General features: G+C 52.3%; 52 protein-coding genes (1 of these 52 running past the window's edge). 38 read left to right on the forward strand and 14 right to left on the reverse strand.

The window, feature by feature from the left end; all coding sequences use genetic code 11:
* A partial coding sequence (locus tag AK95_RS33320) for an IS3 family transposase (protein ID WP_162487510.1) occupies positions 1-91 on the forward strand: 91 nt, incomplete at its 5' end.
* A gap of 112 nt (positions 92-203) precedes the next feature.
* On the opposite strand, the gene AK95_RS04080 is transcribed toward AK95_RS33320, so the two are convergent.
* The 3 genes from AK95_RS04080 to AK95_RS04090 all read right to left on the reverse strand — a co-directional run bounded on the left by AK95_RS04080 (position 204) and on the right by AK95_RS04090 (position 2,734).
* On the reverse strand, positions 204-1,007 hold the full coding sequence (locus AK95_RS04080; RefSeq protein WP_071218694.1) for an alkaline phosphatase family protein: 804 nt from the start codon (positions 1,005-1,007) through the stop codon (positions 204-206).
* 102 nt (positions 1,008-1,109) lie between these two features.
* Entirely contained in the window at positions 1,110-1,961 is an 852-nt protein-coding gene (locus tag AK95_RS04085) for a DMT family transporter (protein ID WP_071218695.1), read from the reverse strand.
* The gene (locus tag AK95_RS04090; protein WP_071218696.1) at positions 1,961-2,734 is read right to left on the reverse strand and encodes a DeoR/GlpR family DNA-binding transcription regulator; all 774 of its coding nucleotides are present in this window, start codon (positions 2,732-2,734) and stop codon (positions 1,961-1,963) included. Before AK95_RS04090 ends, AK95_RS04085 begins: the two co-directional genes overlap by 1 nt.
* 191 nt (positions 2,735-2,925) lie before the next feature.
* Between AK95_RS04090 and AK95_RS04095 the strand changes: the two genes are divergently transcribed.
* The gene (locus AK95_RS04095; protein ID WP_071218880.1) at positions 2,926-3,885 is read left to right on the forward strand and encodes a metallophosphoesterase family protein; all 960 of its coding nucleotides are present in this window, start codon (positions 2,926-2,928) and stop codon (positions 3,883-3,885) included.
* 92 nt (positions 3,886-3,977) lie between these two features.
* Here the strand turns inward: AK95_RS04095 and AK95_RS04100 are convergent, their stop codons facing one another.
* Positions 3,978-4,574 carry a TetR/AcrR family transcriptional regulator gene (locus tag AK95_RS04100; protein WP_071218697.1) on the reverse strand — a complete coding sequence of 199 codons (597 nt, stop codon included), beginning with the start codon at positions 4,572-4,574 and terminating at the stop codon, positions 3,978-3,980.
* Between the two features lie 57 nt (positions 4,575-4,631).
* A complete protein-coding gene (locus AK95_RS04105) occupies positions 4,632-6,113 on the reverse strand; it encodes an FAD-dependent oxidoreductase (protein WP_071218698.1) in 1,482 nt (493 codons plus the stop codon).
* A gap of 307 nt (positions 6,114-6,420) precedes the next feature.
* Here AK95_RS04105 and rlmN point away from each other — a divergent pair, with 307 nt between their 5' ends.
* The 6 genes from rlmN to AK95_RS04135 all read left to right on the forward strand — a co-directional run bounded on the left by rlmN (position 6,421) and on the right by AK95_RS04135 (position 12,018).
* On the forward strand, positions 6,421-7,482 hold the full coding sequence (rlmN, locus tag AK95_RS04110; RefSeq protein ID WP_071218699.1) for a dual-specificity RNA methyltransferase RlmN: 1,062 nt from the start codon (positions 6,421-6,423) through the stop codon (positions 7,480-7,482).
* A 145-nt stretch (positions 7,483-7,627) separates the two neighbouring features.
* Positions 7,628-8,098 (forward strand): DUF3052 domain-containing protein, encoded by a 471-nt coding sequence (locus tag AK95_RS04115; RefSeq protein WP_071218700.1) that lies wholly within the window; start codon positions 7,628-7,630, stop codon positions 8,096-8,098.
* 54 nt (positions 8,099-8,152) lie between these two features.
* The gene (locus AK95_RS04120) at positions 8,153-8,443 is read left to right on the forward strand and encodes a DUF6509 family protein (RefSeq protein WP_071218701.1); all 291 of its coding nucleotides are present in this window, start codon (positions 8,153-8,155) and stop codon (positions 8,441-8,443) included.
* Positions 8,444-8,951: 508 nt separating this feature from the next.
* A complete protein-coding gene (gene mphI / locus AK95_RS04125; RefSeq protein WP_071218702.1) occupies positions 8,952-9,878 on the forward strand; it encodes a macrolide 2'-phosphotransferase MphI in 927 nt (308 codons plus the stop codon).
* 324 nt (positions 9,879-10,202) lie between these two features.
* Positions 10,203-10,739: a GNAT family N-acetyltransferase gene (locus AK95_RS04130; protein ID WP_071218703.1), complete on the forward strand. Its 537-nt coding sequence runs from the start codon at positions 10,203-10,205 to the stop codon at positions 10,737-10,739.
* Between the two features lie 460 nt (positions 10,740-11,199).
* Positions 11,200-12,018: a GNAT family N-acetyltransferase gene (locus AK95_RS04135; protein ID WP_071218704.1), complete on the forward strand. Its 819-nt coding sequence runs from the start codon at positions 11,200-11,202 to the stop codon at positions 12,016-12,018.
* A 69-nt stretch (positions 12,019-12,087) separates the two neighbouring features.
* On the opposite strand, the gene AK95_RS04140 is transcribed toward AK95_RS04135, so the two are convergent.
* Positions 12,088-12,978 (reverse strand): LysR family transcriptional regulator, encoded by an 891-nt coding sequence (locus AK95_RS04140; RefSeq protein ID WP_071218705.1) that lies wholly within the window; start codon positions 12,976-12,978, stop codon positions 12,088-12,090.
* 122 nt (positions 12,979-13,100) lie between these two features.
* Here AK95_RS04140 and AK95_RS04145 point away from each other — a divergent pair, with 122 nt between their 5' ends.
* The 6 genes from AK95_RS04145 (at position 13,101) to AK95_RS04170 (ending at position 20,185) form a co-directional block, all read left to right on the forward strand.
* Entirely contained in the window at positions 13,101-14,177 is a 1,077-nt protein-coding gene (locus tag AK95_RS04145; RefSeq protein WP_071218706.1) for a branched-chain amino acid aminotransferase, read from the forward strand.
* Between the two features lie 245 nt (positions 14,178-14,422).
* Entirely contained in the window at positions 14,423-15,319 is an 897-nt protein-coding gene (locus AK95_RS04150; protein ID WP_083397520.1) for an AraC family transcriptional regulator, read from the forward strand.
* A 109-nt stretch (positions 15,320-15,428) separates the two neighbouring features.
* On the forward strand, positions 15,429-16,412 hold the full coding sequence (locus AK95_RS04155) for an N-acetylglucosamine kinase (protein WP_071218707.1): 984 nt from the start codon (positions 15,429-15,431) through the stop codon (positions 16,410-16,412).
* A gap of 65 nt (positions 16,413-16,477) precedes the next feature.
* Entirely contained in the window at positions 16,478-17,794 is a 1,317-nt protein-coding gene (locus AK95_RS04160) for a 6-phospho-beta-glucosidase (protein WP_071218708.1), read from the forward strand.
* Positions 17,795-18,036: 242 nt separating this feature from the next.
* Positions 18,037-19,335, forward strand: coding sequence for a phytoene desaturase family protein (locus AK95_RS04165; RefSeq protein WP_071218709.1), 1,299 nt, complete (start codon positions 18,037-18,039; stop codon positions 19,333-19,335).
* Positions 19,313-20,185 (forward strand): RNA polymerase sigma-70 factor, encoded by an 873-nt coding sequence (locus AK95_RS04170; protein WP_071218710.1) that lies wholly within the window; start codon positions 19,313-19,315, stop codon positions 20,183-20,185. The genes AK95_RS04165 and AK95_RS04170 overlap by 23 nt, the downstream gene beginning before the upstream one ends.
* A 65-nt stretch (positions 20,186-20,250) precedes the next feature.
* Here AK95_RS04170 and AK95_RS04175 read toward each other — a convergent pair whose 3' ends face one another.
* The 3 genes from AK95_RS04175 to AK95_RS04185 all read right to left on the reverse strand — a co-directional run bounded on the left by AK95_RS04175 (position 20,251) and on the right by AK95_RS04185 (position 23,080).
* On the reverse strand, positions 20,251-21,186 hold the full coding sequence (locus tag AK95_RS04175) for an SDR family oxidoreductase (RefSeq protein WP_071218711.1): 936 nt from the start codon (positions 21,184-21,186) through the stop codon (positions 20,251-20,253).
* Positions 21,183-22,280, reverse strand: a complete 1,098-nt coding sequence (uxuA, locus tag AK95_RS04180; protein ID WP_071218712.1) for a mannonate dehydratase — start codon at positions 22,278-22,280, stop codon at positions 21,183-21,185. Before uxuA ends, AK95_RS04175 begins: the two co-directional genes overlap by 4 nt.
* A 122-nt stretch (positions 22,281-22,402) precedes the next feature.
* A complete protein-coding gene (locus AK95_RS04185) occupies positions 22,403-23,080 on the reverse strand; it encodes a GntR family transcriptional regulator (RefSeq protein WP_071218713.1) in 678 nt (225 codons plus the stop codon).
* 86 nt (positions 23,081-23,166) lie between these two features.
* On the opposite strand from AK95_RS04185, the gene uxaC reads away from it, so the two are divergent.
* From uxaC to AK95_RS04265, 16 genes are all read left to right on the forward strand, one after another.
* Positions 23,167-24,570 carry a glucuronate isomerase gene (uxaC, locus tag AK95_RS04190; protein ID WP_071218714.1) on the forward strand — a complete coding sequence of 468 codons (1,404 nt, stop codon included), beginning with the start codon at positions 23,167-23,169 and terminating at the stop codon, positions 24,568-24,570.
* 111 nt (positions 24,571-24,681) lie between these two features.
* On the forward strand, positions 24,682-26,292 hold the full coding sequence (locus AK95_RS04195; protein ID WP_071218715.1) for a response regulator: 1,611 nt from the start codon (positions 24,682-24,684) through the stop codon (positions 26,290-26,292).
* On the forward strand, positions 26,289-28,031 hold the full coding sequence (locus AK95_RS04200) for a sensor histidine kinase (protein WP_071218716.1): 1,743 nt from the start codon (positions 26,289-26,291) through the stop codon (positions 28,029-28,031). Before AK95_RS04195 ends, AK95_RS04200 begins: the two co-directional genes overlap by 4 nt.
* 233 nt (positions 28,032-28,264) lie before the next feature.
* A complete protein-coding gene (locus tag AK95_RS04205; RefSeq protein WP_071218717.1) occupies positions 28,265-29,950 on the forward strand; it encodes an ABC transporter substrate-binding protein in 1,686 nt (561 codons plus the stop codon).
* A 103-nt stretch (positions 29,951-30,053) separates the two neighbouring features.
* Complete coding sequence (locus AK95_RS04210; protein ID WP_162487525.1) at positions 30,054-31,094, forward strand: ABC transporter permease; 1,041 nt, start codon at positions 30,054-30,056, stop codon at positions 31,092-31,094.
* A gap of 52 nt (positions 31,095-31,146) precedes the next feature.
* The gene (locus AK95_RS04215; RefSeq protein WP_071218718.1) at positions 31,147-32,082 is read left to right on the forward strand and encodes a carbohydrate ABC transporter permease; all 936 of its coding nucleotides are present in this window, start codon (positions 31,147-31,149) and stop codon (positions 32,080-32,082) included.
* A 167-nt stretch (positions 32,083-32,249) separates the two neighbouring features.
* Positions 32,250-33,266, forward strand: coding sequence for an endo-1,4-beta-xylanase (locus tag AK95_RS04220; RefSeq protein ID WP_071218719.1), 1,017 nt, complete (start codon positions 32,250-32,252; stop codon positions 33,264-33,266).
* Positions 33,267-33,462: 196 nt separating this feature from the next.
* Entirely contained in the window at positions 33,463-35,550 is a 2,088-nt protein-coding gene (locus tag AK95_RS04225) for an alpha-glucuronidase family glycosyl hydrolase (protein ID WP_071218720.1), read from the forward strand.
* A 216-nt stretch (positions 35,551-35,766) separates the two neighbouring features.
* On the forward strand, positions 35,767-36,312 hold the full coding sequence (locus tag AK95_RS04230; RefSeq protein ID WP_071218721.1) for a hypothetical protein: 546 nt from the start codon (positions 35,767-35,769) through the stop codon (positions 36,310-36,312).
* 171 nt (positions 36,313-36,483) lie between these two features.
* Positions 36,484-36,807: a metal-sensitive transcriptional regulator gene (locus tag AK95_RS04235; RefSeq protein WP_071218722.1), complete on the forward strand. Its 324-nt coding sequence runs from the start codon at positions 36,484-36,486 to the stop codon at positions 36,805-36,807.
* A gap of 289 nt (positions 36,808-37,096) precedes the next feature.
* The gene (locus tag AK95_RS04240; RefSeq protein ID WP_071218723.1) at positions 37,097-37,297 is read left to right on the forward strand and encodes a cation transporter; all 201 of its coding nucleotides are present in this window, start codon (positions 37,097-37,099) and stop codon (positions 37,295-37,297) included.
* A gap of 35 nt (positions 37,298-37,332) precedes the next feature.
* Positions 37,333-39,762, forward strand: a complete 2,430-nt coding sequence (locus AK95_RS04245; protein WP_071218724.1) for a heavy metal translocating P-type ATPase — start codon at positions 37,333-37,335, stop codon at positions 39,760-39,762.
* An 87-nt stretch (positions 39,763-39,849) separates the two neighbouring features.
* Positions 39,850-40,491 (forward strand): NAD(P)/FAD-dependent oxidoreductase, encoded by a 642-nt coding sequence (locus AK95_RS04250; protein ID WP_071218725.1) that lies wholly within the window; start codon positions 39,850-39,852, stop codon positions 40,489-40,491.
* A 366-nt stretch (positions 40,492-40,857) separates the two neighbouring features.
* Positions 40,858-41,322, forward strand: a complete 465-nt coding sequence (locus AK95_RS04255) for a MarR family winged helix-turn-helix transcriptional regulator (protein ID WP_235612988.1) — start codon at positions 40,858-40,860, stop codon at positions 41,320-41,322.
* Positions 41,323-41,341: 19 nt separating this feature from the next.
* Positions 41,342-42,094 carry an SDR family NAD(P)-dependent oxidoreductase gene (locus AK95_RS04260; protein ID WP_071218727.1) on the forward strand — a complete coding sequence of 251 codons (753 nt, stop codon included), beginning with the start codon at positions 41,342-41,344 and terminating at the stop codon, positions 42,092-42,094.
* 109 nt (positions 42,095-42,203) lie between these two features.
* Positions 42,204-42,962 (forward strand): SDR family NAD(P)-dependent oxidoreductase, encoded by a 759-nt coding sequence (locus tag AK95_RS04265; RefSeq protein WP_071218728.1) that lies wholly within the window; start codon positions 42,204-42,206, stop codon positions 42,960-42,962.
* Between the two features lie 63 nt (positions 42,963-43,025).
* Here the strand turns inward: AK95_RS04265 and AK95_RS04270 are convergent, their stop codons facing one another.
* The 5 genes from AK95_RS04270 to AK95_RS04290 all read right to left on the reverse strand — a co-directional run bounded on the left by AK95_RS04270 (position 43,026) and on the right by AK95_RS04290 (position 48,586).
* The gene (locus tag AK95_RS04270) at positions 43,026-44,063 is read right to left on the reverse strand and encodes an LLM class flavin-dependent oxidoreductase (protein WP_071218729.1); all 1,038 of its coding nucleotides are present in this window, start codon (positions 44,061-44,063) and stop codon (positions 43,026-43,028) included.
* Between the two features lie 754 nt (positions 44,064-44,817).
* Positions 44,818-46,125, reverse strand: a complete 1,308-nt coding sequence (gene serS, locus AK95_RS04275; RefSeq protein WP_071218730.1) for a serine--tRNA ligase — start codon at positions 46,123-46,125, stop codon at positions 44,818-44,820.
* Positions 46,126-46,457: 332 nt separating this feature from the next.
* Positions 46,458-47,228 carry an ABC transporter permease gene (locus tag AK95_RS04280; RefSeq protein ID WP_071218731.1) on the reverse strand — a complete coding sequence of 257 codons (771 nt, stop codon included), beginning with the start codon at positions 47,226-47,228 and terminating at the stop codon, positions 46,458-46,460.
* A 36-nt stretch (positions 47,229-47,264) separates the two neighbouring features.
* On the reverse strand, positions 47,265-47,975 hold the full coding sequence (locus AK95_RS04285) for an ABC transporter ATP-binding protein (RefSeq protein ID WP_071218732.1): 711 nt from the start codon (positions 47,973-47,975) through the stop codon (positions 47,265-47,267).
* 86 nt (positions 47,976-48,061) lie between these two features.
* Positions 48,062-48,586, reverse strand: coding sequence for a PadR family transcriptional regulator (locus AK95_RS04290; protein ID WP_071218733.1), 525 nt, complete (start codon positions 48,584-48,586; stop codon positions 48,062-48,064).
* A gap of 219 nt (positions 48,587-48,805) precedes the next feature.
* Between AK95_RS04290 and AK95_RS04295 the strand changes: the two genes are divergently transcribed.
* The 8 genes from AK95_RS04295 to AK95_RS04330 all read left to right on the forward strand — a co-directional run.
* Positions 48,806-49,789, forward strand: coding sequence for an aldo/keto reductase (locus tag AK95_RS04295; RefSeq protein WP_071218734.1), 984 nt, complete (start codon positions 48,806-48,808; stop codon positions 49,787-49,789).
* A gap of 197 nt (positions 49,790-49,986) precedes the next feature.
* On the forward strand, positions 49,987-50,742 hold the full coding sequence (locus AK95_RS04300; protein WP_071218735.1) for a threonine/serine exporter family protein: 756 nt from the start codon (positions 49,987-49,989) through the stop codon (positions 50,740-50,742).
* 23 nt (positions 50,743-50,765) lie between these two features.
* Complete coding sequence (locus AK95_RS04305; protein WP_071218736.1) at positions 50,766-51,248, forward strand: threonine/serine exporter family protein; 483 nt, start codon at positions 50,766-50,768, stop codon at positions 51,246-51,248.
* Positions 51,249-51,569: 321 nt separating this feature from the next.
* Positions 51,570-53,336, forward strand: coding sequence for a LytS/YhcK type 5TM receptor domain-containing protein (locus tag AK95_RS04310; RefSeq protein WP_071218737.1), 1,767 nt, complete (start codon positions 51,570-51,572; stop codon positions 53,334-53,336).
* Entirely contained in the window at positions 53,323-54,120 is a 798-nt protein-coding gene (locus AK95_RS04315; RefSeq protein WP_083397522.1) for a LytR/AlgR family response regulator transcription factor, read from the forward strand. The genes AK95_RS04310 and AK95_RS04315 overlap by 14 nt, the downstream gene beginning before the upstream one ends.
* A gap of 186 nt (positions 54,121-54,306) precedes the next feature.
* Positions 54,307-54,606 carry a DUF485 domain-containing protein gene (locus tag AK95_RS04320; protein ID WP_071218738.1) on the forward strand — a complete coding sequence of 100 codons (300 nt, stop codon included), beginning with the start codon at positions 54,307-54,309 and terminating at the stop codon, positions 54,604-54,606.
* A 6-nt stretch (positions 54,607-54,612) separates the two neighbouring features.
* Positions 54,613-56,124, forward strand: coding sequence for a solute symporter family protein (locus tag AK95_RS04325; protein ID WP_071218739.1), 1,512 nt, complete (start codon positions 54,613-54,615; stop codon positions 56,122-56,124).
* Positions 56,125-56,258: 134 nt separating this feature from the next.
* On the forward strand, positions 56,259-57,671 hold the 5' portion of the coding sequence (locus tag AK95_RS04330) for a solute symporter family protein (RefSeq protein WP_071218740.1). 126 nt of this gene lie beyond the right edge of the window; only the first 1,413 of its 1,539 coding nucleotides appear in the window; it begins with the start codon at positions 56,259-56,261; its stop codon lies beyond the right edge, outside the window.

Consider the following 57,671-nt stretch of genomic DNA (forward strand, 5'->3'; position numbering starts at 1 on the left):
ATATATTGAATACTACAATACCAAACGGTTAAAGGCAAAATTAAAAATGAGTCCGGTACAGTACCGAACTCATTTTGAGAAAGCTGCCTAATGAAATAACCGTGTCTAACTTTTGGGGGTCACTTCAGTAATCGCCGGCTTTTTATATATGGATAAATGATCATTAATTAGGACGGGCTTCCGCCATAATACGAATTTCTGGATTAGAATATTCCTTCAGGCACCTTGCCTTCCCAGCAATCCGGTGTGTGCAGCCCCAGCACATGACCGATGACGGCGGCCGTGTCCATGATGCTGATCGGAGCGTCGAGAAGGCCGGGTTTTACGCCCGGACCCGTAATCCCCCAAGTGATGGTCATATCCATCGGGTGGTCACTGCCATGGTCATTAGGATGAGCGCCTCCGCCGCCATGGTCCGTAACCGTGATGATCCAAGTGTCTTCCAGCAGCTGCTGATCATCCAGTGCCTTGATTATCATGCCTACGTACTTATCCGTAACGGCAATCTGTAACAGCTGCTTATCGGTACCGAATCCGTACTTGTGGCCCGCGCCGTCGGGGTGATCCAACTGAATGAACATCAGTTTGAAATCGGGCTGCTCATGAATATAATCGACGATGGCTTCCGTCAGCTCGGGGTCCGGTTTGGATTCCATATGAACATTAATGGTATTCTCAATGATTCCTGTGTTGATCGGTTCCCAGCAGCTGAACGCGGACAGAGGAGCATCCGGCCATTGCTGGCGGGCCAGCTTGAATAGTGATGCATAGGGAAAGCTCTCCGGAATTTGCCCGTGGATCGCCCGGTCATTATCAAGACCGTGTTGGTCCGGGCTTACGCCATATAACAACGAGCCCCAACATTCAGCACTGATGCTGGGAAATACGGTCTGCGCATCGTACGAGTAGGCTCCTGCTTGCAGCAGGGCGTGAAGATGCGGTGCATCCGCTTCTTGAACGAACCTGCCTGCCCCATCAATTCCAAGAATAATGACACGTTTAGCCATCGATAGATCCTCCTCGGTAAGAACAATTTGAACTTTAAGCATAGAAGCTGAATAAGACATTATGCAAAATGTGTACAGGATTGCTTGCAGCAATGGCGGTTGCTACCCCCATGAGGCAATGGTGATGATACCCAGCGTGATGAGTACGGACGTAATGATTCGCCGCCAGCCTTGCTGCTCACGCAGAACGATGATGCCGAGCAGAGTGCCGAATACCGTGCTGATTTCACGGACCGGTGCGATGTGCGCAAGCGGCGTAAGCCGCATGGCGAACAGGAATAACAAGTAAGAACCCGGTGCCAGGATCGAGCCCAGCAGAATTGTGCGCCAGTTCAACGACCATTCCTGTTTCAGCCCTCTGGACATTATCACGGGAACGATGAGAGCGACGAAATAACTGATATTGGATAACTGGATTAGCGCGATCGGGGAGACCCCCGCATCCAGAACCGCCTTATCGGTCAGGGTATAACCGGAAATGCAGAGCCCGACCAGGCAAGCATAGATTAAGGCCTTGGGGTTCAGGCTGGAAGGACCTCTGAATCTTAAACCTGACAAAGCAAACAACGAAAAGATAATGATGCTTAGGCCCATATAACCCGCCGCACTTAGATGCTCATGGAACAACACGAGGCTGCACAGCGAAGTCAGCATGGCCCCAAGCCCTCGCATAAACGGGTATACCTGGGACATATCGCCATGGGTATAGGCTTTGGAGAGCAGCGTAATATAGAAGCCCTGAATGGTCATGGACAGAAGCATAAGTCCGTAAATGTGCGGTTCCAGCTTCAGCCCTGACATCTCCATGAGAAAAGAAGGCATCAGGAGGATTAAGGTGACCGAATGGATGCACCACAGAAACACCGATTTATGAATGCTTCGCTTCGTGAACAGATTCCAAAGGGCATGGGTAAGACCGGAAGACAGCACCAACAGCAGGGATAGCAGCTCCATCAGAAATGTCCGATAAGGACTTCAATGCTGCGGGCGGACAGATTATCCACCCATTCCTGCGAACAGCCCGGATCCGTGATAACCATGGAGATGTCCTCCAGTTTGGCGAGCTTCGAGAACGTGGTTACCCCGAGCTTGGTGTGATCGGCAAGAACGATGCCTTCCTCCGAACGCTCCAGCATTTTTCGCGATATGTAGGCTTCATCCAGATCATAATCGGTAATGCCATCGGTTAAAGAAATACCACCGACCGAGATGAACGCTTTATTCACCTTGAACTGTTCCAGCAGCATTTCGGTCAGAGGACCTGTTGCCGCCTGCTTGGTCCGGTTCATATCCCCGCCGATATAAATAATCTTTCCCTGAAAAATCTCCATCGCCAGATTCAGGACAGGCAGCGAATGGGTGATGACCGTGACATCAGACCTGTCTTTAAGATAACGCATGACTTCGATCGTGGTTGTTCCGTTATCCAGCAGAATGGTCTCCCCATCCTTAACTAGGGAGGCGGCGAGTTTACCGATCGCAGCCTTTTCCTCTGCGCATGTCTGGGAACGGCTGGTGAAGGACGGCTCAATCTGCCCGGAACGTGATTTGACGGCGCCGCCGTAAACTTTGCGCAGCTGGCCTTCTTTCTCTAACCGGTCCAAATCCCGGCGGATCGTTTCCGCGGATACCTCCAGCTGCTCTGCAAGGGCGTGAACTCTCACCTTGCCCTCAAGCTCCAATTGATTTAAGATCTTCCCCCTGCGTTCCTCATAGGTTACAGACATAAATTCATTCACCTCAATATTGTGTATGACTGATGTTGACCGAAGATGTGGATTTGATCTTATATTAGGCTGGTTAAACGGTGTTGTCAACGAAAAATCATTGACTTTTCGTCGTTTCCTCCACTAATATACACATAAAACCACAAAAATTCATTAAAAAACCACATGCCCATGTAAAGGAGACGGTTATGTTGAAGCCAACTCTTCGATTCGGAGACGATCATACCTTCAAGATTGTGCAATTCACAGATATTCATTGGAAGAATGGGGAGCCGGAGGATCAGATGAGCCGACGCTGCATGGAAACGGTACTGGACCTGGAGCAGCCGGATCTGGTGGTATTTACGGGCGATCTCATTTATTCGGGTGAAGCCGATCCCGGCTGGAAAAAGTGCCAGGATCCAGTGCAGGCCTTCAAGGATGTTGTAAAGACGGTGGAGTTACGTGGAATTCGCTGGGCCTTCGTATTCGGGAATCACGATACGGAAGGAGATGTCACACGTGAAGAGCTTATGGATGCAGCCCTGCAGCACACCTACAACTGTGCAGAGCACGGCTCGCCGGAAATTCATGGCGTGGGGAATTATACGCTTCCTTTATACGGCAACAATGGGGAAGAGACAGCGGCCGTTTTGTACTTCTTCGATTCTGGGAGAGAGTCCGAACATCCTGCTGTTTCGGGGTACGATTGGATTCGGCGCGATCAGATCCGCTGGTATGAGATGGCGTCCTTGGCTTACAGCGCCAAGCGTCAAGGGAATCCGCTGCCGTCATTGGCTTTTTTTCATATCCCTCTGCCGGAGTATCGTGAGGTGTGGGAGCGGAAGCCGTGTTATGGCAGCAAGTTAGAAAGGGTATGCTGTCCAGAGGTGAATACCGGTCTGTTCGCAGCCATGCTGGAGCGGGGCGATGTGATGGGCACGTTCGCCGGACATGATCATATCAATGATTACTGGGGGGAGCTGCACGGCATCCGTCTTTGTTACGGCAGAGCAACCGGTTATGGTACGTATGGCCGGGAAGGCATGCTCCGTGGTGCGAGGGTTATTCGCCTGCATGAAGGACAGCGGCAGTTCGACACTTGGATTACGCTAAGCGACGGCTCGCAGATACGGGAACAGGAGAAGCATGAACCCGAGACGTCCCTCTGATATACGACAATAGTAAAAACACACCTCTTATGAAATGTACGGAAAAGATCCGGATGTTTCATGGGAGGTGTGTTTGGTTTGCGTTATTATCCTTATCCGTTCCTAAGCAGTCGCAGCAGCAGCTCCGCCTTTGGGGGCGTATAGCTCGGGTCCTCTTGGGACTTCAGCGTCATTAATCCCGATAGCACGGATAAATAACAGGCTACGAGCTCTCTCAGATCGCCAGCCGCAATCTCCCCGGCATCCTGCCCTGCTTCGAACAGCGGCATCAACTGGTCAACAAAGGCATGGATGGAATAGCTCTCGATAATCCGCTTGGCCTCTTCGGGCACGCCATCCGAGGTACGTGCTTGCTGAATCAGCATAAAGTGCGTATTATCATCCTCTTGGAGAATTATGGAGGTTAGCAATGTAATTTTCTCAAGAGGGGTACCGGGCACGTTATAGATTTCGGAGAGCGCTAGCCGTGCCTCCTCCATCGACCATTGAACGAGCGTGATGAACAACTCGTCTTTGGATTTAAAATAATGATAGAGAAGACCGTGGCTGACCCCGGCTTCACTGGCGATCATGCTCATCTTGGTTCCGAAAATACCTCTTCTGGAAAATACTTTGATAGCTGCTCGCATGATTTGTTCTTTTCGTTCGTCGCGTATTTGATGCAGTTGTTCTTCGTTTAACGGGGCCATTGCGTCCATCCCTCATCATGGTATTCTCTTGCTGATATCAACAATAACGCATTTGATTTATTCGGGCAATCCCATGGATAAGGGCAGAAATTCATTATTAAAGACCGGAATGATCCGGGCGAGTAGTTCTTCCAGCGGCAGGTTTGTCTCCTGTAATACTTGATGGAGCCAAGCTTTACCTTTACCCGTTGGGTCTGCATTCACGAGTGCGGTGATATATTCGGCATTAAACAAATCCTGAGGTGAGGTGAAGAGACCCGTTACCATCATATACTGTTCGAATACGGCCATATCGTTATGATCATAAGCCAGCTCCTGGCATATATCGAACAGACTCTGGGCAAAAGAGAAGCCTTGGGCGGACAGGTGGCCCTCGTATGTCACGCCCGGCCATCTGAGATCCGCGGCTGCGCTAAGCCACCATGCAGGCTCCATCGCGGATTGAATCTTTAGAAGGGCGAAGCGTTCGAATCCCTCCTCAGGCAGTGCTCCATTCTGCATCGATTGCAAGCATTGGTCCAGTGTATCTGCCTGGATGGCGGCCACCGTCATGCCCTGGCCGAATATCGGATCGAAGCTGCATAAAGCATCACCGAGCACCAGCAGACCGGAAGGCCAATCCTCCATCTGCTCGAAATGCTGTCTCAGGCATTCCTCGATCCGGTAGCCGCGCGGGTTTGAGACGGGTTCAAGCTGCTGAAACAAATCTCCGATGGTAGCGCCGAACAGATTTTGTGCCTCCTGGTCGTACAGCTGATGGTTGGTTGTCGGATAAGAGTCTCCTCCCGCGCGGTACAGAACAACCTCCGCAATCTGGTTCTCTATCGGATTAAATACGGCCGTGCCGATACCACGGGAGGGATCTCCTTCGTTCACAATGGTGCTCCACGCCGCGTGGATGTCTTCTGGCACCTTATAATGCCGCGTGCTATAACCAAGGGATATGTGCAGCCTTTCGGCCTCGGGTGGCGCATAACCGAGGTTCTGGAGCCAATCCGATAGCTTGGAACCGCGCCCGCTTGCATCCACGACGATATCTGCATTCATATGAAGGAGTGCCGGCTCTTCGACGCTTCTGTCCCGGAACACCGCGCCGGTAACGGTATTCTTGTCTGCGTCAAACAGCAATTGTTGGGCCGTCAGTTTCGGTAGGAGGGTGACGTTGGGCAGTTTGGCCACTCTGCTGCGCAGCGTCCACTCCAGCAGGGATCGGCTGCATCCCGCATTGCGCTCATCGGGCATTTCCAGCGTGCCGAAGCGGTTGGTCATTTTAACGGACTTATGCGCCCGGGGGTGGGCCCCGTGCTGAACCAGCTCCTCGGTTATGCCGGGGAACCATCGTTCAACGATCATCTTGCCGCGCTCAAGGAAACGGTGCGGATGATAGGCTTGCGGCGTACCCGCCCGAGTCTCCGGTCCTGCCGGAAACTCATCCCGATCCGTGATGATCACCTCTTCGTAATGCTTGGATAACACGGTTGCAGCGAATAGTCCGGCTATGCCTCCACCTAGAATGAGCGCTTTGCCTTTTGTTTTCATTCGAAGACCTCCTGTATAGATTGATTTAGTCAGTCAATGATAAACGGAAAACATCCTCTGAATTTCAAATTTGGATAAAGAAGCAGGACAAATAGCGGTGAATGTCCTTAACGAATGGAGCGATGTCTCCTTTCTACTCTATATTTATGATTGATTGGGTCAGTCAATCATAAGATAAAGGTATTTATTGGATATGTCAATCCTGATTTACGTATAAGAAGCGTGAATTGCCTATAACTCCCCTTGTGTTCGCTTCGGAATTTTGGGACAATAAGGAGTGGACTATGAATAGAAAGAGGACCAATCAATGAACAAACCATCCATTTATGGATTAACATTAGATCAGTTGACGGCTTGGCTAGGCGAGCGTGGACATAAAAAGTTTCGGGCAACACAGGTATGGGAGTGGCTGTATCGGAAGCGGGTCACCGCTTTTTCCGATATGACGGATGTGCATCCGGAATGCTTGCAGCTGCTCGCGGAGCATTATACGATTCTGACCTTGGAGGAGCACACCAAGCAGGAGTCTCTGGACGGAACGGTTAAGTTCCTGTTCAAGCTGGTGGACGGAAATCTGATTGAGACTGTATTAATGCGGCATAAATTCGGTTTGTCGGTCTGTGTGACTACCCAGGTCGGCTGCAACATTGGCTGCAGCTTCTGCGCCAGCGGTTTGCTGAAGAAGAGCCGGGATTTGTCCGCAGCGGAAATTGTGGAGCAGGTCATGCAGGTACAGCTTCACTTGGATCAACAAGGCAACAGCGAGCGGGTCAGCCATCTCGTGGTAATGGGGATCGGGGAGCCGTTTGATAATTATGAGAACATGTCGGATTTCATTCGCGTGATCAAGGATCATAAGGGGCTTGCCATCGGTCCCCGTCATATTACGGTATCGACCAGCGGGCTGGCTAACAAAATCGTCGAGTTCGCGGACAGCGATCTGGGCGTGAATCTTGCCATCTCCTTGCATGCGCCGAATGATGAGATTCGAACCCGCATTATGAAGATTAACAAAGCGATTCCGATCGAGAAGCTGATGGCAGCGATTGATTATTATCTGGAAAAAACGAATCGCCGTATCACGCTGGAGTACATTCTGCTGAAGGATGTGAACGATCAGCGGGAGCATGCGCTTGAGCTGGCAGAGCTTATTGGCGAGCGACGCAATCTGGCAAATGTGAACCTCATTCCGTACAACCCGGTGGATGAGCACAGCCAATATCAGCGCAGCACAAAAGAATCGATTACCTCTTTTTACGATGCTTTGAAAAAACAAGGCATCAGCTGCAGCGTTCGTCTGGAGCATGGAACCGACATCGATGCAGCCTGCGGGCAGCTGCGAAGCAAGCAGATCAAGAAAGCGCAGTAACAAGAATAACGCGCAATCCCAGGGGAATTTAACCGCCATGTGGATTGACCAGCTGTAAGGGCGTACCCATTCATTTGGGTATGCTCTTCTTAATAAAATCCGAAGCGTTATATAAAAATTGAATCGAGAGGAAGGATGCTTTAACATGCTGGAGACACATCCAACCGTCAAAAAGCTGCAATTCAAGGACCTCGGCCAACCGATTCTGATGCTAAACGCACCACAGGCCTATCAAGAGGTCATCAATTCCCTGCAAGGGGAAGTTCATACGGAGCCTAAGCAAGTGCCTTACGATTTTGTGCAAGCCTTCGGGACAAGCAATGAGGAATTGCAGCGCTTAGCCAAGATCGCGGCCAGCTCTGTGACTGACAACGGCCTGCTGTGGCTGTGTTACCCCAAGAAATCGTCCAAAACCTACAAGAACTCCGATTGCAGCCGGGAGAGCATTACGGGCATTCTTGCTGACGAAGGCTATGAGCCCGTCCGGCAAATCGCTATCGATGAGGATTGGTCCGCCTTGCGTTACCGTAAAGTGGAGTTGATCAAGTCCATGACCAGATCGTTCGCAGCAACCGCGAAGGGGAAGGAACGGACCGGTCAAGAAGACGATAAATAATTACAAGCTCGATAGGCATACGGGAGATATCAGAGTGATAGAAAGGATGGGAATATGCTGACAATCAAAGAATATAGCGTTGAACTGGTGAAGGATCCATTTGGAATCCTGGCAGGCAAACGCTTTGAGTTTGTATGCGATTTGGACGTGCCGGAGGACGACGAGCTCTATTCGGAGCATGGCGTCTATCTGAGAGTGATTTATCTGGATGATGAAGAGTCTTCGCGCATTGTAAAATACGACTTCTATGAGCGGACAACGGACCAGTACCTGGACTTCGATATGGAGACCGAGGAAGAGGAAGAACTCTTGACGTTTTGCAAAGAGCATTTGCAGGAAGCGTAAATAGAGCCGGAAGATGAGAACAGGCACGTGCGGAGTGACTTGGTTTATTTCTGTGCTGATCCAAACCGATGGAATCTTATTCCAATGAAATGGGAAACATTGCCCAAATAGGCCTTGCAAACTACGAATGGTTTTGGTAAAGTTATACACAACTTATAAACGAACGGAGGGTTACGTATGTTGGATTATTCCCGATTGAGATCTTTTCGCGGCTAATGATATAGCGCTAAAGAGACCTGCACAGATGCAGGGTAATCGGGATGGGTCCGTCTTTTTTACGTAACCCATTTTTATGATATGTCTATAAAAATACACTTATTTTCATTTGCGGGATAACGGTGTTCTCACCTTCCTGTTTTATTTGAATGTGTATTTCGAGTAGGCATTTCAGGAACGGTGGACAGCTTAGACCCGTTCCGGTTACCCAGCACAGGCAGCTCGTTGCCTGTGCTTTTTTGTTGTAATGACGGCCATGATGCAATGTAAAATGGAAGGGGATTGATTCCTTATGACAATAGCAAAACCAAATGATGATTATACACAAGTGATCCAAGAGATGCTGGAGATTGCCGGAAAACACGGGGTGAATTTGATTCCGGAGGGAATAGAGATGAATGAATCCGGCATGGATTTCCTTGTTGGATTCGCAGAGGAGGCAGGGACTGGAGCACGGTGGATTCTGCGGAAACCGAGACGACCGGATGTGCTGGATAGAGCAGATAACGAAGCTAGGGTCCTGAAGCTGATTCAATCCCATCTTTCGGTTGATGTACCGGATTGGCGGATTTACACGCCGGAGCTCATCGCCTATCCGCTGCTTAGCGGGCAGCCTGCCGCTTCCGTCAGCATGGAAGGATATGCATGGAATATGGATCATGAGAATCCGGGCGACGGGTTTATCCGCTCACTGGCTGAAGCGCTGGTTGCCTTGCATGGCGTCGATCATGATGCAGCCCGAGCAGCAGGTCTGCGGGTAAAGAGTCCCCAAGAGGTTCGTGATGAGACGGCGCGAAATATGGAAGACATCAAGAGCCGTCTGGGCGTTTCCGATGCGCTGTGGGAGAGATGGCAAAAATGGCTGGAGGAGGATTCCTATTGGCCGACGCATTCTGCCCTCATCCATGGCGATCTTCATCCCCCGCATATCCTGATTGATGAGCGCGTGCAGGTGACCGGACTTTTGGATTGGACGGAGTCCGAGGTAGCAAGTCCCGCCAAAGACTTCGTGTTATACTACGCTATTTATGGCGAGCATAATCTCCGTGTCCTGTTGGACCGGTATGAACAAGCCGGAGGGAAGGTATGGCCGCGCATGTTCGATCATATTGTCGAACAGCATGCCGCGTATCCCGTGCTGATCGCCCAGTTCGCTCTCCTGACAGGCCAGGAAGAGTATATGACGATGGCGCGGAATGCTCTGGGTTTGACGGAGTAAGCCTCGCAGGAGGATGCGGCAAGGGGGTTTATCCCCGTTTGATAAGACTGCAAACGCACTGAAGACAGCGCTGAGAAAACAAAGAGCCAACCGATGCATACATTCGGTTGGCTCTTTGCATGATATAAATTAACAGAATTCAACATTATTTTGGATGAGCTGTAGGACATATAATAAAATCATGGTGAAATAAGGAGTAGGGTTAACGGATTTTTATTACATTCGTAACGCAATTTACATACCTGTAAACCTCTTGGTAGAGTAAATATGTTATCCTAGACATACTAAACTTACATACATCATTCATTAGGGAGGGGATTGACCGTGAATATTGAGGTACGTTTATGCCCGAAGGAACAGTCATTTATTCTGCATAACATATATCCGCTGTACTTGCATGACATTGCTGAGATATGGGGGGTCCGTCCTAACCGGTTCGGTGTATTTGAAAAAGAGGATGTGCCGACCTTAAGCGAGCAGAGCAAGCAGCTCGATGTGTGGTGGGAGCAGCCATCGGTTCTTTTTCCTTATCTGATCTCCGTAGATGGTATTGCGGCAGGGCTGGCCCTGGTGGCGACCACGCCATACATTCCATCGCCGAATATCCAGTACTACTTGAATGATTTTTTTGTGCTTCGGACTTTTCGAAGACAAGGTGTAGCCCAACGAGCGGCTGAGCTTGTGTTCGATCATTTCCAAGGTGCATGGGAGCTGCAAACGAATCCGACCGAGCGCAATATGAGTACCCAGATTTTTTGGCGAAAAACGTTGAACACGTACACGGGCGGACGATATACGGAGCATGATGGCGTCCATCCGGAGAAGGGGGATATGCTGGTCTTCCGTTTTAATAACAAATGAGATGGAGTCTCCAGCATTTCTTCATAGGTGAAATCGGGCTTGACAGCTGGATGCCGCCGGGAGTAAACTGAGTTAAATTTTTCAAACATGCCAGGATGAGGACGCCAGAGTCGCAAAGGAAGCTGAGCCAGAGAACTGCTGGGTGGTGCGAAGCAGTCAGCAGCGATGCATGGCCATCACCTCGGAGCAGATCCGTCGATCGTTTATAACTTGAGGCGTATCCGGGTATTCCCAGCCGTTATCATGGGGCATCATTGATGGATGATGACAAGAGTGCGTGCACGGCTTGCCGGCGCGAATCAGGGTGGTAACGCGGAGACAAGGCTCCGTCCCTATAGGGGACGGGGCTTTTTTGTGTTTTTTGGGCTGACGGAGACGCTGAAGGCGGCGGGTCCGTGCGATCGGTCCACCACTTGGGCCGGGCAGGGAAAGATCATGTTAGAGAGAGGGAGGCTGAATCATGTTAACGAAGTTGATGCCTCAGGACGAGGTGCTGTACCAGGAAGATTTTATTCAGGATGAGGTGTCATACAATCTGATTCATCTCCTTGCCGGGTCGCCGCAGAACTTGGGGCTGAAATCGCCGGATGGACGCATGATCTTTGCGCAGTCTCCTCGTGGGAATGCATGGTTATGGATTTCCCGGAAGGTTTCCGAAGATAGGCGGCAGCACCTGCTCCAAGCGCTGGTTAGCGAGCTTAAGGAGGTGACCCTGCCTGGGGTGACCGGGGAGCCGGATGTGGCAGAGCAGTTTGCAAGCTGTTACGCAGAGGAACGTCGTGAGACCTACCGTCATCATATGACGATGGAGTCGTATCATGCCCCTGCCGTGAAGCCCCCTCACTTCGTCGAGGGCACCATCAGACAGGCCGCTGCTGAAGATACGCAGCAGGTGGCCCAGTTTCTGGTCGGATTCTCGGAGGATGCTTATGGGGTCCGCGCGAATGCGGCAAGCCAGGTCGAGACGGCGCAGCGACTCATTCAGCAGGGTGGGTTATATTTATGGATAGCCGGCGGCAAAGCGGTCTCGATGGCTAATGTTGCACACCGGTCACCACGGCACGGTCGCATCAACGCTGTATACACGCCGAGGGCTGAACGGAAAAAAGGCTACGCCGGCGCCCTGGTTGCAGACCTCGGACTTCGCTTGCTGCAGGACGGTTTGGTACCCATGCTGTATGCCGATCAGGCCAACCCGGTCTCCAATCGATTGTATCAACATATCGGGTTTAGCCGCTGCGGGACGATTAGCGACTTCAAGTTTGTTAACAATGAATAAGGAATAATGAATCCGCTAAAGCGGCACGGCTTGGACAAAGCCGGGGAAGACGAAGGGCATCAACAAATGTTATTCTATAAAGGTAGCTAAAAAATGCATAGCCCGATTGGATAGTACATGATCCCGGAGCCAGACAATACCCACATCCGACTGGAAGTCAGCGCTCGTAATGGACAGTGTCCGAATGTTGGGAATCGTAAATGAGGACATCACTGACTCGGGTAAAATGGTGGCGCCGATGCCTTCCGCTACCAATGCAACGATAATGGCAACGCTGGAGCATTCGCATATGACACGCGGTTCAAGCTCGCCGCGCTTAAATTCTTGTATTACCCGCTCGTGCATGCCGATTGTCTGATCGGTTTTTAAGGACAAGAACGGATATTCCGCGAGCTCGCGCATCGAGATTTCCGAATGGGAGGATACACTTTCCCAGCTGCTTGGAAGGACCGCGACGAACGGGTCGGAGGGCAAAGGCTGAACGGCATAACGCTCAGGCCCGAAGCCGGATTCGAAAGGGAGCCGGGTCACCGCAAGCTCGATATTGCGCTTGTCGAGCTGATCCGCCAACAGGGAGTGATCGCCTTCCCGGATCTTGAAGGTGACCTCAGGATATTGCTGCCGAAAGATATGGATGCGCTGCGGCAGGAGCGAAATACAGGAGACGACGGCACCGATGGAGAGCATGCCGCGGATTCCCGCGTGGATCTCCTTTACCTCGGTTAGCGTTTCATTGAACTGGTTCAGCAGGGACGCGGCTCTGTTCTGAAGCAGCTCGCCTGCGTGGGTGAGCTGAAGCTGCTTGCCGCTGCGTTCAAACAGCAGAACCCCGAGCTCTTCCTCCATTAGTTTCAGCTGACGGCTTAATGGAGGCTGCTCCATATTGAGCTGTTTTGCTGCACGTGTGATCTGCCCTTCCTGTGCAATCGTCAGGAAATATCGTAGCTGTCGAATATCCATGTTCATACCCCCTTTCCATACCTTTAAGGTATGGTATCCCTATAAATCAGATATTTTTAATATAGGGTATCCATTGATATGATTCAACTAATAACGTTTGCAAAATAAGGAGATGTGTGCACATGACTTACACGATACCCGTGGAATTAACGACGACCCCGAAGACAAAGCCGAGCCACCATAAACAGGCTTTCGGCACGGTATTTACGGACCACATGTTTATTCTCGATTATGACGCAAGTCAAGGCTGGCACGATCCGCGCGTCGTTCCGTATCAGCCGATCGAACTGGACCCAGCCGCCAAGGTATTTCATTACGGTCAGACCGTATTTGAAGGCTTGAAGGCTTACTTGACGGAAGATGAGCGAATCCTCATGTTCCGCCCGAACAAAAATATTCAGCGGCTTAACCTGTCCAACCAGCGACTGAGCATTCCGGCATTGGACGAGGAGCTCGTTATGGAAGCGCTCAAGCAGCTCGTGCTCGTGGATCGTGACTGGATTCCTTCCGAGCCGGGCACATCGCTCTATATCCGTCCATTTGTGATCGCCACAGAGCCTGTGCTTGGCGTAGCGCCATCGCTGCAATACAAGTTCATGATTATCCTATCGGTGGTCGGTTCGTATTATGCGGAAGGCATCAATCCGGTCAGCATTTACGTGGAGCCTAAATACGTGCGTGCCGTAGCCGGCGGCGTGGGCAATGCCAAGACAGCTGGCAACTATGCGGCAGGTTTGAAGGCACAGGATGAAGCAACGCTGAAGGGATACTCGCAGGTGCTGTGGCTCGATGGCGTACATCGCAAATATATCGAGGAAGTCGGCAGCATGAATGTGTTCTTCAAGCTGGGTGATACGGTCGTAACCCCGGCACTGAATGGCAGCATCCTGGATGGAATTACCCGGAACTCCGTCATCCAGCTGCTTCAGCATTGGAACATCCCGGTAGAAGAACGGGCCATCTCCATTGATGAAATCGTGGAGGCCCATCGCAGCGGCTTGTTGACCGAAGCTTTTGGCACCGGCACGGCAGCGGTCATTTCACCGATTGGCTCCCTGGAATGGCAGGATGAGCAATTGAAGATTGGTGAGGGAGCAACGGGCGAACTCTCCAAACGCGTATATGACGCCATCACGGGCATTCAGCTCGGAACGGTTGAGGATCCGTTCGGCTGGACGGTGGAGCTTGCATTATCTTAATGAACCTTCCTATAAAGACTCTGTCTCAGGCATACTGAGGCAGGTCTTTTTTTAGTAATAGGAAGTATACCCTTCAAGTGACTTACCCTGCCTATTTTCGCAAGAGAACATCCGGGTGGGTGGAGTGCGGCCTGTGTTCTGAGGAAATACGTCGATAAACGTTTTAAGTATAATAAGCGCTCATGTTACGATAAGGGTAAATTGTTGATACGTTGATGTCTGAAGGCATGGAGGTGCTTTTTTTAGTGAATCGTCCGCAGAGTGTCGTTCCTGATGCTATAGATTTTACGAACGCTGCTTTTCCTTTTACAGCGTCGACCACGCACGGCATATTTGCCGGAGCCCAGCGCCTGCATTGGCATCATGCTTTGGAGCTCAATTATATTCAGAGCGGGACCGGATTTATTCTGATCAACGGGATGAAACTCCAGTTTCAGCAGGGGGATATTATTTTCATCAACAGCAATGATCTTCACCGGGCGTATGAGACTGAGAACCTGGTGATGGATGTCATTATGTTCGAGCCTTCATTATTATCCATCGACCTCAAGTTCGATCCGGATCTGATGGCTCCCTTCCGTTCGCTCGGAAACATGGAGAGGCAGTCCCCCGTGCACGATGAATTGGCTCACCTGCTGGGGCGCATGATGGAGGAGTATCAAGCCCGAGGTACCGCATATATGAGCCTGATCCGCTCGGATCTTATCCGTTTCCTGAGTTTGGCGAACCGCCATCTCTCGACTCCGGCTCAAGCGAACAGGCCGATCAAGGGCAGGGGAATGCATGCGTTAAAAGAAGTCCTGCGCACGATGGAGCTTCAGCTGGACTACAGCTGGACGCTGCAGGAGCTGTCGGACTTAACGCATCTGAGCCCTTCCCGGTTCAGCGCTCTGTTCCAGCAGGCGGTCGGCACTTCACCGCACCATTATCTGATTCAGCTGCGTTTGACGCATGCCGTGCACTTGCTAGAGACGACGGACCAGAAAATTATCGAGATTGCGGAATCCTGCGGGTTTCGGAATCTGTCTAATTTCAATCGTCTGTTCAAGCAGCATGTCGGCGCATCGCCAAGCGAAATTCGGGAGCGTGCTTATGCCGGCACTCCTGTAATCTCCTCCACTTCAAAAACCAAGAAACAGTAAGATAGTATCACTCCTTGATCGTATAACAGTAGATGGATGCCAGTGGAAGCGGTATCTTAAATATATACCACCACATGACGCCGCTGGATGGCGGGTAGGAGTGAAATGCATGAGTTTGTATCTGGGTGTAGATGCCGGCGGTAGTAAGACACACGCCGTGATCTGCGATGAACAAGGGAACATTCTTGGCAAGGGAGCGTCTGGGAACGGCAATCACCAGATTCACCGTGAACATGCGGCCCGTAATATTGAGGAAGCCTGCAATGCGGCTCTTCAAGAGGCTGGAGCTGCCAAAGAAGATATCAGTTATGCTTATTTCGGCTTGGCCGGAGCAGATCGGGAAGCCGATTATGAGATCCTGCGTCCGATGATCGGGGCTCTCGGTTATCCTAAGCATGATATCGCATGCGATACCATGATCGGGATGAGGGCTGGAACGAGCCGTCCATATGGCGCAGCATTGATCTGCGGTACGGGCTTCAACAGCGCGGCCCGAAATCGTACGGGAGAAGAGCTGCAGTATGGAGGCTTTGGCTTCTTGTATGGAGACGGCTACGCGGGCGGTTCCGGATTTGCCACGCTGGCTTTTCGGGCAGTCATTCGGGCCTGGGATGAGCGGGGACCGGCAACTTTATTGACATCGCTCTTACTGGAGCAAATGGGATATACGTCTGTAGAGCCGATGTATGAGGATGTCCTCTACGGCAAGACGAAGGTTCCGCCAAGCCTCGTGAAGACCCTGTTCCAGGCAGCTGAAGCAGGTGACGAGGTAGCCACCCGAATTCTTGAGAATGAAGGCGAAGAGCTGGCCAATGCGGTATGTACGCTGATCCGGCGGCTGGACATGACGGATGAAGCCTTTGACATTGTCTATATCGGCAGCGTGCTGAACAGGCCGAACAGCTCGATCCTGACGGATGCGATCGAGCGGATCGTTGCGGTCCGGGCACCGCATGCAACCTGTGTAAGACTGACATCCGATCCGGTTTCCGGCGCGCTTCTCTGCGCGATGGACGCTGACGGTCATGCCATTGATGCACAGACGGAGGCCAAACTGAAAGCATTTACGTTTGAGCAGTCAACCACAGCCTGATCAGTTTATCGTTGGATAAAAACCTGATAAATACGGATTGATATCATACCTTGGAGGCGATTAACGTGGCAGCAGGATTAAAGATAGCGGTCATCGGGGGAGGTTCCTCCTATACCCCGGAAATTGTTGAAGGTTTCATTCGCAATTATGAGCAAATGCCAATTCGCGAACTATGGTTTGTTGACATTGAAGAAGGCAAGCATAAGCTGGAGATTGTAGGCAATCTGGCCAAACGCATGGTGAAAGAGTCGGGCCTGCCGATCGAGGTTCACCTGACGCTGGATCGCAGACAAGCGATTGCTGGTGCCGATTTTGTGACAACCCAGATGCGTGTCGGCCTGCTCACGGCACGTAAACATGATGAGCATATTCCGATTAAACACGGCGTCATCGGGCAGGAGACGACGGGCCCGGGCGGCATGCTGAAGGCGCTGCGCACGGTTCCGGTGATTCTGGACATTTGCCGCGATATCGAGGAGCTGGCACCGAATGCATGGATGCTGAATTTCACGAATCCGGCGGGGATCGTCACGGAGGCGGTTGCTAAGCACAGTAAGGTGAAATCTGTTGGTCTGTGCAACTCGCCGATTAACTTTCAGAAGTTCCTGGCGGCCGAGTATGGCGTGTCGGAAAAGGACGTTCTGGCCGAGTTTGTCGGGATCAACCATCTGCACTGGGTGACGTCCGCTATCGTTAACGGGGAAGAGAAGATGCCGGAGCTGCTGGACGGCGGCAAATCGTATACGGCAAAGAACGTGCCGACCTTTGGCTGGGATGCGGACTTTATCCGCTCGCTTGGAGCGATCCCGACGTATTATCTTAAATATTTCTACATGACCGATACGATGTTTGCGGATATGAAGGCATCGCTGGAGAAGGACGGAACCCGAGCGGACGTGGTCAGCCGCGTTGAACAGGAGCTGTTTGAGCTTTACAAGGATGAGAGTTTGGCCGTGAAACCGAAGCAGCTGGAGCAGCGGGGCGGCGCTTATTACTCCGAAGCGGCAGTCAACCTGATGACGTCCATCTACAATGACCGCCATGATATCCAGACATTGAATGTCGCAAACGGCAATATCTACGATTTCCTGCCTGCGGATGCCAGCATCGAGATCAACTGCGTGGTTACGGGCCAAGGGCCAATACCGCTGGCGCCGCAAAAGGTTCCTTCCCATGTGAAGGGACTGATGCATGCGGTGAAAGTGTACGAACAATTGACGATCGAAGCGGCCATTACCGGTGATCGCGGCATTGCGCTGCAGGCGCTGGTGCATCATCCGCTGGTGCCGTCCGTGACCGTAGCGAAGCAGCTGCTCGATGAAATGCTGGAGGCGAACAAAAAGTACTTGCCGGCTTTTTTTAAGCCGGAGGCTGTGCTGTAAGGCGGAATGAAGCCCAAACGTGCGATTATGATATAGAGCCATGCAAAGCCCCTCTTCGAAATTGAAGAGGGGTTTTATTGAAATCATCAGAAAGTATAACTTCGAAGCTTGTGGCTTCCTGATATATTATAGGAGTCCTGAAATCATGAATGACATTACTTTTCGGTTTGGACCTTCATTCCTGTCACATCTGGGTGTCCTCCCCCGTCATACCCGTATAAAACCGAAAGGGATGATGACGGATGCTAAAATATGACGTAGCCGTTGTAGGTGGAGGCGTAGCGGGTTTAACAGCAGCAATCTATGCGGCGAGAGCCGGGAAGCAAACGATACTCATTGAAAAGCAGGAACGATTAGGCGGTCGGGCCATGACCCATAAGAAGAAGGGAGCCTACTTCAATCTGGGCGGGCATGCCTTATATCATGGAGACGCCCTTTCAACCTTTCGCGAATTAGGGCTCCAATTGCCGGGGGGTCAACCTTCGATTGACGGTTACGGGATTTGGAAAGGGAAACTAAGCCCGTTACCCATGGGCGTGAAATCCCTATTCACCACCCCTCTATTATCCTGGAAGGGCAAGATGGAGCTCGGCGCCTGGCTTGCGAAATTAGGTAAACTGGATACGCAGCTGTACGACAACATGAGTCTGCGCGAATGGATTGAAGGCAATGTGCAGGATCCGATGGTACGAAATTTATTCTATTCGCTATTACGTACAGCGAGTTATGTGGTAGCCCCTGATCTGCAGGCGGCCGGTCCCGTACTGCAGCAGCTTAAGCATGCGCTGAAGGGGGTGTTGTACCTGGATCGGGGCTGGGGGGCCATGGTCGAAGAATTAAAACAAAAGGCTCTGGAGCAGGGAGTTCAAATCATAACGAAGAATAAAGTCATTTCGGTTGAGCATCACGAGGGAAAGGTACGGCACGTCCTTTGCGGCGATGGCATGAAAATAGAAGCAAACCATATTATTCTTACCACACCGCCAGCTGTCGCTCATGAACTGGTGCCCCATGCAGAAGAAACCGCCCTTCATACTTGGAAGGAGCAGGCGGTCGAAGTGACAGCGGCTTGCTTGGATGTAGCCCTGCGTCGTCTTCCGGAACCGAAGCAGCAGTTTGTGTACGGCCTCGATCAAACCGTCTTTCTCTCGAATCAATCCCGAGCGGCTTACCTGAGTGATGATGGCGCACAAGTCATAACCTTGCTTAAGTATCAAGGCAAGGAGAAGGATGCAAGAAGGGATCTGCAGGAATTAGAAGAAACCTTAGACTTGGTGCAGCCCGGTTGGCGCAACGAGCTCGTGGAGAAACAGTACCTTCCTAACATTACGGTTTGCCACGATTTTATGCATGTGAAACGCCAGGAGAACCCGGGTCCAGCCGTTCCTGAAATCATCGGGTTGTATGTAGCGGGAGAATGGGCAGCGCACGGCGAACTCTTGGTAGATGCTGCAACTGCAAGCGCCAAGCGGGCTGTACAGCATATACTCTCGCTTGAAAGTGAGGAAAGGACCCCGAATGAGCACAGAGTTATTGTATAAAAGATATCGATCCGCTCTGTTCTCGTTAGCTTACCGGATGCTGGGAAGTGTGATGGATGCGGAAGATATCGTACAGGAGGCCTTCATCAGCTATAACCAATTGCCCCATCCGGAGGACATTCGCAATGAGAGAGCGTTTCTGTACAAAATCGTAACGAATCGCTGCCTGGATTTGCTGCGCTCTTCTGCCAAAAAGCGCGAGCTGTACGTCGGTCCCTGGCTGCCGGAACCCTTGATCGAGAATATGGCATCAGAGACGGACCCTTCGCTTATCGTAGAGCAGCAAGAGTCTATTTCTACAGCATACCTGCTGCTCCTTCAGCAGCTGAACGCGGTGGAAAGAGCCGTTTTTCTTCTCCGCGAGATTTTTCATTATTCCTATGACGAAATTGCTGAAATTCTGGGAAAAAGCAGTGCCAATTGCCTTCAAATCTTCCGCCGCGCTAAGAGCAGCATTCATTTTGAACCTGATCAGAGACCCTCGATCTCGGTGGCGGAGGCGCAAATCAAGGAATTTGTGGATTCCCTCTTGCAGGGGAACACGAATAAACTGCTGGAGCTGTTAAGCGAAAATGTCGTGCTCTACTCGGATGGCGGCGGTAAAGTCAGAGCGGCGCAAATTCCTGTGGTAGGCGTCCATAAAGTGATCCAATTGCATCTGAACCTGCTTAAAATGTATGAAGGACAATATGCGTACTCTTATCTTACCGTCAATGGTCTGCCGGGAATGCGGATCCGGTTGGATAACGGTGTCCAATTCATTTATTCTTTTGCTTTTAAGAACCAACGGATCGAAACGATTTATACCGTGGCAAATCCGGATAAACTCAGGCATATACAGTTGCCGTGATGCAAAAAAACAGGGCCGGTTTAAGATCAAAGGATCTTAAGTCGGCCCTGCTGCATAGTAATCCGTTATACGCCGGAATAAGCCATGAAGCCGCCGTCAACGGGAATCACCGTTCCGGTGACGAACCCGGAGGTCTGATCATCCACAAGCCAGAGCAGGGTGCCGAGCAGATCCTCCGGCACGCCGAACCGTCTCATAGGGGTATGGGAGATGATTTTATGAGAGCGCTCGGTTAACGAACCGTCGCTATGGGTCAGCAGATTGCGGTTCTGCTCGGTCAGGAAGAAGCCTGGCGCGATCGCGTTCACGCGAATGCCGGATTCCGCGAGATGCACGGACAGCCACTGCGTGAAGTTGTTGATGGCCGCTTTGGCTGCACTGTAAGCAGGGACCTTGGTCATCGGGCTGGGCGCGCTCATGGACGAGATATTCAGCACGACGGCCCCGGGACGTCCCAGCATCCCTTCCGCAAAGACTTGCGTCGGTATCAGCGTGCCGATGAAGTTCAAATCGAATACGCTGCGGAAGCCAGGTACGCTTAACCCGAAAAAGGTTGTCAGATCCGGCTGCCCCACATCCTCCGGACGGAAAATTTCGTTGGTTGTATTCGCGTCTTTCCGGTTACCGCCGGCTCCGTTAATGAGGATATCGCAGGGGCCGAAAGACTCGCGCACAGCCTTCTCCGCTTGCCGGACGCTTTCCACATCCGTTACATCGCAGGAAACGGCAATCGCTGTACCGCCGGCGGCCGTAATTTCATCCGCCACCTGCTGCCCTTTCTCGGCCGTACGATTCAAGACGGCGACCTTGGCACCTTGCCGGCCCAGCTCCAAAGCCATCGCCCGGCACAATACGCCGGAGCCGCCCGTAATGACAACCGTCTTCCCGTTTAATGACGGATGAATGGGAAGGGATGGCGTCGCTTGCGATGCGGACTCAACAGAAGCTTTGCTTGATCCGGGTTCAGATGTACCCGCTGCATGGATATTTACCTCACTCATTGAACGGCCTCCTTCAGCTCGGCTGCGCGTCCCGCACGCTCCCGGCTGTAAGCATCCCACAGCCCCCAGAGATACATAATGCCGAGGGCGCGGTCATACAGACCGTAACCCGGACGGCACTGCTCACCCCAGATATGCCGCCCGTGATCGGGTCTTACATAGCCGGTGAAACCGTTGTCATGATAGGCCTGCACAATGCCGGAAATATCAACGGTACCGTCCTCGGTACGGTGGGACGTTTCAATGAAGTCGCCGTTATCAAAGACGCGTACATTCCGGATGTGCGCAAACGGAATCCGGTCGTGGAACTCATGGATCATGGAGACGATGTCATTGTCCGGATTGGCGCCAAGCGATCCGCTGCACAGGGTCAAGCTGTTCGCCGGGCTATCATATAGCTTGAGGAATCTCCGCAGATTCTCCTGGCTGGTGATGACCCGCGGCAGACCGAAGATCGGCCAAGGCGGATCATCCGGGTGAATGGCCATTCGAATGCCGTTCTTCTCGGCAGCCGGGATGACGGCGCTTAGGAAATATTCGAGGTTACGCCACAGATCGTCCTCGGTAACGCCGCGGTATGCTTCGAACAGGGAGGTCAGATGCGCCAAACGCTCCGGTTCCCAACCTGGCATCGTAAGCTTGCTGTTTCGGTTGATCGTCTGTACCAGCTCCATCGGATCAATGCCGTGGATCTTGGCCTTCTCAAAGAAGAGAGCCGTCGATCCATCGGCAGTCTGCTTATGGAGATCGGTTCTAGCCCAGTCAAACACCGGCATGAAATTGTAGCAGATGACTTTGACGCCGACCTGGCCCAATTTCTCAATTGTCCGAATGTAGTTGGCTATATACTGATCCCGCGAGGGCAGCCCAAGCTTGATATCCTCATGCACATTCACGCTTTCCACGACATCAATATGAAGGCCGTACGTTTTTGCCTGGTCTGCGATTTCTTCAATTCGCTCCATCGGCCATTCCTCGCCGACAGGAATATCGTGAAGTGCCCATACGATGCCCTCCACGCCGGGGATTTGTCTAATCTGATCAAGCGAGACCGTATCGTTGCCCTCGCCAAACCACCTGAATACCATGCGCATTTCTTCACCGCCTTTACAAGTTTAAGGAGTTAACGCAAAGCTGCTGGGAATTTTGCAAGTTACGAGTGCACCGCCAAGATGGAGAGCAGCGAGTCGGTTAAAGTCTCTCCACTGCCATAGGCTTATTTAAAATAATCGGGATGCTTCTCTTTCAGCACGGCCAGATTGGAGATGATCAGGCTGAGATGCGCCTGCATTTCCCGTTCGGCATGATCGGCGTCATGACGTGCAATCGCGTCCGCGATCTCCCGATGCTGCTCGTACAGGTTGGTCCAATTCGGATCGGCGGACAACCATAACATCCGGCTCCGGTTCAGATGAGCGTTCATCTGCTGCAGCACGTTCCATGTGCCGACCTTACGGCAGCCTTCGAACAAAATACGATGAAAGGCCTCATCCAGATCAAACATATGCTTGCCGTCATGCTTCTCGATGCTCTCGCGCTGCTCGGACAGATTGAGCTCCAGATCGGCGAATTTATCCACGGGAAAGCTTTCGCAGGCAAGCCGAACCACGGCTTTTTCCAGCTGTTCACGCATGAAGCGCGCTTCCTCAACCAGCTCCGAATCGATGAGCGAGACGCGCGTACCGCGCTGGGGAAGCACCACAACAAGATCCTCCTGGGCCAAACGGACAAAGCTTTCCCGTACCGGCGTCCGGCTGACCTCGAAGGATAGGGAAACCTCCTTCTCGGATAGAGCCGTTCCCGGCGGCAGCTCCAGACTGACAATTTGCTGCTTAAGCTTGGAGTACACGATATTTCCGGCCGATCCTGGCTGTAATCGCAAAGATTCTACCACTGCATCACCTCCTAATGTATTCCATACTACCATACTTGTATGGTAGTATGGAACTGAAAATCGAAATAAGAATCGGAGGCGATCACATGGGCCGTTTGGACACGGAAAACCTGCTCCTAAACAGCAACAGCGCAAAGAAACTCTTTTATGATTATGCGGAAGGGATGCCGATATTCGATTACCACAACCATTTAAACCCGAAGGATATCGCGATCAACCGGCAGTTCGACAACCTGACGGAGCTTTGGCTGGAGGGGGATCACTACAAGTGGAGGGCGATGCGCTGGCTTGGCGTCGACGAAGAGCTGATTACAGGCGGTGCCAGCGCCGAAGCCAAGTTCACGGCCTGGGCGGAATGCGTTCCGCGCTTGGTGGGCAATCCGCTCTATCATTGGACCCATCTGGAGTTGACCCGTTATTTCGGGATTCAAGAGCGGTTGACCGCTGATAATGCTAAGGAGATCTGGGAAGCTTGCAATGAGCAGCTAAAGGCTCCTGCCTTGCGGGCAGGCGGAATTCTGGAGAAATTCAAGGTCAAAGTGGCCTGCACGACAGATGATCCCGTTGATTCGCTGGAGTATCATCGGGCCATTCGGGATCATGGGGAATTGTCGACCATCGTTGCCCCTGCATTCCGGCCGGATCGGGTGCTGGATGTCACGAAACCGGATTTCACCACCTATGCACAGAACCTGGGAACAACGGCCGGTATAGCCGTGGATACCTATCAGGGATTGCTTGATGCCCTGCAGGAGCGGATTCAATATTTCCATGATCATGGCTGTCGCCTGTCGGATCACGGCTTTGGCGCGTTTCCTTTCGAACAAGCCGATGAACAAGAGGTTGCGGACATTTACGGCAAAGCGATCAGCGGGGGCAGCCTCACACCGCTTGAGGATCGGAAATATCGCACCTATACCCTGCTCAAGCTCGGAGAAATGTATCACGCCAAGGACTGGGCCATGCAGCTGCACATTGGGGCGATCCGGAACAATAATGAGCGCATGTTCGCGAAGATCGGCAAGGACAGCGGGTATGACTCGATTCTCGATTTCCATCTGGCGGAAAGCCTGAACGGTTTTCTAAGCAGACTCGACAGGAACGATCAGCTGCCGAAAACCATCGTGTACAGCCTGTATTCCTCGCATTACGAAATGATCGCTACCACGATCGGGAATTTCCAGTCGGCTGGCGTCGAAGGCAAGCTTCAGCTCGGTTCCGCTTGGTGGTTCCACGATCAGAAGGAAGGGATGCTGAAGCAGCTCACCGCGTTGTCTTCCATGGGGCTGATCAGCACCTTTGTCGGCATGCTGACCGATTCCAGGAGTTTTATGTCGTTCCCGAGGCATGAATATTTCCGCAGAGTGCTGTGCCGCCTGTTCGGCGACTGGATCAAGGAAGGGGAACTGCCCGCGGATTATGAATATATCGGTGCCATTATCCAGGATATTTGCTACTACAATGCCGAGCGTTATTTTCAAATTCATTGACAATTGCATGCGGAGCATGAACAATAGACTTACTATATGAAAGCGTTTGCTGATAGTCAGGTTGAAGATATGTGACAGCAGATGTGTTTGAACAGGCGAGGGGGACATACCGTGCAATGGAACCGGGCGATATTGGTGGATGACGAGGTGTTTACGCGCAAAGGGCTCCTGAAGCTGATTGATTGGGAAGCCTGCGGCTTTCAAATTGTAGATGAGGCGGATAACGGGGAAGATGCGCTGGAACTGATTGAACGGCTTCAGCCGGATGTGGTCATCACCGATATCCGCATGCCGGTACTGGATGGACTCGAGCTGATCAGACATGTCGTCACGAAGGACATCGTCAAGCCGTATTTCATTATTGTAAGCGGATACGATGATTTCAACTATGCCCAGCAGGCTGTCCGTTATGGCGTGCATGATTTCATTCTGAAACCGATTGACGAGACGGAATTCAGCCATGCGCTGGTTCGGCTCAGCGAGCGGCTAAAGTCAGACCGCGAAGCTCGCTTGAGAGAAGAGAGGCTGTTGTCCGGGGCCTTGATGGAATCACTCATTATAGGGGAAGCCGATGAGGCGCTGCTGCACGAATGGGAGCAACGCCTCGAGCTTCAGCCGGAGAGTCGTCTGTTCTACGTCTTCGTCGAACGGAATGACTGCCAGCAGGCTTCGGCGGCGAACGGCAATGACGATGGCAGAGCAGAATTCAAGGACAGGGTGGAGGCGGCTCTCCTTGCGATCTCGAATGGAGAACAGCCCTTCTACTTGCATGAGCATCGCAATCGAATCGGCATTATCGTTCCGGGCAGCATTCTGCACTCGTTCCAGGGGTGTCAGCGGGGATTTGCCAGACGTATTCAGCAATCGCTTGCCGATTCGGGCCACGAACGAATCTTTGTTTATTTTGGTCAACCGGTGTTGCAGCTGTCCCGCATTCAGGAGGCATATGAAACGGCCAAAGAATCACTTCTTTACAAATATATCTATGATGAGAGCGGCATTGTGATCCATGAGGAGGCCTCCCAGCACGGCCTTCACTACATCGGGCTGGAAGAGGGGCTTTACGAGCAGTTTCTGGAGCAGATCGAGGAGCTGCATTACGAGAAGTTGGAAGTGACGATTCGTCTGCTGTTCGAATCCTTCCGGGAGAAGTTGTATGCACCCGAAGCGGTGAAGACGGCAATCAACCACTGCGTGCTGGGCGTGGTCCGGGTGCTCGGCAGCATGGACGGGGATCAGAGCCGGCTATCCAGTTTGGAGCCGATGACCGAATGGCATGACCGCAACTTGTCGCTTCAGGGGCTGAAGCGGTTGTTCACGGAATTCGCCATTGAGAGCGCGAACTATATCGCGCAGCTTCGCAAGGAGCAGCACAAGGGCGGAATCCAGAAGATCCGGGCTTATATCGAGGCCCATTATCATGAGAATATCAGCCTGAAGGGCATCGCAGGGAAGTTCTATATGAACCCGGTGTATTTGGGACAGCTCTTCAAAAAAGCGTATGGCATATACTTTAATGATTTCCTGCTGCAGCTGCGCGTGAACGAAGCGAAGCGATTGCTGCGCCAGACGGATCTGCGCATCTATGAGGTGGCGGAGCGGGTCGGCTTCGGCAACCCGGACTATTTTGTCACGCAATTCGAGAAGCTGGAGCGAATGACGCCAAGCGAGTACCGGAGCCGCTTGATGAAGGAGGCCGCGTCCGAAGGGGCGAATCGATGAAGCCAAGCTTGAATAATGTCCGTCTGCGGGACAAGATGCTGCTGATGTATTTCCTGGCCGTATTTTTGCCAATTCTGGTCACCAACCTCATCTTCTACAACGTGACATCCGGCAGCGTGAGGGAGCAGCGGATCCAGGATATAACCGTGGCGCTTGAGCAGATGAAGAATGAGTTCCGTCGTGAAGTCGAGGATGCGCTGGAGATCTCCTCCGTCTTCTACACGGACATTCAATTGAACGAGATTATGGAGACGGTGTACGATCATCCGGCCGATTATATCGAGGCTTATGATACCTATCTCCGCCGCATTTTGAATTCGGGCAGCGCCGTATACAATTCGGTCAGCGAGATTACGGTGTATGTGGACAATCCGACCCTGCTGTATTCCGGCGGCATTAATTATATCAGCGACCAGGTGAAGGAAGAGGCCTGGTACAAGGCAATTGCGGGCAAAAACGTAACCCAGCCGATTGTGATGCGTACGGGCAAGAACGGCCAATTGGACAGCTTCAGCATCATCCGAAGCATGAATTATTTCAGTTCCCAGGATGATCATACCAAGTATCTCAAGATTGATATGCGGATGCCCTCGATTCGGCAGATCATGAGCAATCTGAATGTGCAGGGCAAAGTGTACCTGCTGAGCGGTGCCGGCAATATCGAATACACTACGGATCCGAAGGTTGATATTATGCAGGGTTCCGTGCCGTACAGCAGCATCGCGCATGGCGACAGGTTTCTGGAGTTTCACACCGATACGTTCACGACCAACAATCTGAACACCTGGACGATCATGGCGGTGACGCCGGAGGATGTGGTGCTGCGCGACGTGCATCAGTCCTTGCGGTTCGTCATTGTGCTGACCTGCCTGAACTTTCTGCTTCCGACCTTGGTGATTGTCTGGATCAGCCGTTCCCTGAACGTGCGTCTGGTACGGATACTCAAGCATATGAAGAAGGTCAAGAACCAGAATTACGACACGATCCAAGAGGCTGAGGCATATGACGAGATCGGTCAGCTGACGGGTGAATTCAACCGGATGACCCTGCAGCTTAAGAGCTTGATCAATGACGTGTACGTGGCGGATATCCAGAAGAAGAATTTGGAGCTTCAGCGGCGGCATGCGCAATTGAACGCTCTTCAGAGCCAGATTAATCCGCACTTTCTCTTTAACGCCCTGGAGACCATCCGCATGCGCAGCCTGATGAAGGATGAGGATGAGACGGCAAAAATCATTCATAATATGGCTAAGATCTTCCGCAATTCCCTGGTTTGGAAAAAAGACATGGTGACGCTCAAGGAAGAGGTGGAGTTTATTCACTGTTTCCTTGAAATCCAGAAATACCGGTTTGGCGACAAAATTGATTACTCGGTTCACGCCCCTGCAGAGGAAGGACATTTGCAAATACCGAAGATGGCCATCGTTACTTTTGTGGAGAATGCCAGCATTCATGGCATTGAGCCGCTCAAGCACGGGGGGCGAATTGAGGTTCGTGTTGCACGCGAGGGACAAGCCCTTATCTGCAGCATTCAGGATAACGGGGCAGGCATGTCCGCGGAGAAGGTGGAACGCATCAACCGCTACCTGGATACCGAGGACGAGATGGGCGAGCGGATCGGCATTCAGAACGTGATCTACCGGCTGAAGCTGTATTACGGAAGCCGGTTCCAGTTTGAAATCGACAGCTCGCCTGGACAAGGCACCCGGATAAGACTGTCCATCCCCATCGAAACCTAACAGGGCAAATCCTGCTTGGCACTCCGGTTCGGAGTGACTACAGCAGGATTTGTTCGTTAATCAGGTGGAGAGGTGCGGCGAAGGCTGCAGAGCTGCCATTTTTCACGACCAGGGATACGGTTCTATAGTTTTCAAAGTATCACCTAAAGATTGACGGGTGAAAATCGCTCCTGAGCTCTCTTATAATGAAAGTGCTTACAAATTAACGAGACCGAAAGGGGTAGGTCAAGAGCATGAACAAGAAATTTTGGGTAAGCTGTCTGACCGTGGTTATGATGGTATCGCTTCTGGCGGCTTGCGGCGGCGGTAAAGAGGCGGCGGATAACGCACCGGCTGCCGGCGGCGAAGGCGAGAAGAAAGAAGAGAAGGTCACCTTCACCTATTTCAACTCCGCAGCAGGTAAAGACAAAAATACGAACGAAACCACCATCGGTAAAATTTTCGAAGACCAAACCGGCGTGAATTTTAAAATGGAGCATTTGGTCGGAGACGAGAACACCAAGGTGGGAACGTTCATTGCCAGCAATGATTATCCCGATGTGATTGTGCCGGGGAGCTCGATCGATAAGCTGGTCGGGGCGGGCGCCTTCATTCCGCTCAATGACCTGATCGATAAGTACGGCCCTAACATCAAGCGTGTGTACGAGCCGTATTACAATCTGATGAAAGCCGATGACGGCAACATTTACTTCCTCCCGTTAAGTGCGGTTGTAGGAGAGTACACGTCGGCTCCCAATATCGAGCAAGGAGCATTCTGGATTCAGCGCCGCGTCCTGAAGGAAGCGGGTTACCCGAAAATCAAGACTTTCGACGAGTACCTGAACCTGATTCGCGATTACGTGAAGAAGCATCCGGAGGAAGGCTTGACCGGATATCTGGCACTGACGACGCAGGATAAATTTTTTGCCCTGACCAATGCCCCGATGCACTTGGCCGGTTATCCGAACGATGGCGGCATCATCATCGACATGGAGACTCATGTAGCGAATGATTACGCTGACGACGACATTACGAAGCGTTACCTGCAGGAGCTGAACAAGCTGAATGCGGAAGGCCTGTTCGATAAATCCTCTTTTGTGGACAACTATGATCAATACCTTGCCAAGCTGACTTCCGGTAAGGTGCTCGGCTTCTTCGACTATAGATGGCAGGTAGGCCAAGCGATGAACAACTTGCGCGAAACAGCCAATAAATCGGGTAACGACGATCTCGAATATATGGCGCTGCCGATCGTATACGATGAGAATACCAAGGATCAATATCTGGATCCGCCATCCTTTGTGAACAACCGCGGCGTAGGGATCTCCGTCAGCGCGAAGGATCCGGAACGCATTGTGAAGTATTTCAACAACCTGCTGACGGACGAGAACCAAATTCTGTCGAACTGGGGCATCAAGGACGAGACGTATTCCGTAGACGAGAACGGCCGCTTCTACCGTACGGAAGAGCAGATTGCACAGACCAATACGGAAGCCTTCCGCGAGTCCTTCGGCTTCAAGTACTTTGAATACAACTGGCCTCGTTACGGCAACGGTTCTACGCTTTCTGACGGTAACTCCGTGGGTGCGGGACGCCAGCCTGAGGTTGCGAAAATGTCTTACTCCGAACCGGACAAGAAATTGCTTGAAGCATACGACATCGATTCCTTCTCGCAGCTGTTTGCGGCACCGGACGACCGTCCATGGTATCCGGCCTGGAGCATTCCGATCGATCAGGGGTCACCAGCCCAAATCTTCACGCAGAAGAAAAGCGATTTGCAGCGTAAATACTTCCCGAAACTGGTTCTTGCCAACCCTGCGGAGTTTGACGGCATATGGAACGAGTACGTGGGTGAGTTCAGCAAGCTGGACGTGAAGGGATATGAGGATCTGATCACCGAGGAAGTAGCCAAGAAAATCGCAAATGCCCAAGGACAATAATAGTTGAAGAAGAGGAGATCAGGGGCGGACCACTCGATAAGTTTGTATTCGTCCCTCCTCCTCTATAACCATTGTCTGGGCTGGATAGGAAGGAGAAGAAACCGTGGATAAGGCGAACCCGATTGGACCTGCAGAGACGACGGCGCTACGTGAAACGCCGGCGGTATCGAAAGGTTTCTTCAATAAACAACGGAAAAACAATACTGGTTTGAACAATAAACCGCCATCAGGCGAAAAAAGCTTCTTCCAGAAGCTGCTGCAGCAGAAGGCGCTGGTCTTCATGTCGATCCCTTTTTTGATATGGTTGTTTGTCTTTAAGTACCTGCCGCTATGGGGCTGGACCATCGCGTTTCAGGATTTTAAACCGGCCAAGAAGATATTCGATCAGGAATGGGTAGGTTTGCAGCATTTTACCTTTCTGTTTCAAGACGAACACTTCCTCCGGGTCATGCGCAACACGCTTGCCATGAGTTTTATCAATCTTGTCTTAGGTTTTGTTACGGCGATTGTGTTAGCGATCCTGCTCAATGAGCTGCGTAATTTGATGTTCAAACGGGTCGTGCAGACGATCAGTTATTTGCCCCATTTCATCTCTTGGGTTGTGGCAGCGAGCATTATTTCGACGGCTCTGTCCGCAGACGGCGGGATTATCAATGAACTCCTCATGTGGTTCGGGATTATTAAGGAACCGATCTTATGGCTTGGGGAAGGGGAATATTTCTGGGGAATACTCGGTGTTTCGGAAGTATGGAAGAATGTCGGCTGGAACACCATTATATATTTGGCAGCCATGACGATGATCGATCCCTCGCAGTACGAGGCGGCGGAAATCGATGGCGCCGGACGCTTTCAACGGATCTGGAACATCACCTTGCCGGGTCTAAAGCCAGTATTCATCATCCTGCTGATCATGAATATCGGCAACCTGCTCGAATCCGGTTTTGAACCGCAATATTTGCTTGGTAACGGCATGAACGTGGATTATTCCGAGAACCTGGATATTTTCGTACTGAAATACGGTATTCAGATGGGCAACTTCTCGCTCTCGATTGCAGCCGGCATGTTCAAGACGGTCGTCAGCTTCATACTCTTGTTCACGGCCAACCATATCGCGAAGAGACTGGGCGAAGATCGATTGTTCTAAGCGAAAGCTTGCGAGGACCGTTCTCTATCAGAAAACGTACAGGAGGATTCATATGGCGAAGATTTCAGATTCACCACGGGCCCACGCCCGGTTCAAGTCTCCAGCGGACCGGTTATTCGATACCTTTAACATTGTGTTCATGATCTGTCTCATGATTGTCACGTTGTACCCGTTCATCAATACGCTCGCGGTTTCCTTCAACAATGCGACGGATTCGGTAAAAGGCGGCATTTATTTATGGCCGCGGGATTTCACGTGGGAGAATTATAAATATGTATTTAACGAGGCCACGATATTCCACGCTACCTTCATCTCGGTTTTGCGTACGTTGATCGGTACGATCACTTCCGTATTCTGCTGTGCTATGGTGGCCTATACCATCAGCCGTCCGGAATATGTGCTGCGCAAATTCGTATCGATTGCCTTCATCTTGACGATGTATTTCAGCGGCGGTTTGATTCCGAACTTCCTGTTGATTCGCGAATTGGGCATGCTGGGCACCTTCTCGGTATACATCATTCCGGGTCTGATCGGCGTGTTTAACGTTATCGTCATCCGTTCCTTCATTGAAGGACTGCCGGAGGGAATTCTGGAATCGGCCCGGATCGACGGCGCCGGTGAATTCACGACTTTCATGAAAATCGTGCTTCCGCTATGCGTGCCCGTACTTGCTACGGTATCGCTGTTTACGGCGGTATCCCAGTGGAACTCCTGGTTTGACGTATTCTTGTATAACTCTTCATACAGTGAGCTTAGCACCCTGCAGTATGAGTTGATGAAAATACTCCAGAATTCGAACTCCTCGCTGAATTCGGGCAACGACTATGCAAGCCAGTTTGCAAGCTCGGAAAGCGGCGCGAATCAGGTCACCCCGACCTCTATTCGGGCTACGATGACCATTGTGGCCAGCGTGCCGATCATTCTGGTGTATCCGTTCCTGCAAAAATACTTCGTGCAAGGGATGACCCTTGGCGGGGTGAAAGGGTAAACCTGCGGGAGCAGCCAAATAAGTACATCGTGTGCACGGCTCCCTGTACGCACGGTGCATGGTCTGGAGCATGCTTGTATGGCTGCTATCGACCAACCGATGTCGTTGCATCATGATCATAAACCATCAATCTTGCTATGATCTCTAAATTCAAGGAGGGATTGCGTATGTCTAACACGCAACGAAGTGAACCCAGGCTGAAGGAAATGTTTGCGGATGACTTTCTCATTGGAGCAGCCGTGAACCCGCGGACGATCGAAACGCAGGAGGAATTGCTGTCCTATCATTTCAACAGCATCACGGCGGAAAATGAAATGAAGTTTGTCAGCGTGCATCCGGCGGAGGATACGTATACGTTCGAGGATGCGGACCGGCTTGCCGCTTTCGCCCGCAAGCATGGAATGAAGATGCGCGGCCATACACTGGTATGGCATAACCAAACAACCGATTGGCTGTTCGAAGACAAGAACGGGAACCTGGTGGATAAAGCCACGCTGTACGAACGGCTAAAGTCGCATACCGACACGGTCGTAAAGCGGTACAAGGGCGATATTTACGCCTGGGACGTTGTCAACGAGGTAATTGCGGATGAAGGCGCCGAACTTCTCCGTCCGTCCAAGTGGCTGGACATTGCGGGTCCGGAGTTCATCTCCAAGGCATTCGAGTATGCTCATGAAGCCGACCCGGCGGCGTTGTTGTTCTATAACGATTACAATGAGTCCCACCCGCACAAGCGGGACAAAATCCATACGCTGGTCAAGTCGCTGCTGGATCAAGGAACGCCGATCCATGGCATAGGATTGCAGGCGCACTGGAATCTGTACGATCCGGCTCTTGATGATATCCGCTCCGCGATCGAGAAGTATGCATCGCTCGGCCTGCAGCTTCAACTCACCGAGCTCGATGTGTCGATGTTCCGGTTTGAAGACAAGCGGAAGGATCTGATCGAAGCGCCGGAAGAACTTCTGGAGGCTCAGGCCAAGCGGTATGAGGCGATGTTTGGCATTCTGAAGGAGTACCGGGATCATATTACGTCCGTTACCTTCTGGGGAGCTGCCGACGATTACACTTGGCTGGACCATTTCCCGGTACGGGGGCGGAAGAATTGGCCCTTGCTGTTCGATGAGCGGCATCAGCCGAAACCGGCGTTTCATCGCTTGGTGGAGCATATGGTCAAGGTATAATCCGTCTTGGGCGGATCAAGTCTTCATCCTAATCAAATAGAAAGCAAAATAAGCGATTAAGGCTGCCATCAGCTTGCATGTTGCCGGTCCCTGTGGCCGGCATCTGTATTTTGGTCTTGACGGGAAGCGGGGGTTTATAACAACGGCAATCCGAAGAGATGATACTGACTTTTGGCCAAAGAAGGAGGAACTGACATTGAACAGCACTTTATATAAAGCGTGGCTGCAGTATGCGCCCATGAAGGACCGGGAGCTTGCTTCCCGATACAGCAGGCTGCTCGGCACGATTGTAGCGGATCTGCAGCAGTCGCGGGTTGCGAACGCCGCCATTGAGGAACTGAAGAGGGCGTGCCAATCCATGCTGGGTATTGTCCCGGTCATCACGTCCGAGGCCCCGTCTTCATCTTACTTCGAGGTGCGCATCCCCACATCAGCCGAACCCGGCATGGGAGAACTAGATGGGGTCGGCTCAGGTGAGGATAGGAGCCGGATGGCAGACCAGCTAGGCGCAGAAGCCTTTCAACTGGAGCATTCAATCCAAGGGCAGCAGGAAAAGCTGGTACTGACCGGTGGATCGGGCAAAGGCGTATTATATGGGGTGTTTCATTTATTGAGATTGCTGGCCTCCCACCAACCGTTAACCGGATTGAAGGTGACCGAGCAGCCAGTGAACGGACTGCGGATGATCAATCAATGGGACAATGCCGACGGCTCGGTGGAACGCGGGTACTCGGGCCACTCGATTTTTTACGAAAACGGACGGTTCACCGAAAATCTGGATCGCGTAAGAGACTACGCCCGCTTATTGGCTTCCGTGGGACTGAATGCTATCTCCATTAATAACGTCAATGTGCATGAGATCGAGACGAAGTTCATTACCGCGGAATATTTGCCGACGATTGCGAAGGTCGCGGATATCTTCCGGGAATATGGCATTTCATTGTACTTGAGCATTAACTTTGCGGCTCCGCTGCATATCGGCGGCGTATCGACCTCCGATCCGCTGAGCGAAGAGGTTCGACAGTGGTGGAAGGATACGGCGGATGAGATTTATGATCATATCCCGGACTTCGGCGGCTTCCTGGTGAAGGCGGATTCGGAGCATCGCCCCGGCCCGTTTGCCTATGGAAGGGACCATGCCGATGGCGCCAATATGCTCGCTGAGGCCTTGGAGCCGCATGGCGGGCTCGTCATCTGGCGCTGCTTCGTATACAACTGCATGCAGGATTGGCGCGATCGCAGCACAGACCGAGCGCGGGCGGCCTATGATCATTTTACCCCGCTGGACGGCAGGTTTAAGGACAATGTGCTGCTGCAGATTAAGAACGGGCCCATGGACTTTCAAGTGCGGGAACCGGTGTCGCCGCTGTTCGGCAGCATGAAAGAGACCAATCAAGTGCTGGAGTTTCAGGTCGCCCAGGAATATACGGGGCAGCAGCGCCACGTATGCTATTTGGTGCCGCAGTGGAAAGAGGTGCTGGATTTCGATACCTATGCGAATGGGTCGGGGTCCGAGGTGAAGAAGATCGTGAACGGTTCGCTGCACGACATGAAATACAGCGGGATCGCCGCCGTTTCCAACATCGGAAATGATGAGAACTGGACGGGGCACACCTTGGCACAGGCGAATCTGTATGGCTTCGGACGTCTGGTCTGGGATCCGGAATTGTCCTCCGAGGGGATCGCGGAAGAATGGACGAGGCTGACCTTCGGCAATGACGACACGGTGGTCCATACGGTATGCGACATGCTGATGCAATCGTGGCCGATCTATGAAAGCTATACCGCCCCGCTCGGGGTGGGCTGGATGATTACGCCGCATACGCATTACGGTCCGGATGTGGACGGCTATGAATATTCAAGGTGGGGCACGTACCATTTCGCCGATCGGGACGGGATGGGCGTCGATCGCACGGTGACATCGGGTACAGGCTATACCGCGCAGTATTTCGGGCCGAATAAGGCCCGATATGATTCGCTGGCGGATTGTCCTGACGAGCTGCTGCTGTTCTTCCATCATGTGCCGTATTCCCATGTGCTGAAATCCGGCAAAACGGTGATTCAGCATATCTATGACTCACATTTTGGCGGGGCGGAAGCAGCGGCAGGACTGCTTGAGGCCTGGATCTCATTGGAAGGAAAGGTTGATCCGGAGCGCTTCGTTCAAGTGAAGGAGCGGCTCACGGATCAAGCCCAGCATGCGAAGCATTGGCGGGATGTGATCAACACGTATTTCTTCCGCAAATCCGGCGTGCCGGATGAACAGGGGCGGACGATATATTAAGTTCATTTTATAACTGAATACGAAAATATAGGGGGGTGCCCCATCAGATTTCGGAACTGATGGGGCATCTTTTTTTCTTGGCTGAATACTGTTCGAATGCTGAACCTTTTGTGAGCATGCACTTTTGATGACATACTTCCCAGGTAAAAAATAATGCCCTGTGCAAAGTTTTATATGGTAAAATCTTGTAAAAAAACTCCAAAGGAGGAGGAGTACATGATTAGATACTTCTGCTTGTTGATATTGTTGATCCTGGTCTTCGGAGGCTGCAGTGGAAGCGATGAGCCCAAGGAGAAGTTTACCGCAGAAGATATGGGAATCGTGCGGTTAGACAATGGCCAGAAGGTATACTACGGCATGAATCGTGCGGAAGCTGAAGAAGTGCTTGGGAAAGGCCAAGAGCATGCCAGGGGCGTATTTGATTACGATTCCGGCATCGCGGTGTTCTACAGAGATGATGCCGTTGTCGCGATCAGGATGGAGGAAGAATCGAAAGGTCATTATCAAACAACGCGCGGTGCTGAAATAGGAATGCAAATAGACGAGATCAAGCAACGATATGGGGAGCAATATGAGCCATCACAGTCCGATGATATCCTGGATTACTTCTATGACTATAAAAAAGGAAAGTTCCTCGAGAAAAATTCGCCCGAAACAGAAGAAGAGGCGCGGAATATTTTTATCTTTTCATCCATGTTTCATGATGGGTACGCGGACACCCTGTTGTTTATGGATAGTTATTACGCGTCCTCTGGCAAGTGATTCAGGACAGGGCCATAATCTTTGTGTGCAAAATCCGGGATCTACAGAACGGCATGCTGTTAAAGAGATGAACTTCATTTCAGAAGCTGGGCTTTATAGGGTGGGGGGCTATATGATATACTGAGAATAGGGTTAGAATAAGATGAAGTAGTGATCAAGGGGGGAATGGGTATGACAGTCGAGAAACATGTACATGATGCATGCGCAGTAACCAGTGAACGGAAGAGCCATCATTCCGATAAAACGAAAAGCAACCTCGTCAGCCGGTTGAACCGAATTGAAGGACAGATTCGCGGCGTGAAAGGCTTAATTGAGAAGGATACGTACTGTGACGATGTATTAAACCAGATCTCCTCGATTCAGTCGGCTTTGAACGGCGTCAGCAAATTGCTGCTTGAGCATCATATGAAGAGCTGTGTGGTGGAGCGCCTGCAGGAAGGCGATGACGAGGTTATAACCGAGTTGTTAACAACCATGAACAAGTTAATGAAATAATGGAATTCCTGGCTGGAGACGATCTGGTTATGATGAGTTTCCGTGGAGCTGCCACCTTCTAAAGGTGGCAGTAAGTGTTTATTCAGGGTGAAGAATACCGCACGGTTATGCGGTTAAATCATAGCGACGAGATATTTTTTCAAAAAAAATGAGAAAACCCATTGACTATATATAGGGTAGGGGGGTATACTAACATCAAGAAACGAGAACAACCCGTTCAAAACTAATTCCGGGCACGCTTTTAGAAGGGCTGCTCAAAATAATTCATAACCCAAAGGAGAGATTGAACATGGAACAGGTAACAATAAAAGTTGAAGGTATGTCTTGCATGCATTGCGTGAATTCCATTGAGGGAGCTTTAAAGAATGAGAACATCGAGGGACATGTGGATTTGAAGGCAGGAACGGTCTCCGTGAAATATGACGCAGGCAAAGTCAATTTGGATAAAATCAAAGAAATTATCGAGGAACAAGGATATAACGTAGTTTAATCAAACGGCACGAGGATGAAGAGGGGTGAGGGAAGATGGGAGCAGGAACGATGGAACAGAAGAAAACGTCGCTGCAGTTAACGGGTATGACATGTGCCGCCTGTGCGAATCGGATTGAGAAGGGTCTAAGTAAAATGGAGGGCGTCCAGGAAGCGAATGTGAATTTTGCGCTGGAAAAAGCGTCGGTTACATTTGATCCGAATGTGGTTTCCGTCCAGCAGATGGAAGAAAAAATTGAAAAGCTGGGTTACGGAACGGCAAAGGAAACCGTGGACCTGCAGCTGATTGGCATGTACTGCGCCGCCTGTGCTACGAAAATCGAGAAAGTGGTAAGCAAGATGCCAGGTGTTAATCAGGCCAACGTCAATTTTGCGCTGGAGACGGCCCGGGTGGAATTCAATCCCGCAGAGGTAAGCCTTAGCGATATTCAACAGCGTGTGGAGAAGCTTGGGTACCAGGCGGTTTCCAAACAGGAGACGCTTGATCAGGAAGGTCACCGCAAGGAGGCCATCACCAAGCAAAAGCGGAAGCTGCTCCTGTCGGCGATTCTGTCGCTGCCGCTGCTCTGGGCCATGGTGAGCCATTTCTCCTTCACCTCCTGGATCTGGATGCCGGATCTGTTCATGAACCCTTGGTTCCAGCTGATCTTGGCCACGCCGGTACAGTTTTTTATCGGAAAACAGTTTTACGTGGGAGCCTATAAGGCTCTCCGCAACAAAAGCGCCAATATGGACGTTCTGGTCGCACTCGGTACCTCAGCAGCCTATTTCTACAGTCTGTATTTAACGATCGATTGGGCCGCTGCCGGAGCAAATGCACACCACGGGCCTGAAATGTACTATGAAACGAGTGCAGTGCTGATCACGCTGGTCATTATGGGGAAACTGTTCGAATCCCTGGCCAAAGGCCGTACATCGGAGGCCATCAAAACCCTGATGGGGCTTCAAGCCAAAACGGCGCTGGTCGTTCGTGACGGTCAGGAGATGACCATCCCGGTGGAACAGGTCCTGGTGGGTGATCTTGTATTGGTGAAGCCGGGTGAGAAAATCCCGGTGGACGGTAAAGTGGTCGAGGGCACGTCGGCGGTAGATGAGTCGATGCTGACAGGTGAAAGCATTCCGGTTGAGAAAAAAGTAGGCGACGCCGTTATCGGCGCCACCATAAACAAGAACGGGCGCTTGACGCTTGAAGCGACGAAAGTGGGTAAAGAGACCGCTCTAGCGCAAATTATCAAGGTGGTTGAGGAAGCCCAAGGTTCCAAGGCTCCGATTCAGCGGGTCGCTGATGTCATCTCCGGCATCTTCGTTCCGATCGTGGTGGGCATTGCGATTGTTGCCTTCCTCGTATGGTACTTCTGGGTAACGCCTGGTAAATTCGCGCAATCGTTAGAAATTGCCATCGCGATTCTGGTTATTGCTTGTCCGTGTGCGTTGGGTCTGGCTACACCGACCTCGATCATGGCCGGGTCGGGCCGCGCTGCAGAACTGGGCGTTCTGTTCAAGGGCGGGGAGCATCTGGAGTCTACCCATAAAATCAATACGATTATTCTGGATAAAACAGGAACGGTAACAAAAGGAAAGCCTGAGTTAACCGATGTGGAGGTTCATAACTTTGATCAAGAGCTGTTCCTTCGTCTGGTCGGATCAGCTGAGAAGAGCTCCGAGCATCCGCTTGCCGAAGCGATTGTGGCCGGGATTGAAGCAAAAGGAACGCGGCTTCCGGCTGCGGAGCATTTTGAAGCCATTCCAGGCTACGGCATCCGTGCCAGCGTGGAAGGACATGAGGTGCTGGTCGGCACACGCAAGCTGATGGCACAGCATAACGTGCCGATTGATTCGATCCTCGGCAGAATGTCGGAGCTTGAAACCGAGGGCAAGACTGCTATGCTGACGGCTGTCGACGGTCAATATGCAGGACTTGTGGCTGTGGCAGATACGATCAAGGAGACGTCCCGTGCTGCCGTAGCGAGATTGAAAGAAATGGGCATCGAGGTCATTATGATTACCGGAGACAATGAACGCACGGCACAGGCCATCGCGAAGCAGGTTGGCATCGACCATGTGCGTGCCGAGGTTCTGCCGGAAGGCAAAGCGGATGAAGTGAAAAAGCTCCAGCAGCAGGGCAAGAAGGTCGCCATGGTCGGCGACGGCATTAACGATGCGCCGGCCCTTGCGGTTGCCGATATCGGCATGGCCATCGGCACTGGCACGGATGTGGCAATGGAAGCCGCTGACGTGACGCTGATGAAGGGCGACCTGAACAGCATTCCGGATGCCATCTACATGAGCCGCAAGACGATGAGCAACATCCGTCAGAACCTGTTCTGGGCGCTGGGCTATAACTCGCTTGGCATTCCGATTGCCGCCATCGGGCTTCTGGCACCTTGGGTGGCCGGGGCGGCCATGGCACTGAGCTCTGTATCGGTCGTGCTGAATGCCCTTCGCCTGCAGCGGATGAAGGTATAACGAAAGCTGGCAGACCTTTTATATAGAGTATGATTGGTAACCGAGCAAGAGAACGATATTTGGGTAACTTGATGGGAGTGTAGACATTTGGCCATGCAAAAATTTGCAGTGACACCCGGCTTTGAAGTGGGCGGAACGCTGTTCCGCCCGGATCAGCTGGCCGTATTGGGCTCCATCGTGGGCGAGGACGCCCGCATTGAGATGACTACCTTTAAGCAGCTCTACGTGGAGATGGATGCAGAGCGGGTGGAAGAAGCCAAGGTGAAGCTGGAAGCTGCCGGACTTCAGGTTCATCCCGCCGGCTTTGTCTCCAAGAGCCTGATCACCTGCAACTTTTGCCGGGGGGCGGAGGATTCGGGACTGGATGTTGCAAAGATGCTGGATGAAGCGATCGCCGATCATCCTGTACCCAATCCGCTAAAGATCGGTTACGCAGGATGCGCGCTTGGTACCAGCGAACCGCTGCTGAAAGATATTGCCGTGATGAAGATGAGAAATACCTATGATATCTATGTTGGTGGAGAGCCGAGAGGGTTGAAAGCTGCTCTGGCGAAGCCGCTGCACACGGATTTAGCGCCGGATCAGCTGGCTCCGATCATCCTGAAGCTGATCGCCGTCTATCAGGAGAACGGCAAGAAGAAAGAGAAGTTCTCCCGCTTCGTGGATCGCATGACGCTCGAGCAGCTGCGTCAACTCACGCTGGATGCGCGGATGGATACGGCAGGATAAACGAAAGGCTTAACAGGCATCACCTTTTGGGTGAATAGGATACGCCGAAACGAGGATGGATATACTTTCAAGAGCACCTGAGGGTGCTCTTTTTTTCTATAGATTAGAACATGCTATCCACTGGAATCCTTGCGTGGATCGATCAAGCGAGATCAACTCTGAAGGTATTTTGTCTTCTCTAATTGCGACATGGGAGCTTTTTTATGTTGTTCTTTTATGGATGAGGACAGTGGGAATAACAACCATATTGGGCATTTTATCGTGGTTGACGATCGATGTGAAAGGGTATACAATTTATATTGTTAAAAGCTTTTAACTATTTAAATTTGTAATATATTTGTAAGGACTTCGTTGTGCATCGAGGTGATGAAACTGGATAAGAGGGAACAATTATCTAACATGGTTGCCCGTCAGATGATGACGCTTGTGGCGAACTATGCCAAGATTCTGGACAATGATTTGACCGGCCCGCAGTACTACGTGCTTCAGACCTTGGCGTATGAGGGGCAGCAGACCAGCTCATATTTTGCCAATGCCTTGAATGTTACGCTTTCGGCTGTGACCAACTTGAGCAACAAGCTGGTCAGTAAGGGTTATATCGAACGGGTGGCGTCAAGCGAGGACAGGCGTCAGGTCTATCTTAAGATTACGGAGCAGGGCCGTGAAGTTGAAGCCCGGATGATTACGAAGTACCGTGAATTAAATGAAGGCTTATGGTCGGATTTCTCGGATCAGGAGATGGATGTGTTAATCGCTTCATACGAGAAGATGATTGAACATTTGCAGCTTAAGATCGGGCAGTCCAAAGAAGATAGCCGAACCAACGACTAAATATTCAGGAGGGTTTCCCATGGGGAGATTAGACAATAAAGTAGCCATCATTACAGGTGCAGCAGGTGGGATGGGTAAAGCTGACGCTCTTTTGTTTGTGCAGGAGGGAGCCAAGGTTGCGATTACGGACCTACAGGAAGACAAGATCAAAGACGTCGTAGCCGAGATTGAAGCCCTTGGCGGCGAAGCGATTGGATTCAAGCACAATGTAGCTTCCGAGGAAGACTGGGTTCGTGTCGTGGACGAGACCGTTCAAAAATTCGGCAAGATCGACATTCTGGTCAACAATGCCGGTGTCTCCAATGCAACGCCGTTCATGGATTTGACGGTAGAGGGCTGGGAGAAGACGATGTCGATTAACGTTACGAGCATATTCCTCGGTCAAAAATATGTCATTCCGCACATGATCGAAGCCGGCGGCGGTTCCATTGTCAACATCTCCTCCATTGCCGGCCTGACAGGGGGCAGCGGCGCCGGTCCTTACACGGCAAGCAAAGGCGCGGTACGCATGCTGACCAAAGCCACGGCCGTGGACTTTGCGAAGCATAACATCCGCTGCAATTCGGTTCACCCCGGCTACATCGAAACGCCAATGACCGTGGATCTGTTCAAGGATGAGCAAATGATGCAGTGGTTCCAATCCCAGACTCCGCTTCCACGCCTGGGCAAAGCGGAGGATATCGCACGCGGCGTATTGTTCCTTGCTTCGGATGAGTCTTCCTATATTACAGGCGTTGAGCTGCCGATTGACGGCGGATATTTCGCGAAGTAAGTCATGCTTTCCATTGACCTGTATTTATGAGCTATAGACAACAGAAACGATAGGGATACAAACTCGGTTAGAACTAATTTTATATTTTCATCAAGGGGAGTGTTGTTTCATGTCCGATAACAAACAGATCGCTGTCATTACCGGCGCAGCCAGCGGGATCGGCAGAGCCAGCAGCTTGAAACTGGCAGAGAACGGTGCAGCGGTAGTGCTCGTTGATTTCAACAAGGAAGCCGGCGAAGAAACGCTGCGTTTGATCAAGGAGCAGGGCGGAGAGGGCATCTTCGTGCAAGCGGACGTTACGAAAACTGAAGATGTCCAGAACTACGTAAACAGGGCGGTTGAAGCTTACGGCCGAATCGATTTCTTCTTCAACAATGCAGGCATCGTGCAGAAGTTTTCGATGCTGGATGATATCGACGAGGACGAATTTGACCGTCAAATGTCCGTGAACGTCAAGGGTGCTTTCCTCGGCATGAAGTATGTGTTGAAAGTCATGAAGGAGCAGGGCAGCGGACATATCGTGAACACCGCTTCCACGGCAGGTATCCGCAGCGAGCACAGTGCAGCCGCTTATTCGGCAAGCAAGCATGCGGTGGTGGGCTTGACGAAGGGAGCAGCGCTGGAATACGTGAAGCAGGGCATTCGCGTGAACGCGATTTGTCCGGGCGGCGTTCAGACGCCGCTTACGGCAGCGGTAGCCAAGTCCTTCATGGAAGGGGGCTACGTGCCTGAGGAAGTGGGCAACATGCGGATGGGACGCCCGGCTGAGGCGGATGAAATCGCGAACGTGGTTGCTTTCCTGGCTTCCCCAGGCTCCAGCTACATGACAGGCTCGCTGGTTACGATTGATGGCGGATTGACGCTGTAATATATATAAAAGACCAGTCAAGCACCGGAATACCGGGTTTGACTGGTCTTTTTGGTATAGCATTTATTTGATGCCGACGACATCCGCCAGCAGCTCATAAGAACGCAGGCGCGCCTCATGATCATAGATGGCGGCCGCGACAATGATTTCGTCCGCATTCGTTGACTGCTGGAACTGCTCCAGCTGCGCGCGGACGGTTGCGGGACTGCCGATGGCAGAGAAGCTCAGCTGGCGCTTCACGATGGCCTGCTCCTGCAGGTTCCATAGATCATCCATGCTGTCCACCGGCGGACTCAGCTGGCCGGTGCGGCCGCGGATGATATTCAGGAACTGCTGGTACGGCGAGGTAGCCAGGCGCTGTGCTTCCTCATCGGTATCGGCACAGATCACGTTCACGCCGATCATGGCATAAGGCTTGCTCAGCTCGGATGAAGGACGGAAGCTGGTGCGGTACAGGTCGAGCGCGGCCATCAGGTAATCGGGGGCAAAGTGGCTCGCAAAAGAGAACGGAAGCCCCAGCTGTCCTGCCAGCTGTGCGCTGAAACCGCTGGAGCCGAGCAGCCAGACCGGTACATGCAGACCTTCGCCGGGAATTGCCCTGACGCGCATGGACGAGCCCGAAGTGGGCTGGAAGTAATTCCGCAGCTCGCCGAGGCGGTCCGGGAAGTCCTGGCCGTCGCTGCCGGGACCGCGGCGAAGCGCCCGGGATGTAAGCTGATCCGATCCCGGCGCACGACCTAAGCCGAGATCGATCCGGCCGGGATAGAGCGATTCCAGGGTGCCGAACTGCTCGGCTATGACCAAGGGAGCGTGGTTCGGCAGCATAATGCCCCCGGCTCCGACGCGGATCTTGCTCGTGCCCCCGGCGACATGGCCAATGACGACCGAAGTGGCCGAACTGGCGATTCCCGGCATATTGTGGTGTTCGGCAAGCCAGTAGCGGTTATACCCCCACTTCTCGGCATGCTGGGCCAGATCGAGCGTATTTCGCAGCGACTGTGCAGCGGTGCTGCCCGCTGTAATCGGGGCGAGATCCAGAATGGAAATAGGGATATCGCGAAGCGTTTTGGGCGCTGTATGATCAAGATGGGGTTCTGTCATATGGAATGACCTCCTTATTCGTGCACTGCACGGTAAGTTGTTATATAGGGAGAAGACAACCGTCTGATTGGATGCCGAAAAATATGAAACCTATTTATCGATAGTTGGTATCCCTATATAACGAACATTATATACCTACTTAATCCATAAGAAAAATATACATCGAAGAACCTTCAGAGAAGCCAGACCGCATTAAGAGGAAATTTTTCTTGCGATTATCGAATGGTTCAGCTTCGCTGAAAACATATGGGCATCGATAATCTAAAGAAAAATATACATCGAAGAACCTTCAGAGAGGCCAGACCGCATTAAGAGGAAATTTTTCTTGCGATTATCGAATGGTTCAGCTTCGCTGAAAACATATGGGCATCGATAATCTAAAGAAAAATATACATCGAAGAACCTTCAGAGAGGCCAGACCGCATTAAGAGGAAATTTTTCTTGCGATTATCGAATGGTTCAGCTTCGCTGAAAACATATGGGCATCGATAATCTAAAGAAAAATATATCGATGTAACTTCAGAGAAGCCGGACACACCTCCGACTAATATATGCTTTCCGAGCCTATCTAAGTAAAAAAGATTGCCATCATCGTTCACGGATATTCTTATCGTGCGAAGACAGCGTAACGGACCATAGAACCTAACCAAGAGGAAAGGCAGCCGGATCACCGGCTGCCTTTGTGCGTCGCTACGAATGGATGGTCTCGGATGACAGCCTATAGGATCGCACCCTATTCGTACTGCAGCTTTCTTTACTCCATGACTGCATCGGCTGGTGGCTCTATTCGCTCCATCCCGTTCATGTATGGTCGGAGCGCCTTCGGTAGGAGAATCGAGCCATCGGCCCGCTGGTGGTTCTCCAGCAGCGGGATAAGAATTCGCGGCGAAGCCACGGCCGTATTATTCAGGGTGTGGCAGTAGCGCAGCTTGCCTTCCGCGTCCCGGTAGCGGATGTTCGAGCGACGCGCCTGAAAGTCGAGCAGATTCGACGACGAGTGGGTCTCCCCATAAGCCCCGCGGCTTGGCATCCACGTCTCGATGTCGTATTGCTTGTACGTTTTTTGCGACATATCCCCGGTACATACGGCAACGACACGGTAAGGCAATTCGAGCTTCTGCAGCAGCTCCTCGGCATTGGCCGTGATTTCTTGTAGAAGCTGTTCCGAGGTTTCCGCGCTGGCTTCGCAGAGAACGACCTGTTCCACCTTGGCGAACTGATGCACCCGGTACAGGCCGTGGACGTCCCGGCCGCCCGAGCCGACCTCGCTCCGGAAGCACAGCGATGCTGCCGCCAGGCGAATCGGCTGCGCCACATCGACGACTTCACCGCCATAGAACGATACGAGCGGCACCTCCGAGGTACCGACGAGCCACTTATCTTGCTCCGTAATTTGAAAAGCCTGATCCTGACCAAGCGGGAAAAAGGCAGTATTCTCCATGGCCTCCGTCCTCACGGTTAACGGTACGTCCATAAGGGTGAAACCCTTGGCGACCAGCATATCCACCGCAAGCTGCTGAACGGCCCGATGCAGCATTGCGCCGATGCCGGTCAGATAGTAGCTGCGCGTGCCGGCGGTTTTGACGCCGCGGGGGATGTCGATCATCCGGTGTTGCTCGCCGAGCGTGACATGATCCCTATATTCATAATCAAACACGGGCGGCTCGCCAACGCGTCTGATCTCTACATTGTCCTCATCCGAAGCTCCGACCGGCGTATCCGGCGAAACGATATTGGGCACAAGGATGAGCAGCTGGGCGTAATCCGCATCGACCTTCCGGTACAACGCTTCCTGCTCGTCAAGCTCCATATTGATATCCTTGACCTGCTGTTTCGTCCGCTCGGCTTCTTCCTGTTTGCCTTGCCGCACGAGCGTGCTGATCTCCTGCGAGATGGCATTGCGCCGCTGCCGCAATCCCTCCACGGTCAGCAGCAGCGTCCGACGCTGGTCATCCAGCCGGACAAGTTCGGCAACCGACAGGGCAATGCCTTTCTGGTCAGCTACTCGCTGCAGTTCTTCCTGATTCTCTGTGCTCTCCCGGATCCATTTCATATCTAGCATGATCACCGCGCTCCTTTTTCTGAAAAAAATAAAAAAGCGTCCTAGTCCATATGGGACGAGGGACGCTTATGCGCTCGCGGTGCCACCCAAATTGATTGAACCGTAACCTTATCACGAAACAGGCGGGTCCGTGTTCAATCCACTTTGATTCCGCGGTAACGGGCGGGTCCGGTTAACTTAGGGGGATGGCTGATCGGTTGAAGGATCGGATCCCCTTGACGAGAACGCCTCGGAGTTGGAAGCTCTTCATCGGCCTGATGTTGATATTGTTGTTCAGTATACCGCATGAGATGTCTTTTATACAAGGGGCTCTTCGGATTTTTGTGCTTCTGTTACATCGAGGCCGCTTTGTTCGCACTTCCCTGCTTCCATCCGGCAGGATGCTCCGCATCCCAGCGGAAGGTCCATGCGGCTGCGCCGAGGATAAGGATCGTGAAGCCTGCGAGGGTCAGCAGGGGCATCCAGATGCCGGAGATACTGCCTTGCGGAGAAACGGCAGTGGACATGGCATCGACCAGGTAGTGGAAAGGCTGCAGTTTCCCCAGGATGACCACCCATGCAGGCGCATGTTCTAAAGAATAGAAAGCTTCACTTGTCAGCAGCATGGGAAAACTCATCAAGTTCGAGATCATGTTGACATTGCCCTCATCCCTGGACAGGTTGGCTGCCAGAAAACCGAGTGCGGTAAAACAAACGGTGCCGATCAGAAGGACAAGCAGCATCAGCGTAAGCCCAGTCAGGCTTAGCCTCACTCCAAGCATAAATAGACTCATGAGAATGACACACACGCTGACGAGCAGTGCCAGCACGGTTCGCGCCCCCGTCATTGCGGTAATGAATGAGACGGTGCGAAAAGGTGTCACCCGCAGCAGCTTATAGATGCCGCGGTTGCGCTGGGCCATGACGTTAAACGCGGTAACCATCGTGGCCCCAAACAAAATGTTGGTTGTCAGCACGCCCGCGAGGAGTCGGTGAGAATAAGCGGCGTCGTTGAAATATAGTCCCAATCCGATCAGCATGGCAATGGGAAACACGATGTTCCAGACCAGGGTATGGGTGTCGCGGAACATGCTCTGCAGCATGGTGGTCATAATGATTCGCATAGATCTTCCTCCTAAGGTTTTGATTCCAATCGGTCGTTATTCCTGTTCATCAGTCAGTTGGATATACAGTTGTTCGAGGCTATCTGTTTGATAATAGCTGAGGAGCTCATCCGGCGTGCCGGAAGCTTTGACCCGCCCATCACAGATGAGCACCAGCCGGGAAGCGAGTTTATGAACCTCCTCCATGTCATGCGAAGTGAAGACAATCGAGGTGCCCTTGTCTGCCAGGGAACGGATCAGCTCCCGGATATCCCGGCGTGCCCGTGGATCCAGTGCAGCGGTGGGCTCATCAAGGAACAGCAGCTTGGGTGTATGGACTAGCGCGATGGCAATGGCGAGTCGTTTCTGTTGGCCTCCCGAGAGCCGAAGCGCATCGGTTTTGGCAGCATCTGCAAGCCCGCAGCTGCTAAGGTGCTCGATGAGCACCGCATCCTTGAGCCGCTTTCCATAGAAAGCAGCGAACATTCGCAGATTCTCAAGGGCCGTAAATCCTGGAAAGAAGGGAGTGGATTGCAGCTGAAGCCCGATATGCGGGGCGGGATCTTTGGTCCAGTAGGTGACCGTGCCGATATCGGGTCGGCGCAAGCCCAGCACCAAATCCAGTGTCGTTGATTTCCCCGCGCCGTTCGGCCCGATGATCGCAAGCACTTCACCTTCCCGTATATCCAGAGCCACATCATGTACGACCGTTCGCTGACCATAGGTTTTTCTTAAACCTTTCGCTTGAATGAGAGTAGGTAACATCATCTCGTGTTCACGCTCCTTATTAACCAATATTATATATCCAATGTTGGATATTGACCGGAAATGAAAGCCGCAGCTGATGCTGAGGCTTATTCCTGAACGAGTGTTATGATTTTGTTGAGAAAGGCGATGTCCTGTTCCAGGATCGAGATCGCATTGTCGAAGGTGGCCAGGGCGATTTTGGATAAGCCGTACTGTCCCTTGATTTCTTTACCTGAACGCCATTGTGCCAGCGATTCTTCCACCTGCTTGAGGTTCTGCTGCAGCAATTCAACCGCTTCCTGCTTCGGAATGCTCTCGATCCAGACCAAACCGAGAGAGAAGTCGGATTTGACAGTGTGGGGAGGAAGCGTCAAGGTTTCACGGATCATCTTCTGGAATAACTTCTCGCCATCATCCGTAATACTGTAAATTTTACGAAGTCTCGCACCGGTCCGCTCTTCAGCAGTGGCTGCAATCAGACCGTCGCTTTCCATCTTGTTAAGTGCATAATAGATGGAGCCGGACAGTATATTCGTCCATATGTCCATACGGCTGGCCTGAATAAGCTGCTGAATTTCGTAGCCGTGCATCGGACGCTGGCGCAGGAATGAGAGCAGGATGAGGTTGGTCATGTTGGGTCACTTCCTTAGGATGTGTATGTAAAGAAGAAGTTCATAACTGGATATCCAACGTTGGATATATTGATAGTAATTATAGAGTCGATGGAATCAATTGTCAATAACCTGCAGAAAAATAGGTAAATGTCCCAAATGGATTGAATGAAAGCGATTTAACGTTTAGTCTAGTAGTGTGAACTAGTATGGCAGTTGGATGAGGAGGCTATAACGTCGATGAATTACAGACAATTGGGAAATACGGAGCTTCACATTAGCGAGGTCAGCTTCGGCACATGGGCGATCGGAGGCTCATGGGGGCAAACCGATGATCAGGAAGCCTTGAAGGGATTGGACCGCGCCATCGGCGAGGGCGTGAACTTCTTCGATACCGCCGACGTGTATGGCGATGGGCATGCCGAGGATTTGCTCGCTCGAGCAACCAAAGGGAAGGAAGATTCCGTGCATGTCGCCACCAAGTTTTGCCGAGCGGGTGATATTCACGATCTTCAGACCTATTCCGAAGCGTCGATCCGTCGTTATTGCGAGAACAGCCTGAAGCGGCTGCAGCGTGAACGGATTGATCTCTATCAGGTTCACTGCCCTCCCTTCGAGGTGTTGAAGGACGGGCGAGTGTTTGAAGTGCTGGACAAGCTGCAGGCTGAGGGGAAAATCCGGCATTACGGCGTCAGCGTGGAGACGGTGGAGGAAGGTTTGTTTTGCTTGGGGGTACCTGGCGTAAGGTCGCTGCAGGTTATCTTCAATCTGTTCCGCCAAAAACCGCTGGCCCAGCTGCTCCCGAAAGCCAAAGCGTCGGGCGTCGGCATTTTGGTGCGCTTGCCGCTTGCCAGCGGTCTGTTAACCGGGAAGTTTACGGAGACCACCACCTTCAGCGAAGGGGATCACCGGAATTTCAATGCGAACGGGGAGCAGTTTAACGTGGGCGAGACCTTTGCCGGCCTGCGGTTCGAAAAAGGGGTTGAGCTCGCCAGAAAGCTCGCTTGGATTGCCGAGGGCCGAGGCGACATGGCCCGTGCATCCATGCGATGGATTCTGGACTGTCCCGAGGTCACCGCCGTGATTCCCGGCTTCCGCAACGTCCGCCAGATCGAAGACAATCTGGGCACGCTGGACGTGCCTTCGTTCAGTATGGAGGAGAAAGAGCGCCTTGCGCTTTTTTATCAGGAGCAGGTAGCGATGCACATCCGCGGTGCCTATTAAGCCGAAATCCGAAGTACATCGTAGAGAAGCTCCCCGATCATTCGGGGGGCTTTTTGTGTAGGAGGAGAGCCTTGTACAGGACGATTGCAGCTGCCGCAGTGCTGCTTTAAAGCATATCCTATGCTTGATCATGGTAATGATACTATAATATAGGCAAGATTCTGAATCGGAATGTGTTCAGCAGGAGGATTGCCGTTTTGAATGACTTGTTGAAGCGGGAGCATGACATCATCAAGGTTTGCTTGTTAGCAGGAAAAATTATGTTGCAAAGCGGTGCGGAAACCTATCGGGTCGAGGATACGATGATGCGGATCGCTGCGGCTTTCGGCGTAGAGAACAGCCACAGCTATATGACTCCGACCGGGATTATCTTCTCAGTGGAGGAGCCTCAGCATATTACGCGGCTCATTCGTATTTCGGATCGGACAACCAATCTCGATAAGATCCATCAGGTCAACAGCGTGTCCCGGAGCATAAGCCTCGGTGAGCTGACGATTGAAGAGGCACACAGGGCGCTTGAGAAAATCGAGCATGAACAGGCGATTTATCCGACATGGCTGTTGATTCTCCTGTCCGCGATCGCAAGTGGCTGCTTTCTCATTATGTTTCGCGGCATCTGGCCGGATTTCGTACCGGCGGCCATAGCGGGCGGTCTTGGCTTCTCCTGCTTTGTATTTATGCATCGGGTCATACCGGTGCGATTCTTCGCCGAATTCTCTGGAGCCCTGGTCATCGGCATAACCTCCGTATGGATGGTTAGATACGGACTCGGCCATCAGCTGGATACGATCATTATCAGTTCCGTGATGCCGCTGGTACCGGGCTTGCTGATCACGAATGCTATCCGCGATCTGATGGCGGGGCATTTGATATCCGGCTTGTCCAAAGGCGCGGAGGCATTTGTTACGTCCTTTGCCATCGGTGCAGGGATTGCGTTTACGTTGTCATTCTAAGAGATGAGTGAGTGGAGGTGAAGATGGTGGCAACCTTTTATATACAGCAGCTCATCACGAGTTTTGTTGCTTCGGCGGCCTTCGGGATCCTATTTAACGTACCCAAAAAAGCACTGCTGCAGTGCGGGTTTGCGGGCATGGTGGGCTGGCTGCTCTACATTCTGTTGCAGAACATGATGGTTGAGCCGGTGACGGCTACCGTGTTTGCGGCTTTTTGCGTGACGATGATCAGCCATTTTTTCGCCAAAAAATACAAGACTCCCATTATCGTGTTCAGCGTGTCTGGGATTATTCCGCTGGTACCGGGCGGTGTTGCATATAATGCCCTTCGCCATGTGGCCCAGAATCAATTCGATCAGGCCGTCCAGCTGGGGGCGCAAGCGTTCATGATTTCAGGCGCCATCGCGCTGGGTTTGCTGCTGTCTGAGGTGACCAATCAGGTCATCCGGAAGTGGTCCATAACCCGGAGAAGAGCCGGAAAACCCAATTCGACCGGCTCATCGTAGGATCTTGCGATTTAGAGAGACCTAACTAACACATCAGGATGCTGAACATGTTCGGATGTTTTGGCTTGCAGCTGCTTACTGACCGTATCTTTCGCTTAACTGCGAGGGATATGGTTTTTTTTGAGTGCATTGAAGGGTATGTCCCCTGCGTGAAAATTTTACATAAGTTTCATGTTATTCCTTTTTATTGTCCAAATCCTCGCTGTGCTATATAATCTTTACTGCATGAAATGAAACCGCATTCACATCTATCCTATCTATCGATATCGTCTACTGACCGACAGTTGAAGATTCCTAGTCTACCAAAGAAGAGGGATGTCCATGCAGGAGTTGACGCTGCATCTGTTCGAACGGATGGGCATGCTGCTCATCCTGACGTTTATACTGACGAGAATTCCGCTGTTCCGCCAATTGCTGGACCGCAAAGAGATGTCCGGCACGCGGATGTTCATCTATTCCTGTCTGTTTGGCCTCTTCGGCATCCTTGGGGTGTATGCAGGCGTTGTCGTGGAGAATGGCGAATCGAGCTCCTCCTTCTGGCTGATGCGGCTGACGGAGGAGCAGGCTCTGGCCCATTCCGCCCTGGTCGGCGTTGTAATTGGCGGGCTGATCGGCGGGCCCCGCGTTGGCATCGGGGGCGGGCTTCTGGCAGGAGCCCATCTCCTGTATATCGGCGGCTACACGGGGCTGGCAGGAGCGATCGCCGTACCGCTTACGGGCGCCCTGGCAGGGGGCGTGGCCCGATTCTTCTCGCAGGAGCGGGTGATCTCGCCGGCAAAAGCGTTATTCGTCGGCATGTTCGCCCCGATCCTGCACATGGGAGTTATTTTGATCTGTGCGGATGAGCCGGACCGCGCGGTGGAGCTGGTCAACCTGATCGGTCTGCCGATGGTGCTGACCAACAGCATATCGATTGCGATCTTCACGACGATGCTTCGAGTCGCGCTCACCGAGGAAGAGCGGGCAGCCGCGTACGAGACGGAGAAGGCATTCCATATCGCGGAAGCGGCGCTGCCGCATCTGAAGCAGGGCTTGACGTACCGTACCGCACAGGCCGTGGCCACCTTGCTGCTGCGCGAGCTGAAAACAACGGCCGTCGCCATTACGGATACGGAGCGGTTCCTGGCCCATGCCGGTGCCGCCAGCCGTACCATTGATCCCGGAGAAGAGATCACATCCGACTTGACCAAGAATGTCATTGCGACCGGCGAGCTTCGGATCATAGAGAATGCGGAAGATATTCAGCCTCGTCATCCGGCGCTCGGCGCCGCCATTCTTGTCCCGATGATCGAGGGTCACGAGATCGTGGGCGTTATTCAGTTCTATTTCAAGCGGCCCCAGGATATTCGGCGCGTCGAGCTGGTGATGGCCCAAGGGCTTGGACAGCTCATTTCCTATCAGCTCGGGGCCACGGCTCACGAGAAGATGAGCCATTTAATGAAAGAGGCGGAGCTGAAGCTTCTGCAGGCGCAGATCAATCCCCATTTTCTGTTCAATACGCTCAACGCGATCCATTCGTTGATCCGGAGCGATCCGCTGCTGGCAAGGCATGCCACGATGCAGCTGGGGGCGTTCATGCGCTTGAACGTCAAGGTCATGGCCTCCCGCAGAACGACCATTCGTGAGGAAATGGAACTGTTGAATGCCTATCTGGACATTATTCAAATCCGGTTCGAGGATCAGTTCACGTTTGAATGCCAGCTGGATCCGGTGCTTGGCGAGCTTATGATTCCGCCTGCAACGCTGCAAATGCTGGTGGAGAACAGCATTAAGCACGGCTTGCGCGATAAGGCGAGCGGGGGCATCATCCAGCTGACCCTAAAGCGTGCGGGCGATCTGGCGGTTGTACAACTGCGGGACAACGGGGCAGGTATCTCGCCTGAGGTGCTGGACAGTCTCGGCGAACAGCCGATCATCGGCAGCGAGGGGACGGGAAACGGCATTTACAATATCAATCAGCGTTTAATCAGCATGTTTGGCAAGGAGGCCAGACTCATCGTAGAAAATCTTGCAGAGGGCGGATGCAGCATATCCTTCAGCATCCCCTGCAGTCTATCGGAAGGGAGCCGGTACCGTGAAGCGAATTAAAGCGATGATAGCCGAAGACGAACGATTGGCAAGGGAGGAGCTGGCTTACCTGCTGGAACAGGAGCCTGATATCGAGCTGCTTCCTCATGCCGCGAACGGCCGGGAACTGCTTGAGCTGGTTCCCTTACGGCAGCCGGATGTCGTCTTTCTCGACGTTCATATGCCGGAGCTTGAAGGGTTGCAGGCTGCGCGAATGCTGAAAGCCTCCCCGATCTCGCCCTTCATTGTGTTTACGACAGCCTATGACGAGTATGCTGTCGAGGCGTTTGGTCTGAATGCGATTGATTATCTGCTGAAGCCTTACAGCCATATGCGATTAAAGGAAACCCTGCAGCGAATACGCAGCAGGGTTCATGAAGGGCAAGCCCCGAAAAAGCAGGAAGCCTATGATGTCGTCCCACAGGCAGCCTCGTATCCTTCCACTGAGGTTGCTCCCCGCAGCATGCGCGGTAAGCTGCTGTTCGATGATGGGGACAAGCATGTGCTCGTCGATCCCGAGGCGATACTGTACGCGGTGCGCGAGGAACGGGTCATTCGGATCTGGACGGCGGAAGGCCAGCGGATTACGAGCAAGAGCACGCTGCAGGAGCTGGAGGAGAAGCTCGCGGGGTACTCGTTCTTTCGTCCTCATCGCAGTTACCTGGTTAACGTGAACCGTATCGCGGAGCTGTCCCCTTGGCAGAATGGTGCTTACAATATTGTGCTGAAGGATGAGCAGCGGACAATGATTCCTTTGTCGCGTGAGGCCGCAAGGGATTTGTTCCGGTTGTTAAGAGAGGCATAGGGAGGAGTGCGGAAGGACGGTGATGGTCTCCCGGTTCAGGCGGCATATCCGCCCTTTCGCACACCCTATCGGACGTTTCGCGCAGGAGATGTGGTCGCGGGCAATCCTCCTGTATATAATCATTCTAAAGCGCTTTCATTCATGGGAGACGCCATAGAATCCTGATCGTTAATGGAGGGAAAGGCAATGGAAGAAAAAAGCTATACCGAAGTATGGCATTCTGAAAAATTCAAAACGCTGCTCTCCCGCAAGAAACGGTTCATTATTCCGATGACCGTCTTTTTTCTTCTGTTTTACTTTGCGCTGCCGATTCTCACTTCGTACACCGACGTGTTGAACCACCCTGCGATCGGCCCGATCACGTGGGCATGGGTATTTGCATTCGCGCAGTTCATCATGACATGGGTCTTGTGTATCCTGTACTCCCGCAAGGCGGCCCAGTTCGATCGTATGGTAGACGATATTAAAAAGGATATGGGGGCGTAATCGACTATGGCTATCGCGTTGTTTTGCGGAATTGTATTGCTCACGCTGATCATAACGTACTACGCTGCCAAGAAAACAACCAACACCAGCGACTTCTATACGGCAGGCGGAGGGCTCAAGGGCTGGCAGAATGGGACAGCCATTGCCGGCGACTATATGTCTGCTGCTTCCTTCCTTGGCATCGCAGGCTCGATCGCGTTAGTCGGCTTTGACGGCTTCTTTTATAGCATCGGTTTCCTTGTAGCTTACCTGGTGGTGCTGTACCTTGTCGCCGAGCCGCTTCGGAACCTCGGGAAGTATACAGTGGCGGATATGATTGCCGCTCGTTTCTCCGACAAGAAAGTTCGCGGCGTTGCAGCGCTGAATACGATTTCGATCTCCATCTTCTACATGATCGCGCAGTTGGTTGGGGCAGGCGCACTGATTAAGCTTTTGCTGGGACTGGACTATGTCACATCCGTTCTGATTGTCGGCGTGCTCATGACGATCTATGTTGTCTTCGGCGGCATGCATGCCACGAGCTGGGTTCAGATCTCGAAAGCCGTGCTGCTCATGGCTGGCACGTTCATCATCTCGCTGATCGTATTCGCCAAATTCGATTTCAGCCTGACCCAGATGTTCCATCATATGAAGACGGCTACGCCGCTGCAGGAGGCATTCCTGAACCCGGGGAATAAATACAAAATCCCGCTGGAGACGCTGTCGCTCAACCTTGCGCTCGTACTCGGCACGGCAGGTCTGCCGCATATTTTGACCCGTTTCTTTACCGTTAAGGACGCCAAGACGGCACGCAGCTCCGTGGTATACGCTACCTGGATTATCGGCATCTTCTATGTCATGACGATCTTTCTCGGTTTTGGGGCTGCCGCCTTTGTAGGCGCGGCGGATATTACCGAGGTCGATAAAGCGGGTAACATGGCTGCCCCGCTCCTGGCCAAAGCGATTGGCGGCGATTTCCTGTTCGCGCTCATCTCGGCGGTTGCGTTCGCGACAATCCTCGCCGTGGTGACGGGGCTTGTGCTGTCCGCGGCATCCGCCTTCGCCCATGATTTCTACGGCCAAATCGTGCGCCGCGGCGAATCGTCGGAGAAGGAGCAGCTGAAGATGGCACGGTACGCATCGATTGGCGTATCCATAGTCTCCATTCTGCTCGCGCTGTTTGCCCAGAAGATGAACGTGGCCTTCCTTGTCTCGCTCGCTTTCGCTGTTGCGGCCAGCGCGAATTTACCGGTCATCCTGTTCACGGTGTTCTGGAAGAGGTTTAATACGACAGGCGCAGTGACCGGGATGCTGACCGGGCTGATCAGCACGGTGATTCTTGTGGCGCTTAGTCCGAATATATGGGATCCGGCCGGAAAGGCGATTTTGATTGGCGATCCGATCTTTCCGATGAGCAACCCGGGCATCATCTCTATTCCGCTTGGCTTTCTGGCAGCTTATATCGGCACACTGTTATCCTCTTCCAAGGATGAAGCGAAGTATGCCGAAGTGCTGGTCAAGGCCAATACGGGCGCGTAATCCGGATTCGATTCTTTGACCAAAAAGGGTGTATCCAGCTGCTTGGCAGCATGGGAGATCGCCCTTTTTTTGTCATTTTATCGTAAAATAAGATATAACATGATTTTCAGGCTGAAGTGGAAGGAGGCATGCAAATGAACATATCCGGCATCGTTTTTTTTCTGGCGATTGTGGTCGGCACGTTAATGATTACGTATTATGCTGCCAGGCGGACAACGAGCACGAATGATTTCTATGCAGCGGGCAATCGACTGAGCGGGCTGCAAAACGGCTTGGCCATTTCCGGTGACTATATGAGCGCGGCGTCCTTCCTTGGCATCGCGGGCTCCATTGCGGTGTACGGCTTCGACGGCTTTTTCTATTCGATCGGTTTTCTTGCCTCCTATGTGATCGTGCAGTACATCATAGCCGAGCCGCTTCATAACCTGGGCAGGTATACGATGGCGGATGCGGTGGCGGTCCGGTTCAGCGAGAAACGGCTGCGCGGATGTATCGCCGTCAACAACATGATGATTACGGTATTCTACATGATTGCCCAGCTGGTCGGTGCCGGGTGGCTCGTGCATTTGCTGTTCGGGCTGGAAACGTCGCTCGCCATCGTGCTGGTCGGAGGCTTAATGACCATTTACGTCACGTTCGGCGGCATGCTCGCGACTTCCTGGGTGCAGATCGTCAAGTCCATATTGCTGGTGAGCAGCACTTTTATCGTGAGTCTCATCGTGCTGGCAAGATTCGATTGGGATCTGCTTGGTTTATTCGAATCCATGAAGCGGGCGACCCCGTTGCAGGAGCGGTTTCTGATGGCGGGTAATATGTTCGACCACCCGCTCGACATGCTGTCGTTTAATATGGCGCTGGTGTTAGGGACAGCGGGACTTCCACATATTATTGCGCGCTTCTACACGGTAAAAGACCCGCGTACGGTCCGTTCTTCGGTCAAAACGGCAACGTTTACGATCGGCATCTTTTATGCCATGACCATTTTTCTTGGATTTGGGGCGGCTGCCTTCGTCGATTGGTCCGTTTTGTCGGAGCGGGTTGAGCTGGCGGCGCCGCTCCTCGCAAGCGCATTGGGTGGCGAATTCTTAATGGCCTTTGTATCGGCTGTTGCTTTCGCAACCATATTGGCCGTGATCTCGGGGCTTGTGCTGACGGCATCCTCCGCATTTGCTCATGACGTCTATAGCAGCATTTTCCGCAGAGGACGGGCGACCGAGGCGCAACAGATGAGAGTGGCCAAGCTTTCGGCCATTGGGGTTGGCACCGCTTCGATTGTGCTCGCCCTCGGCGCGCAGAAGCTGAATGTGGCATTTCTTGTTTCGTTTGCGTTCGCGGTTGCGGCCTCGGCTAATCTGCCGGTGCTGCTGTTCACGCTATTTTGGCGGAGATTTAATACGTATGGGGCCATGTCGAGCATTGCGGCCGGATTGGTATCCTCCTTGCTGCTTATGGCCGTGGGGCCTAACGTGATGGATCCCGGGGCCGGCTGGATCCGGGCGGAAGCGATTTTCCCGCTCAAGCATCCGGGTATCGTGTCCATTCCGATT

This window comes from Paenibacillus sp. LC231, from assembly GCF_001860525.1.
Lineage (GTDB): Bacteria > Bacillota > Bacilli > Paenibacillales > Paenibacillaceae > Paenibacillus_AQ.

Bases quoted from the DNA above. Each gene is read 5' to 3' on its own strand.
- AK95_RS04205 (WP_071218717.1), top strand. From the start codon at position 28,265: ATGAACAAGAAATTTTGGGTAAGCTGTCTGACCGTGGTTATGATGGTA.
- AK95_RS04310 (WP_071218737.1), top strand. From the start codon at position 51,570: ATGCAGGAGTTGACGCTGCATCTGTTCGAACGGATGGGCATGCTGCTC.
- AK95_RS04215 (WP_071218718.1), top strand. From the start codon at position 31,147: ATGGCGAAGATTTCAGATTCACCACGGGCCCACGCCCGGTTCAAGTCT.
- mphI (WP_071218702.1), top strand. From the start codon at position 8,952: ATGACAATAGCAAAACCAAATGATGATTATACACAAGTGATCCAAGAG.
- AK95_RS04155 (WP_071218707.1), top strand. From the start codon at position 15,429: ATGAGTTTGTATCTGGGTGTAGATGCCGGCGGTAGTAAGACACACGCC.
- AK95_RS04230 (WP_071218721.1), top strand. From the start codon at position 35,767: ATGATTAGATACTTCTGCTTGTTGATATTGTTGATCCTGGTCTTCGGA.
- AK95_RS04270 (WP_071218729.1), bottom strand. From the start codon at position 44,063: ATGACAGAACCCCATCTTGATCATACAGCGCCCAAAACGCTTCGCGAT.
- AK95_RS04295 (WP_071218734.1), top strand. From the start codon at position 48,806: ATGAATTACAGACAATTGGGAAATACGGAGCTTCACATTAGCGAGGTC.
- AK95_RS04140 (WP_071218705.1), bottom strand. From the start codon at position 12,978: ATGGATATTCGACAGCTACGATATTTCCTGACGATTGCACAGGAAGGG.
- AK95_RS04320 (WP_071218738.1), top strand. From the start codon at position 54,307: ATGGAAGAAAAAAGCTATACCGAAGTATGGCATTCTGAAAAATTCAAA.
- AK95_RS04290 (WP_071218733.1), bottom strand. From the start codon at position 48,586: ATGACCAACCTCATCCTGCTCTCATTCCTGCGCCAGCGTCCGATGCAC.
- AK95_RS04280 (WP_071218731.1), bottom strand. From the start codon at position 47,228: ATGCGAATCATTATGACCACCATGCTGCAGAGCATGTTCCGCGACACC.
- AK95_RS04120 (WP_071218701.1), top strand. From the start codon at position 8,153: ATGCTGACAATCAAAGAATATAGCGTTGAACTGGTGAAGGATCCATTT.
- uxaC (WP_071218714.1), top strand. From the start codon at position 23,167: ATGGGCCGTTTGGACACGGAAAACCTGCTCCTAAACAGCAACAGCGCA.
- AK95_RS04105 (WP_071218698.1), bottom strand. From the start codon at position 6,113: ATGAAAACAAAAGGCAAAGCGCTCATTCTAGGTGGAGGCATAGCCGGA.
- AK95_RS04265 (WP_071218728.1), top strand. From the start codon at position 42,204: ATGTCCGATAACAAACAGATCGCTGTCATTACCGGCGCAGCCAGCGGG.
- AK95_RS04085 (WP_071218695.1), bottom strand. From the start codon at position 1,961: ATGGAGCTGCTATCCCTGCTGTTGGTGCTGTCTTCCGGTCTTACCCAT.
- AK95_RS04165 (WP_071218709.1), top strand. From the start codon at position 18,037: ATGCTAAAATATGACGTAGCCGTTGTAGGTGGAGGCGTAGCGGGTTTA.
- AK95_RS04220 (WP_071218719.1), top strand. From the start codon at position 32,250: ATGTCTAACACGCAACGAAGTGAACCCAGGCTGAAGGAAATGTTTGCG.
- AK95_RS04285 (WP_071218732.1), bottom strand. From the start codon at position 47,975: ATGATGTTACCTACTCTCATTCAAGCGAAAGGTTTAAGAAAAACCTAT.
- AK95_RS04145 (WP_071218706.1), top strand. From the start codon at position 13,101: ATGACTTACACGATACCCGTGGAATTAACGACGACCCCGAAGACAAAG.
- uxuA (WP_071218712.1), bottom strand. From the start codon at position 22,280: ATGCGCATGGTATTCAGGTGGTTTGGCGAGGGCAACGATACGGTCTCG.
- AK95_RS04200 (WP_071218716.1), top strand. From the start codon at position 26,289: ATGAAGCCAAGCTTGAATAATGTCCGTCTGCGGGACAAGATGCTGCTG.
- AK95_RS04090 (WP_071218696.1), bottom strand. From the start codon at position 2,734: ATGTCTGTAACCTATGAGGAACGCAGGGGGAAGATCTTAAATCAATTG.
- serS (WP_071218730.1), bottom strand. From the start codon at position 46,125: ATGCTAGATATGAAATGGATCCGGGAGAGCACAGAGAATCAGGAAGAA.
- AK95_RS04240 (WP_071218723.1), top strand. From the start codon at position 37,097: ATGGAACAGGTAACAATAAAAGTTGAAGGTATGTCTTGCATGCATTGC.
- AK95_RS04170 (WP_071218710.1), top strand. From the start codon at position 19,313: ATGAGCACAGAGTTATTGTATAAAAGATATCGATCCGCTCTGTTCTCG.
- AK95_RS04305 (WP_071218736.1), top strand. From the start codon at position 50,766: ATGGTGGCAACCTTTTATATACAGCAGCTCATCACGAGTTTTGTTGCT.
- AK95_RS04135 (WP_071218704.1), top strand. From the start codon at position 11,200: ATGTTAACGAAGTTGATGCCTCAGGACGAGGTGCTGTACCAGGAAGAT.
- AK95_RS04245 (WP_071218724.1), top strand. From the start codon at position 37,333: ATGGGAGCAGGAACGATGGAACAGAAGAAAACGTCGCTGCAGTTAACG.
- AK95_RS04325 (WP_071218739.1), top strand. From the start codon at position 54,613: ATGGCTATCGCGTTGTTTTGCGGAATTGTATTGCTCACGCTGATCATA.
- AK95_RS04260 (WP_071218727.1), top strand. From the start codon at position 41,342: ATGGGGAGATTAGACAATAAAGTAGCCATCATTACAGGTGCAGCAGGT.
- AK95_RS04115 (WP_071218700.1), top strand. From the start codon at position 7,628: ATGCTGGAGACACATCCAACCGTCAAAAAGCTGCAATTCAAGGACCTC.
- AK95_RS04080 (WP_071218694.1), bottom strand. From the start codon at position 1,007: ATGGCTAAACGTGTCATTATTCTTGGAATTGATGGGGCAGGCAGGTTC.
- rlmN (WP_071218699.1), top strand. From the start codon at position 6,421: ATGAACAAACCATCCATTTATGGATTAACATTAGATCAGTTGACGGCT.
- AK95_RS04235 (WP_071218722.1), top strand. From the start codon at position 36,484: ATGACAGTCGAGAAACATGTACATGATGCATGCGCAGTAACCAGTGAA.
- AK95_RS04175 (WP_071218711.1), bottom strand. From the start codon at position 21,186: ATGAGTGAGGTAAATATCCATGCAGCGGGTACATCTGAACCCGGATCA.
- AK95_RS04100 (WP_071218697.1), bottom strand. From the start codon at position 4,574: ATGGCCCCGTTAAACGAAGAACAACTGCATCAAATACGCGACGAACGA.
- AK95_RS04255 (WP_235612988.1), top strand. From the start codon at position 40,858: ATGAAACTGGATAAGAGGGAACAATTATCTAACATGGTTGCCCGTCAG.